The organism is Pantoea eucrina, from assembly GCF_002095385.1.
GTDB lineage: Bacteria > Pseudomonadota > Gammaproteobacteria > Enterobacterales > Enterobacteriaceae > Pantoea > Pantoea eucrina.
This window is the reverse complement of the sequence record NZ_MIPP01000017.1, coordinates 1-57671: the sequence shown is the minus strand read 5'-3', so window position 1 is coordinate 57671 and position 57671 is coordinate 1. Positions and strand designations below refer to the sequence as shown.

Sequence of the window (57671 nt, the reverse complement as noted above, 5' to 3'; positions counted from 1 at the left end):
TCGGTGATCTGCCACTCGCTGGCGCTCTCAGTGACATAGCCTGCGGCGATAGCCTGATCCATTTGCACGCGGATCGCCTGCTCATCCAGCCCGGTATAGCGCTGAAACTCCGCGCGCGGTGCCGCTTCCAGCAGCCGGAACCGGTTCATAAAGAACTCAAACGGCTTATCTTCGTTTGCCACCTCATGCTGTTTATCAAGGTAGTTGCCCTTCATAAAGCCGCGCGGGTGTCGGGTTTTTACCGTCCGCACAATGCGACCATCAGGCTGCGTCAGCTTGCCGTGTGCACCGCAGCCGATACCGAGGTAATCTCCGAAGCGCCAGTAGTTGAGGTTGTGCTCACAGCGATAGCCCGGTTTCGCGTAGGCTGAGGTTTCATACTGCTGATAGCCGGCAGCCGTCAGCAGCTGATGTCCCTGCTCGTAGATATCCCACAGCGCATCATCATCCGGCAGCTGCGGCGGTCGTGAGCCAAACAGCGTGTTCGGCTCAATGGTCAGCTGATACCAGGAGAGATGCGGCGGGTTAAGCGCAATTGCCTGACGGAGATCGTCCAGCGCCTCTTCCAGCGACTGGTCAGGCAGGCCATGCATCAGATCCAGATTAAAACTGCGCAGCCCGAGCGCGGCGGCCAGTTCAGCGGCGCGTTTCGCCTCCTGCGGTCCATGAATACGCCCCAGCCGCTCCAGCTTCTGCGGACTAAAACTCTGCACGCCGATGGAAATGCGATTGATCCCCGCGGCCTGATAGCCGCTGAAGCGATCGGCTTCCACCGTGCCGGGATTCGCTTCCATGGTGATCTCCGCATCAGCCGCCAGCGGCAGGCGCGCCCGTACGCCATCCATCAGCGTCTGCATCGCGTGGCTGCTCAGCAGGCTTGGCGTGCCGCCGCCAATAAAGATTGTGCGTACCTCGCGTCCGGCGGTCAGAGGCAGGTCCTGCTCAAGATCCTGCAGCAGGTGCTGCACATACTCCAGATGCGGGACTTCCCCTTTCAACGCGTGTGAGTTGAAGTCGCAGTAGGGGCACTTTTGTACGCACCACGGAATATGGATGTAGAGGCTCAGCGGTGGTAACTCAGCCATTGCGCATCGCGTCCAGCAGCAGCGTTAACGCTTTACCCCGGTGGGAGAGAGCACGCTTATCCTCTTTGCTCAGTTCAGCGGCGGTTTTACCCGCTTCCGGTACAAAGAAGATGGGATCGTAGCCAAAGCCGCCTTCACCGGCCGCCGTACGGGTAATTTCGCCCGCCCAGCTGCCGTGAAACACCAGCGGTACCGGGTCAGCGGCGTGCCGCACATAGACCAGCACACAGTGAAACTGCGCCTGACGCGCGCCATCCGGCACATTTTCCAGCGCCAGCAGCAGCTTCTCCAGATTTTGCTGGTCGCTGGCTTCTGCGCCAGCATAGCGTGCGGAGTAGATGCCGGGCGCGCCGCCCAGCGCATCTACCGCCAGACCGGAATCATCCGCGATAGCCGGCAGGCCGGTTATCTGCGCCGCGTGGCGCGCTTTAAGCAGCGCATTTTCAATGAAGGTCAGACCGGTCTCTTCGCTGACTCCACGCCAAGCTCCGTTTGCGCCACGATATCCAGCCCGAAATCAGCGAGCAGATCGGCCAGTTCGCGAACTTTGCCCGGATTACCGGTTGCGAGAACAACTTTTTGCATAACAGTTCCAGATTAACAAATTACAGCAGATACCAGAGACCCGGGAACAGGTCCATGCCAAGGAAATTCAGCGCATAGAGCACCAGAATGACAATCATGGCGGAGAAGTCGATACCGCCCATAGCGGGCAGCATACGGCGAATAGGTGCCATCAGCGGTTCGGTAAGCTGTATCAGCACGTGATCCAGCGGCCCGCGTCCCTGGCTGATCCAGCTCATCAGCGAGCGGATAATAATGACCCAGAACACCAGATTACCGGCTGACTTCAGCAGCGACAGCAGTCCAACCAGCAGATTGGTGGGATCAACCGAGAAAGCGCCGACCTGAATCAGCAGCAGAATCGGATACTTCAGCGTGGTCAGCACAAACGCCAGCAGCAGCGAGGCGGTATCGATGGGGCCGATAGCGGGCAGCACGCGACGCAGCGGTTTGATCACCGGCTGCGTAATCTTCACCACAAACTGCGCCAGCGGATTGTAGAAGTCGCAGCGTGACCACTGCATCCAGATACGCAGCAGCAGTACCATGACGTAGAGATCGATCAGCGTTTTGACTAAAAACGTCAGTGTTAACATGGAGTTCCTCAGTTATTGTTGTGAAGGTCGCGCATAATCCCGCGCGCCAAACAGGGCGGTGCCAATTCTTACCATAGTGCTGCCGGCCGCGATTGCCGCTTCCATATCGTCGCTCATGCCCAGTGAAAGCGTATCAATGGCGGGATAGTCGCGCTGCAGCGCATGAAACGCACTGGCCATCTGCTGGCAGACGGCCAGCTGGCGTGCATAATCCTGCTCGGGAGCCGGAATCGCCATCAGGCCGCGCAGGCTCAGGCGGGGCAGGGCGGCGATAGCAGCGGCCAGCGCCGGAACAGCCTCCAGCATGATGCCAGATTTACTGTTTTCGTCACTGATATTTACCTGAATTAACACGTTCAGCGGCGGCAGGTGCGCCGGACGCTGGTCGTTAAGCCGCTGCGCAATACGCAGGCGATCAACGGTATGACACCAGGCAAAATGTTCTGCGACCAGACGGCTTTTATTCGATTGCAGCGGACCGATAAAGTGCCACTGCAGATCGCCTTCCGTCATCAGCGCCGCGATCTTTTCCACCCCTTCCTGCACATAGTTTTCGCCAAACGCGCGCTGCCCGGCGGCAACCGCTTCTGCGACAGCGCTCGCAGGTTTGGTTTTGCTTACTGCAAGCAACGTAATCTCTTCTGGCGCCCGGCCGCAACGCACGGCAGCGGCAGCGATACGCTCGCGTACCTGATGTAAGTTGTGCTCAATGGAAGTCATAGTCAGGAGAAATAAATGGATTTAGATGAAATTGTGGCCCTTAGTGTAAAGCATAACGCCGCCGATCTGCACCTGTGCAGCGGACATTTACCGCACTGGCGGCGGCAGGGCGTGCTGGAGCCGGTGCCGCAGCAGCCGCCGCTGTCATCTGCGTGGCTGGAGACGTTTGCTACGCGGTTTCTCAGCGCTGCGCAGCAGTCGGAGCTTGACGTCACCGGACAGGCGGACTTTGCCCTGACGCTCAGCAGCGGCGTACGGCTGCGTGCCAATCTTTTCACCCAGCGGCACGGATTATCACTGGCGCTGCGGGTGATTGCGCAGACAATCCCGCCGCTGGCGCAGCTGCGCCTGCCGCCTGCCGTGCAGCAGCTCCTGCAGCTGCAGGAGGGACTGGTTCTGATTAGCGGCGCAACCGGCAGCGGCAAGTCGACGACGCTGGCTGCACTGGTACAGGCGCTGAACCAGCAGCAGGCGCGGCATATCATCACTCTGGAGGATCCGATCGAGTTTGTGCACCGGAGTCAGCGCTCGCTGATTCAGCAGCGTGAAGTGGGGACGCACTGCCTCTCTTTTCAGCACGGGCTGAAAGCGGCGCTGCGTGAAGATCCCGACGTTATTCTGCTGGGTGAACTGCGCGACAGTGAGACGATCCGTTTAGCCCTGACCGCCGCTGAGACCGGACATCTGGTGCTCGCTACGCTGCATACCCGCAGCGCGGCGCAGGCGGTTGATCGTCTGGTTGATGTCTTTCCGGCCGAAGAGAAAAACCTGGTGCGCACGCAGCTGGCGGGCAGCCTGAAAGCGGTAGTGGCGCAGCGGCTGGTGGCGGCGAAAGCGGGCGGACGTGTTGCGCTGTATGAGGTGCTGATCGCCACGCCTGCGGTAGCCAGCCTGATCCGTGAAGGCAAAGGACATCAGCTGCCGGGCGTGCTGCAGACCGGTGCGCAGCATGGCATGCAGACCTTTGCGCAAAGTGAACAGGCACGCCGCGCGGAGGGCATTATTGACCAGGCAAGCGGATAGCGGAGCTGAAGCAGCACTGATGCTGCAGCTGTGCGCCCGGTCAGCTCCCGGCATCGGCTACACCTGCTGACCGGAGTGCGCTTTATCGCGTTTACGCCGCTTGCAGCGTCAGTGGGTTTCGAACCAGTCCTGCAAAATAATCACGGCCGACTGTGAGTCTACCTGTCCTTTCTGCAGTGCACGAAAGCCGCCGCGCTTAAAGAGATCGGCGCGCGCCTCAACGGTACTCAGGCGCTCATCCTGCAGCTCAACGCGTACGCCAAAGCGGCCGTGCAGGCGATTGGCAAATTTGCGTGCGCGGGCAGTCAGCGGCTGTTCGGTGCCGTCCATATTCAGCGGCAGGCCGACCACCACGTAGTCAGGCTGCCACTCCTTCAGCAGTTTCTCAATCAGGTTCCAGTCTGGCGTGCCTTCCTGAGCTTTCAGCGCTGTCAGCGGACGTGCGGTGCCGGTGAGCTGCTGACCCACGGCAACACCGATGCTTTTGGTGCCAAAATCAAAGCCGAGCAGCGTTGCATTCTGCATCAGGCGTGTCCCGCATCGCTGGTCATGTTATGAATATCGACACCCATGCTGCGGGCGGCTTCGCGCCAGCGTCCGGCAATCGGCGTCTGGAACAAAATTTGCGTGTCGGCCGGGGTCGTAAGCCAGGCGTTCTCCAGCAGCTCGTTCTCCAGCTGATCTTTTTCCCAGGCGCAGTAGCCGAGTGCGACCAGCACATTCTCCGGCTGCTGAGCAGTGCCGATCGCTTCCAGCACATCGCGCGAGGTAGTAATCACGGTGTTGTCTGAGATGCGAATACTGGAGGCATAAGTATGCTGCGCAGAGTGCAGAATAAAACCGCGATCTTCCGCCAGCGGGCCGCCGGCAAACACCGGTTTATCGAGCTTAATCGCCGGATCGCGCTCTGACGGAGTGATTTTTAGCTTCTTCAGAATACCCTCTACCGTCAGGTTCTCCATCGGTTTATTAATAATCAAACCCATCGCACCCTCTTCATTATGCTCGCAGATATAGACAACAGAGCGTTTGAACAGAGGATCCTGCAGAGAGGGCATCGCTATCAAAAAATGATGCTGTAAATTCATTGTCACTCATTTACCGAAGAGAACCGGCGCCAGTGCGGCAGCGCCGGTATCAAAGGGGTTAGGGAGTTTGCACTCCGGCTGCGTCCTCAGCCCAGACGTTTTTCGATCGCGTCCATCAGCATTCCGGTAACTGAAATCGGGAACGCCGCTTCAATTTCCCGTACGCAGGTTGGGCTGGTGACATTCACTTCAGTAAGTTTATCACCGATGATATCCAGGCCAACAAAAATCAGCCCCTTCGCTTTCAGCGTGGGACCGACACGTCGTGCAATTTCCCAGTCGCTGTCAGAAAGCGGGCGCGCTTCGCCGCGACCACCGGCTGCAAGGTTGCCGCGCGTTTCGCCGCCCTGTGGAATACGCGCCAGGCAGTAAGGTACCGGCTCGCCATCGACGACCAGGACGCGCTTATCGCCCTCTTTAATCGCCGGCAGATAATTTTGCGCCATGCAGAAGAACTGGCCGTGATTGGTCAGGGTTTCTGTGATCACGCCAAAGTTTGCGTCATCCTGCTTAACGCGGAAAATGGATGCGCCACCCATACCGTCAAGCGGCTTCAGAATGACATCACCATGCTCCTGCCAGAAAGCGCGCAGCTGCTCTTTATTACGGGTGACCAGCGTATCCGGCGTCAGATCCGCAAACCATGCAGTATAGAGCTTTTCGTTACAATCGCGCAGGCTCTGCGGTTTGTTTACAATCAGCGTACCCTGCTCTTCAGCCCGCTCCAGCAGATAGGTCGCGTAGATAAACTCGGTGTCAAAAGGTGGATCTTTACGCATCAGCACAACGTTGAGATCGGCCAGCGGGATAGTCTGCTCGCTGCCAAACTCATACCACTGCGAAGCATTCTGCTCCACGCTCAGCAGACGCGTACGGGCGTAGGTCACGCCGCCGCGCAGAGAGAGGTCGCCCATCTCCATGTAATGAATTTCGTAGCCACGACGCTGTGCTTCCAGCAACATGGCGAAGCTGGTGTCTTTTTTAATATTGATAGACGAAATCGGGTCCATCACAATGCCAAGCTTAATCATTATTCTCTCCTCAGAGGGGATATCAGCGACGTCCTTCCATGCGAAAGCGTCGTGCTGTGTAGTAGTCTGCGTCTCTTTTACGGCCCGAATTATCCCTTAACCGAGATCGCCAAACCTCACCTGAAGTGCCGTTATGGCGGTGAGGGCAGTGGTTTCCGTGCGCAGCACGCGCGGCCCCAGTAATATATCCGTAAAGCCCTGCTGCGCCGTCATGGCGATCTCCTCAGCAGATAATCCCCCTTCAGGGCCAATCAGCAGCCGCACCCGCTCAACCGGTTGCGGCAGGGTGTTGATGCTGTGGCTGGCGCGTGGATGAAGATTCAGCCTGATGCCCTCATCAGCTTCGGCACACCAGGCTTCCAGCGTCATCGCGTCACGAATCAGCGGTACGCGGTTGCGGCCACACTGCTCGCAGGCGGCGATAGCAATCTTCTGCCACTGCTGGATCTTCTTTGCCAGCCTTTCTGCATCCAGCTTCACGCCGCAGCGCTCAGAAAACAAGGGCGTAATCACGTTTACGCCCAGCTCTATCGATTTCTGGATGGTGAATTCCATTTTTTCACCACGCGACATCACCTGACCCAGATGTAAATGCAAGGGGGATTCCCGGTCATCAGGCTGACCGCTAAGAACCCTTACTTTTACACGCTTTTTATCCGCCTGGGTGATTTCGGCGTTAAAAGTCAGATTAGTGCCATCAAACAGTTCAAGCATCTGCCCGGCGCCCATGCGCAGCACGCGGCCAACGTGGTTAGCCGCGTCATCTTCAAGAAAGATTTCACTGTCAACAGAGAGCGGTTCGGGGTGATAAATGCGGGGTATACGCATGCGGTTCCTGCCAGCGTTATTGCCGCATCCCGTGATGCGGCGCAAAAATAATAAGCTAGTTTAGGGTAGCGCTTTTAGCGCTGGCAAGCGCGCTGTACATACGGGTTGTGATTTCCCTGCACCTGAGCAATACGGCTGTCGCGCTCGCACTCCCAGACGCTGACCGGATAGAGCTTATCCCAGGCGCTGAACAGCTGAGTCTGCTGGCGGGAGAGGCGCAGCTGATAGCGATCGCGCATGTAAAAGTAGGTGCGTGCAATGGCGCCGCGCGCGCGGGCCGGCGGTTCAGCCAGCTTCTGTTTGAAGTCGACTTTCATCGCGCACTGTCCGTAAGGCTGCTCGCCGCCGTTCCACTGGCTGTACTGGAAATTATTGCGATCGCCGTTAACCTCGCCGATGGCGGGCTGAAGATTATGCAGATCGCTCTCTATACGGCGATAGACCGGATCTTTGGCGCAGTTTTTTCGCCCTCCCTCCTGCCAGCACTGGCGCTGATGGCCAAATTCCCACGCCGGAACCACATGTTCCCATTCAATACGCCCGGCGCGGTTGGCATTTTTTCGTACGCTATAGCCGCAGCTTTTAAGATCGGGCACGCCTTTTTTTCCCTGCCAGCTGATTGTGCAGCCGCAGTAGAAATCGGGCGCATCCGCGTTGATTTGCGATGCGACCACTTTTGCCTGGCGAAAATTATTCTGATGAAACGAAGAGAAGCTGAGGCTGTACGCGCTAAGCGGTGCCAGCAGCAGAGGAAGAAGTAACAGCGTTTTGCGAGACATATTCCAGAAATTTACCCGATACCCAAAAAAGGGCGGCAGGGTAGCAGAATGACCGGAGCGGGGAAATGGGATTAGCGCGCTATATGCTGCTGAATTCGCCGGGCTGCAGCAGTGAACCACAGCGAACGCAGCGATATTCACTCTCTCCGCGCAGCACGCGATTATGCCGGCGCACGGTCAGCTGATGCTGCTGACAGCTGCAGCGATAGGTGAAGGTGTTGGTGCGCACCGAGTTCAGGGCAAACTGATGCGTACGGCGTGCCGGCACGCCCAGCACCGTCTCCATCATCCACTTCCACTCTTTGCCGTGCGGCGCGACGCGCCCGAAGCGCTTCCACACCAGCAGGTGCGCCAGCTCATGCGGCACCACTTCGTCGGTGAACGCCTGCAGATTCTCCTGCAGCAGCACCGGATTCAGCCGGATCTCCCACTTCTCCAGCCAGGCGGTACCTGCGGCAGTGCCGCGCTGCTGGTAGAGCAGTGCGGGTTCATCAAAGGTGCATTCAAGGCGCTGTGCGGCGAGCTGCAAAAAGTGCCGCAGCGATCGCATGACCGCCTGCTGACAGGCGACAGGTACGCGGGAAGTTTTCATGGCGCGCAGCATACCATACGCTGCGCTGGCGCGGCAGCGGGCAGTCGCGCCCATAAAAAAGGGCCGCCCGCAGGCAGCCCTTGTCACTCAGTAAAACATTACTGCTGACCGATGTCGCGCAGTTTTTTACCTGCCATCAGGTTACGCTCAATGTGCTCCAGCGAGACGTTTTTGGTCTCCGGGATCAGCACCAGCGTCAGCACAATGAAGAACAGGTTCAGGCCGGCATAGACCCAGAAGGTCGGCGCGTTGCCCAGCGTGTTCAGCATGGTCAGGAAGGTAGCGCCCACGATCATGTTGGCGATCCAGTTCGTGGTGGTCGAGACGGTAATCCCGAAATCGCGCCCTTTCAGCGGCTGAATTTCAGAGCAAAGCACCCAAATCAGCGGGCCGGCTGACATGGCAAAGCCGATGATAAACATCAGCAGCATCGCCACGGCGAAGTACTGTGCGCCCTGAGAGTGGATGCCCAGGTGCAGCATAGTGCCGAGAACGCCCATACCGGCCGCCATAACCATAAAGCCCAGCACCAGCGTCGGTTTACGGCCCCAGCGATCGACCAGACCGATAGCGATAAAGGTCGCCAGAACGTTGACCAGACCAACAATCACCGTACCCCACATCTGCTGCGTGGTGTTGGCGAAGCCGGCAATTTCAAAAATTTTCGGCGCGTAATACATAATGACGTTCATGCCGGTGAACTGCTGCATCACCTGCAGCAGCACGCCGAGGAACACCGCACGACGGAAGTTGCTGTTGCCCTGGAACAGCTGCCAGCCAGACTGTTTTACTTTCAGGCTCTCACGGATCTCATCCAGCTCACGTTTTGCCTGTTCGCTGGTGTCGCGCAGGCGATCCAGCACGCGCTGCGCATCGCGGAAGTTACCTTTCGCAGCCAGCCAGCGCGGGCTGTTTGGCAGGAAGAAGACGCCAACCAGCAGCAGAATCGCAGGGATAGTGATCACGCCCAGCATCCAGCGCCACTCTCCGGATGCGCTGAACGCGGTATCAGAGAGATAGGCACCCAGAATACCGATGGTGATCATCAGCTGATAGAGCGAAATCATACTGCCGCGGATTTTCTCTGGTGCAATTTCAGAGAGATAGAGCGGGGCAGTATAAGAAGCCACGCCAACTGCCAGGCCCAGTACTACGCGGGCAGCAATCAGCATCTCCGGGTTTGGCGCCATAGCTGACCACAGCGAACCGATAACAAACAGCACAGAGCCGGCCATCAGGCTCTTTTTACGACCCAGGTGTGATGACATCCAGCCGCTGCCGATTGCACCGACCGCCGCGCCAAACATCATCGAGCTGACAATCCACTCCTGCTGGTGAGCAGTAACGTTGAAATCTTTAGCGATAAAGGGCAGGGCACCTGCGATGACACCGATATCCAGCCCGAACAGCAGGCCGGCTAACGCCGCCAGAAAGCAGACAAACAGGGTCATCGCCTTGTTTGAGGTTCTGCTTTTGTGAGTATTACCAGGCATAAAGCCTCCGAAGTTATTTGTCTTGTTTTTTATTAATGCTAAGAGACCTGTACACGATAAAAAGTGAGCGCGATCACACGAATGTAACCGATTACACACGCCGAAACCCTGTAATCCAGCATTTTTTGCCCGGAACAGTCTCTTCGCCAGTAAGGTATAGCACCCTTCAAGTTTCTGACATCGCTTTAAATATTGCCTATCAGACGACGCTGAAAATAACGCATTTTCAGAGTGATGACTACGCTGAAAAATCTCTAAATTACAGATTAAAAAAGAGTTTTAGAATGTAATCGTTAACACTTTGTTATCACAGCGGTGATAAGAGTGTAGCCAGTGAAAAATTTTATGCCCGGGAAAGCCTGAAGCCAGCTATGCCGCAGGATTTCACCCGGCAGGAAGCACGCAGGGCGATTAACGGCACGGCACCCAGGGGGCGCATTAATGCGCCCCCTGGTTCAGATGATGTACGCAGCCAGGGGGGCATAAATGCCGCCCCTGTGGTTACACATGACCCACCCCTGGTCCGGATGAGTTACGAAATCAGAGCGGTGGGGTACGTTCAGGCATAAAAAAGCCCGCACAGAGCGGGCTATTAAACAGAATACTCTGCGCTTACAGGCCAGCGGCTTCGCGCAGCAGGGCGGCTTTATCCGTCTGCTCCCACGGGAAGTGTTCGCGGCCAAAGTGACCGTAGGCGGCGGTCTCTTTATAGATAGGTTTCAGCAGATCCATCATCTGAATCAGACCGTAAGGGCGCAGGTCAAAGAATTCACGAACCAGCAGCGTCAGCTGTTCGGTCGGTACTTTCTCAGTGCCAAAGGTTTCTACCATGATCGACGTTGGCTCTGCCACGCCGATAGCGTAGGAAACCTGAATCTCGCAGCGATCGGCCAGGCCGGCAGCAACAATGTTTTTTGCCACATAGCGCGCGGCGTAGGCTGCAGAGCGGTCAACTTTTGATGGATCTTTACCGGAGAAAGCACCGCCACCGTGACGAGCCATGCCGCCGTAGGTATCAACGATGATTTTACGGCCGGTCAGGCCACAGTCACCCATCGGGCCGCCAATAACAAAGCGACCAGTCGGATTGATATGGTATTTAGTGCTGGCGTTGATCCACTCAGCAGGCAGCACCGGCTTGATGATCTCTTCCATCACCGCTTCACGCAGATCGGCCTGAGAAACCTCTTCTGAATGCTGGGTTGAGAGCACGACAGCGTCGATGCCAACAATCTTGCCACCATCATACTGGAAGGTGATCTGGCTTTTGGCGTCCGGGCGCAGCCAGGACAGCGTGCCATTTTTACGCACTTCAGCCTGACGCTGCACCAGACGGTGCGCATAGGTAACCGGCGCAGGCATAAGCACATCTGTTTCGTTAGTTGCGTAACCAAACATCAGACCCTGATCGCCCGCACCCTGCTCCAGCGGATCGGTACGATCTACGCCCTGATTAATATCAGGTGACTGCTTGCCAATGGCGCTCAGTACGGCGCAGGAGTTGGCATCAAAGCCCATATCAGAATGAACATAGCCGATCTCACGTACGGTATTGCGGGTGATCTCTTCAATATCGACCCAGGCGCTGGTGGTGATTTCACCGCCTACCAGTACCATACCGGTTTTGACGTAAGTTTCGCAGGCCACGCGCGCTTTCGGATCCTGTTCGAGGATGGCATCCAGCACGGCATCGGAAATTTGGTCAGCGATCTTATCAGGATGTCCTTCTGATACGGACTCAGATGTAAAAAGGTGTTTAGCCATTCTGTTCTTTACCTTAGAAATGGGTTGAATTCGACTGCATAGCGCCAGTGAAAAACCTGCTTAGCGCCCCTTCAGGCAAAGCCACGAGCAGCAGGGAGTGTCAGCACGCCAGGCTCACACCGCCTGGAACTTATTCAGTTTAGATGGAAAACCATCTGGACGGCTATTTTAGGTTACCCGATGTGCATTTTACCAGAGCTTTTTCTGATTCGGTTTGTTTCAAAAAGCGGCTTACTGGAAGCTTTTGCTGACAGCGCGCGCAGGGCGGGGACAAAGATTTTGCAATTTTACCCGGCTGGCGGTATAAAACGCCGCTATTGATGCCAGGACGCCGTCAGGCGTTGCACGATCAGATACCGTGTCTGATTTTTTTCCGCTCCGTTTCCGCATGCTGCCCGCAGGCGCTGGAGGTGAGTAAAGTAATGAACCGTTCCCATCTGCTCTCTGGTTCACAGCGCATATTTTGCGCGCTGGCCTCTCTTTCTGCTGTTCACTCTTCCTGTTCTTTCTGTCGATGTTTGCCGCCGCGCAATCATGACGACATGCATAGCCATTAAACTGCGGCTGAAATCAGACACCAGCACACGCGCGTGATTTACACCCGCAGCCGTGCCAAATCCGATTGGATTTCCACTGACTGCAGCACGATGTTTTACACTTACTGGCAGTAACACCCGGGGTAACCTGATGAGGCGGGACACGCAGCATGAATAAGTTTTTAGCCGCAAACGCACCAGCAGTACCTGATAACTCTCTACTATTTCAACAGAAAACTGAGGTTCGCGATGTCTGACGACATGAAGAATATCAAGGGTTCGTCAGCTGGCGAACAGGGTGTCCTCCGCTCAATGCAGGAGGTGGCGATAAGCGATCAGGAAGCGAGCCGTATGCTGCGCACCTATAACATCGCCTGGTGGGGCAATAACTATTACGACGTAAACGAGCTGGGCCATATCAGCGTATGTCCGGATCCCGATCGGCCTGAGGTGCGGGTTGACCTGGCGAAGCTGGTCAAAGAGCGCGAGGCTGACGGTCAGCGTCTGCCGGCGCTGTTCTGTTTTCCGCAGATCCTGCAGCATCGCCTGCGCTCCATCAACGCGGCGTTCAAGCGCGCACGCGAATCCTATGGTTATAAAGGCGACTACTTCCTGGTTTATCCGATCAAGGTTAATCAGCACAAGCGCGTCATTGAATCGCTGGTTAACTCGGGTGAACCGCTGGGCCTTGAAGCGGGCTCAAAAGCAGAGCTGATGGCGGTACTGGCGCACGCGGGCAAAACGCGCACCGTTATCGTCTGTAATGGCTATAAAGATCGTGAATATATCCGGCTGGCGCTGATCGGTGAAAAGCTCGGCCACAAAGTCTACCTGGTGCTGGAAAAAATGACCGAGGTCCGTCTGGTACTGGAAGAGGCGGAGCGTCTGAATGTGGTACCGCGTCTCGGCATCCGCGCGCGCCTGGCCTCGCAGGGCTCGGGTAAGTGGCAGTCGAGCGGTGGTGAGAAATCGAAGTTTGGCCTGGCGGCATCTCAGGTGCTGCAGCTGGTGGATATCATGCGCAAAGCTGGCCGGCTTGACAGCCTGCAGCTGCTGCACTTCCATCTCGGCTCGCAGATGGCGAATATCCGCGATATCGCGACTGGCGTACGCGAATCTGCCCGCTTCTATGTTGAGCTGGCAAAGCTTGGCGTAAATATTAAATGCTTTGACGTCGGCGGCGGCCTGGGGGTGGACTATGAAGGCACCCGCTCCCAGTCTGACTGCTCGGTAAACTATGGCCTGAATGAGTATGCCAATAACGTTATCTGGGCGATTGGCGACGCCTGCGAAGAGCATGGTCTTGAACATCCGACGGTGATCACTGAGTCAGGCCGCGCCGTAACGGCACACCATACCGTGCTGGTCTCTAATATCATTGGCGTAGAGCGTAATGAATTCAGCACGCCGGTCGCACCTGATACGGATGCACCGCGCCCGATTCAGAGCCTGTGGGATACCTGGCAGGAGATGCATGAGCCCAATGTGCGCCGTTCGCTGCGTGAATGGCTGCATGACAGCCAGATGGATCTGTTTGATATCCACACCGGCTACTCATCCGGCACCTACGATCTGGGACAACGCGCGTGGGCGGAACAGCTCTATCTGAGCATTTGTCACTATATCCAGCAGCATCTGGATCCGAGCAATCGTGCACACCGCCCGATTATCGATGAGCTGCAGGAGCGTATGGCAGATAAAATCTACGTTAACTTCTCTCTGTTTCAGTCGATGCCGGATGCCTGGGGTATCGATCAGCTCTTCCCGGTTATGCCGCTGGAAGGTCTGAACAAGATGCCGCAGCGTCGCGCTGTGCTGCTGGATATTACCTGTGACTCCGACGGGACAATCGACCATTACGTTGACGGTGACGGGATCGCAACCACTATGCCGATGCCTGAATATGATGTGGATAATCCGCCAATGCTGGGCTTCTTTATGGTGGGTGCTTATCAGGAGATCCTCGGCAATATGCATAATCTATTTGGTGACACCGAAGCAGTAGATGTGTTTGCTTTCCAGGATGGCAGCGTGGAAGTGCAGTTATCAGATGAAGGGGATACCGTCGCTGACATGCTGGAATATGTACAGCTGAATCCGGACGATCTGATGACGCTATTCCGCGATCAGGTGAAACAACAGCAGGATATAGATGAAGAGCTGCGATCGCAGTTCCTTGCCGAGTTTGAAAGCGGCCTTTATGGTTATACCTATCTTGAAGATGAATAATCAGTAATAACGTATCGGGCTGCGGGGCCCTTTTTTTTTGCTGTAAAATTTTTTCTGGTTTGTGACGTAATTCACTATTTCATACGAGCGCCACTTCCTCGTTTTCTTCTGCCGCTGCTGTCCGATCAGTTTGGCTTAAAAATCAATATCCTCTACCGGTACTGCTCGCTCTGGCTCTGCATTTTCTTATGTATTGATAAATTTTTTTATGTTTCGCTTATCCTTAAATCATAATTTATTTATGTTTTTAATAAATAAGAGATGTTTTTAGCTGTGATGCATCTGGCGCATTTACTGGCTCCAGGTTTCCTGAAAAATAGCCGGTTATCGCTAAAGTGAAACGCTAATAACGCTGCGCCTTAACATTAATTTAACTTAAAATCAGTAATATAACGCTAAGTGAGGCGCGGATGCTCGCGCGGTGCAAGAAAACAGGCTTATTTACAGGTGCCAGTTATAGAATATTACCGGAATGGTTGTCAAAAAATGATTGGTTTTAGCTATCATTTCAGGGCCATTTTTAGCTGAAAACTATTTTTCAAAATGTAAATTGCAGGCTAATCTCCAGTTGTTATAGTAATTTTTGTCGATGTTTCGATTTAAGATAACATGAATAAGTCTGATCTTTAGAGTCTTATCAGCAGCGTCTTCAGGAAGGGTGCCATGACCGAGCGTTTTAATCCGGTTTTCTTGCTGGAACCCGTTCATAGTCTGACCGGAGAGGTGACTTCATGGGAGCTGCTGACACGTTTTAAAGAAAAAAAAGCGACAACTACACAACGCAATCCCGACAGAGAAGAGCATTTTTTCTCTCTGCTTTCTGCCGATGAGAAATGGCAGCTATTCCTTCACCAGGTCGAAAATATTATTCAGCTTAGTCAGCAGGGGCTTAACCAGGTTATCAGCGTAAACGTAGACAGAGATATTGTTGCCGGCATATTTGCAGACGAAGTCATTCAGGAAAAACTGGCGTCTGTTGCATTATTGCGGCTGGAAATCTCTGCATTTTTCACCTCGCGTTTTAATAGTGAGGATCTGCTGACCCTTAAAGGCGTAGCGAAAATTACGCCGGCTCCTCTCTGGCTCGACAATTTTGGTCCGGGTTATTCAAGCCTGACCATGCTTGACAGCGGAATATTTGAGATCGTCAAGATTGATAAAGCGTTTTTCTGGCAATTCAGCGAAGACCGCACCTTTGACATTCTGCTTAATCACCTTAATCAATTATGCCGCGGCGTCATTGTTGAGGGGGTTGAAAATCAGCACTATGTGGATCTGCTTGCGCATAAGCCCGTTTATGGCATGCAGGGTTACCACTGGCAGAGTGTTTATCTTGATGATTTATTTGCGTAATTCAGCACACAGCTTTGCGATTATGGTCTGCGCAGAAAGTCATTTCAGCTGAAAAGGTAAGCGTGCCTGCTGCGCTTATATTCACTTCTGAATCACGCTTCTGTATTCCGCATAACGCCTGATGTCCTTTCTGAATCCGCAATTAAACCTGTTCAGCGCTGTTCTTACTCTTTTACCGGAATAAGAACGGCCGATGAAGGATGTAAGTAATTCACTGAATTACTTGCGATAGCAAGCGGTATCTGATGATACCGGGCGTGCCAGTAACGCTCATAAACTTATATCTGCGCGGGATCCCGATAACATGAACAATATTTCTATCACGCCCAAAGGTGGGACGATTGCTAACGAAGTGAGCGGTACTCAGGTTACGCTGAACGCACCCAGTGTGGTTAAACTTAACCTGAATCAGGCTGACATTAAGGCTTTCACACGCAATGGTAATGATTTAGTCGTAACCACTAAATCAGGTGAAACACTTGTTATTCATGATTTTTACAGCGCCAATGGCGACAGCGATCTGGTCCTGCAGGACGATCGCGGTGCGCTCTGGTGGGTTGAAGATCCCGGCACAGAGGGCTTTCAGTATGTGTCGATCGACAGCACTGAAGGTCTGCTGGCAGAAAACGTAACGGATAACGGCACGATTGCCGCATTCGGTATTGGCGGCGCGGCTCTGGCCGGTATCGGGGCGCTGTTTGCGACCGGCGGCGGTGGCGGCGGTGGCGGTGGCGATACGGATAATTCCGGCGGCGGCACTAATCCTGGTAACGGAGGCAACAATCCTGGCGGGGGAGGTGGCAATAACGGCGGCGGCACTACCCCTGGTAACGGGGGCAACAATCCTGGCGGAGGAGGCGGTAATAACGGCGGCGGTGATACCACGCCACCGGCTGCGGCTACCGGTCTGCAGCTTATCAGCAATGCCGGCAATCAGCAGGGAGTTATTACTAACGGTACGGCAACCGCAGATAATACGCCAACCTTGAGCGGCACCGCCGAAGCGGGTGCAATTATCCGCATTTACGATGGCACGACGCTGATTGGCAGCACAACGGCAGACGCAAATGGCAGCTGGAGTTTCACCACCTCACCGCTGGGCGAAGGTCAGCATAGCCTGAGCGTCACGGCCACGGATGCTGCGGGTAATAGCAGCCCGGTTAGCAGTAGCATTACGTTTACCGTGGATACGCAACCACCAGCCGCCGCCACGGAGCTGACGCTTACAGATAATAGCGGTACCCCGACACCTATTCCCGACGGTTCCGCTACTGATGACAGGACGCCGGTATTAAACGGTCGCGGCGAGGCGGACGCCATCGTGACTGTCTATGACGGGCAGACGCTGCTGGGTACCACCGTCGTCGGTGCAAATGGCAGCTGGAGTTTTACGACACCAGAGCTGGCTATTGGCAGCCACAGCTTTACCGTCACGCTGACCGATGCGGCTGGCAACGTTAGCGCACTGTCTGCTTCTTTCGACATTATTGTGCAGGCTGTTTTGCCGCCTGCCACTACCGCGCTGGAAATCTACGATGATAGCGGCGCAACCCCGGTATTGCTGGCAAACGGTGCCAGCACGTCTGATTCGACACCCGCGCTCACCGGCGTAACTACGCCAGGCAGCCTTGTCACACTGTATAACGGCACAACGCCAATAGGCAGTGTAGTCGCGGATGTGGATGGGCAGTGGCGCTTTACGCCGGGCTCACTGGTTGATGGCAGCTACGCGTTCTCAGCCACCGTCTCGGATGCCAGCGGTAACGTGACGCAAACCCCAACCATCACGCTCATCATTGATACTATACCCCCTGCCAGCGCGGGCAATTTGAACCTTTCAGATGGAACCGGAACGACAGCTGAACCCGTTCCTTCCGGTGGAGTGACCAATACCACTACACCAACCCTGAATGGCACAGCGGAACCCGGCAGCACAGTGACCATTCTCGATGGTGATACGGTACTCGGCACGGTGACCGTGGGCAGCAACGGTGAGTGGAGTTTCACTACGCCAGCGCTGGGTGAGGGCGATCACAGCCTGACCACCGTGGTGACAGATGCCGCCGGTAATGCCGGCCCGGCTTCATCGCCGATTGAATTTGGCATTGATACCACACCGCCTGCTGTTGCAGGTGATGTGCAGCTGATTAACAACAGCGGCAGCACGCCGCAACCGATCGCCAGCGGTGGCGCGACCAATAATACTTCACCGATGCTAAGCGGCAGCGCGGAACCTGGCAGTACAGTGACTATCTATGATGGCGAAACTGCTATCGGCAGCGTCACCGCAGGCAGTGATGGCAGCTGGAGCTTTGCGGTGCCGACGCTGGAAGAAGGCGATCACAGCCTGACCACTACCGTGACCGATACGGCGGGCAATACCGGTCCGGCCTCTGAGCCGATTGAGTTTGCAGTGGACACCATTGCGCCAGCGGCCGCCTCGCAGCTGGTGCTGACCGACAGTGTCGGTGATGAAACCGGCCCGGTAGCGGGCGGGTCAATCACCGATGACCGCTCGCCAGAGCTGAGCGGCCAGGCGGAACCCGGTAGCGTTGTACAGATCTACGATGGCGGAACTCTGCTGGGCAGCGCGGCAGTAAACGCAGAGGGCAGCTGGAACTTTACCACTCCGGCGCTGAGCAACGGGGCACACAGCCTGACCGCCTTCGTCACAGATGCAGCGGGCAACCGTAGCGAAGCGTCTTCAGCCGTTAACTTTACGGTTAATGCTGCTCTGCCACCGGCCACCAGCGAGCTGCAGGTCACCGACGACTCGGGCAATACGCTGGTTACTCTGGCTGATGGCGCGAGCACGCGCGATAACACGCCAGTTCTGAGCGGCGTTGTGGCGCCGGGCAGCATCGTTACGCTCTTCGACGGAACGACCGAGCTGGGCAGCGTCACCGCCGATGCAGACGGACAGTGGGTTTATCAGGTGGGTACTTTGGATGATGGTCCGCACAGTTTCTACGGCATCATCAACAACAATGGCGAGGTGTCGCAAACGCCAGCGATTGCTATCACTATCGATACTGCGGGTCCTGCCGCACCAGATAGTCTGCAGCTGGTCAATGATGAAGGCGAAACCGCTGTGCCGGTTGTTGCAGGGGCCGCGACTAATGATACGACGCCGGTTTTAAGCGGCCGCGCGGAACCGGACAGCATCATTATCGTGCGCGATAATGACACGGTGCTGGGTAGCGCCACGGTGAATGCAGACGGCAGCTGGAGCTTCACCACGCCAGAGCTGACTGAAGGAAACCACAGCCTGACAGCCACGGCCACCGACGCTGCTGGCAACAGCGGCCCGGCCTCGGCGCCGGTTACTTTTACTATTGATACTACTCCCCCAGCCGCCGCGGCAGATCTTATCGTCAGTAGTGAAAGCAATGGCCTGCAGGTGCCGATCGCAGCAAACGGTAACGTCAATGACAACGCGCCGCTGCTCAGCGGAACGGCAGAACCTGGCAGCGTAGTGACCATCAGTGATGGCGATATGGTATTGGGTTCGGCAGCGGTTAATGCCGATGGCAGCTGGCGTTTCACCACGCCTGAGCTGACAGAAGGCGCGCATAGTCTCACTACTACCGTAACTGACGCCGCAGGCAATACCGGGCCGGCCTCGCCTGCAATAAACATCATCGTCGATACCGTACCGCCAGCAGCGATCGCTGATTTGCTGGTCAGCGACGACGTGGGCGCTCAGCAGGGCGCATTAATCTCCGGTGATACCACTGACGATCGCACCCCGACCCTTAGCGGTACAGCAGAGCCTGACGGTCAGGTCAGTGTGTATGACGGAGATGTACTGCTGGGCATTGTGGCCGTAAACAGTAACGGCAGCTGGAGCTTCACTACGCCAGCGCTAAGTGATGGTCTGCACACGCTTACCGTTACAGTCACCGATGTGGCAGGTAATGTGGGTCCGGCGACACCAGACTTTACCCTGACCATTAACGCGGGCGCACCGCAGGCTTCTCTGTCACTGGAAGTGTATGACGAGAGCGGCAACGTGCTGGAGCGATTGAACAACGGCGATATAACCAACGATGGCACGCCGCTGCTGACCGGTCTTGCTGGCGCAAACAGCATCGTGACATTGTATGACGGTGCGACAGTACTGGGCTCAGTAACCGCAGATGCTAATGGTCAGTGGAGCTACCGGGTGCTGAGTCTGCAGGATGGCGTGCATACCTTCCGTGCTACCTTTGACGATGGTAACGGCAATACCATTGAAAGCGCCGCGCTCTCCATCACGCTCGACACCGTGGCGCCGCCAGCAGCCAGCGAGCTGACGCTGAGCAATGACGCGGGCAGTACGGTGGTACCCATTACCGACGGCATCGCCACCAATGACAGCACGCCGATGTTTAGCGGTCAGGCGGAAGCGGGCAGCGTTGTGACTATTCTGGATGGCACCACGGTGCTGGGTAGCGTGGCCGTGGGCGCCAGCGGTGGCTGGAGTTTTATGCTGCCCACCCTGGCTGATGGCAGTCACAGCCTGAGTACGGTGGTCACCGATGCCGCAGGCAACGCCAGCCCGGCCACGCCGGCGCTGAACTTCACCGTTGATACTACTGCACCTGCTGTTATCAGCGACCTGCTGGTCAGCGATGACAGCAGCGGCACGGGTGTTCCGCTGAGCAGCGGTGCCACCACGGCTGACAGTACTCCGGCACTAAGCGGCACCGCAGAAGCCGGTTCGGTCATCAGCATCTACGATGGCAGTACGTTACTGGGAACAGTAACGGCAGGTGACGACGGCAGCTGGAGCTTTACCCCGGCTGCGCTGACCAACGGTGCGCATTCGCTCACCACTACTGTCACCGATGCTGCCGGTAACGTTGGCCCGGCCTCGCCAGCCTTTAACCTGACGGTGGATGCAGGCATCCCGCCGACCAATGAACTGCTGGTGGTGGCTGATAACAACGGCAGTACGCTGGTGGTACTGGCGAATAACGACAGCACGCAGGACACCACGCCGGTGCTCAGCGGCCGTGCTGAAGCGGGTGTGCTGGTCACGCTGTTTAATGGAAACGTTGAAATTGGCAGCGTCATTGCGGGCAGTGATGGCCTCTGGAGCTTTACCCCGAATCCGCTGCTGGATAACACCTATGCCTTCCGCGCCACCTACACCGATAGCGCCGGAACCGTGGTGGAAAGTAATACCCTCACCATCACCATTGATACCGTTGCGCCGGGCGCACCGGGTGGCCTGGTGCTGGAAAACGGAGCGGGCGCAGAAATCCCGCCGGGTGAAACCACCAATACCCGCACGCCGGTATTAAGCGGCAGCGGGGAAGCGGGCAGTGTTGTGACTGTTTCTGATGGCAGCACGCCGCTGGGCAGCGTCACGGTGGATGATACCGGCAACTGGCGCTTCACTCTGCCAGCGCTGAGCGAGGGTAACCACAGCCTGACCACGACGCAAAGTGACGCGGCAGGCAACATCAGCACGCCATCTGCGCCAGTGGTGGTGATTGTTGATACCGCGCCGCCGGCGGCAGCCGGTGGCTTGCAGCTGAGCAACGGCGATGGCGATGCGATTACTTCCGGTGGCGTAACCAACGTCACGCAGCCGGTGCTGAGCGGCACCGCTGAGTCAGGCAGCACCATCACCGTTTCAGATGGCACTAATGAGCTGGGAACGGCGATTGCCGATAGCGACGGCAACTGGAGCTTTACGCCGGACAATGCGCTGGACGAAGGCGATCACAGCCTGACCACCACCGTAACCGATCCTGCCGGTAATACCGGCCCGGCATCCTCGCCGCTGGTGGTGACCATTGATACCACGCCGCCGACCGTTGCCAGCGATGTGGTGTTCAGCAACGATCGGAGCGGCACGCCAGTCGCGATCAATAACGGCGTGACCAATGACACCACGCCGGTAGTTAGCGGACGCGCCGAACCTGGCAGTACGGTCACCATTAGCGACGGCAACAACACGCTGGGTAGCGCGGTGGTCGGTAACGATGGCCGCTGGAGCTTTACCTCACCGGTACTCTCTCCGGGCGAGCACAACCTGGTGGTTACGGTAACGGATGCGGCCGGTAACAGCAGCGAGCCGTCGGCAGCGCTGCCGATCAATATCGATGTCACGCCGCCTGATGCTCCCACCGGCATAACTCTGGTAAACGACAACGGCACCACGCCGGTACCGATTGCTGCAGGCGGTTTTACCAACGATAGCACGCCGGCGATCGGTGGCAGCGCAGCCGCAGGCAGCACGGTCACGGTGTTTGATGGCACCACTGAACTCGGTACGGTCAGCGTGGGCGATGATGGCATCTGGACCTTTACACCGCCGAACGCCCTCAGTGAGGGCAGTCATAGCCTGAGTGCTACCGTGACCAGTCCGGCAGGCAACACCAGCCCTCCTTCCGGGCCGGTTGTGGTCAACATTGATCTCACCGCTCCGGCGGTCGCGGACGACCTGCAGCTGACGAATGATAACGGCACCGCGCCGCTGCCGATCAATGGCGTGACTAATGACGTGACGCCACAGTTCAGCGGCAGCGCGGAACCCGGCAGCTCGGTCGCTATTTACGATAATGATGAATTGCTTGGCACGGCGCGCACCGATGCAGACGGTCGCTGGACCTTCACGCCTGACCCTGCGCTGGAGGCGGGTGCGCATAGCCTGACGACGGTGGTCACCGATGCCGCGGGCAACAGCGGACCTGCGTCGACGGCTATCAATTTCACTATCGACCTGACCACACCGCCAGCCGCGGGCGGGGTAGAACTCATCAGCAATAACGGTACCGCCAACCAGCCGGTGACCAGCGGCGACGCGACCAATGACACCACGCCTGTCCTGAGCGGCAGCGCAGCGGAAGGCAGCACCGTAACGATTCTGGATGGTAATACCGTGCTCGGCACCGTGCTGGTGGACAGCAGCGGTGCATGGACCTTCCCGATTCCGGTGCTGAGTCAGGGCGATCACAGTCTGACCACCACGGTAACCAGCCCGGCAGGTAATGTCAGCGAGCCTTCTGCCGCTATCGATTTCACGGTGGATACCGAAGCGCCTGCCGAGCCTGCCGGACTGCAGTTGTCAAACGATGAGGCCGATCCTGCTATACCAGTGGCTGCCGGCGGCGCGACTAATGACACCACGCCGGTGTTAAGCGGCAGCGCCGAACCGAATAGTCTGGTGATCGTGCGCGATAACGGGGTCGTCATCGGCTCCGCCACTGCTGGCGCTGATGGCAGCTGGAGCGTCACGCCGGAAACGGCGCTGGATGCGGGGCCGCACAGTCTGACCGCCAGTGTCACCGACCCGGCGGGTAACGTCGGCCCGGAATCCGCGCCCTACAACTTTACCATCGATCTTACCGCGCCGGATGCGCCGCTGAACGTAGCGCTAAGTAATAACGAAGGCAGCGCGCTGGTGGCTATACCGTCAGGCGGCTCGACCAACGACGCGACGCCGGAACTGACCGGCACGGCCACCGCGGGCAGCATCATCACCATCTATGACGGTGACAGTACTACGCCGCTGGGAACGGTGACCGTGGGCGCAGATGGCTCGTGGCTGTTTGTCACCGGTGAGCTGAGCGACGGACCGCACAGCCTGTCAGTTACTGAGACAGATGCTGCCGGTAACGTCAGCGAGCGCTCGGAGCCGATTACGTTTACCGTGGACACCGATGCGCCTGACGCGGCAGCGGGTCTGCAACTGGTGAACAATGACGCGGATCCGGCTACGCCAATCGCTTCCGGCAGCAGCACCAGTGACAACACGCCGCTGCTGAGCGGTACGGCCGAGGCCAACAGCACCATCATTGTCTATGACGGCCAGACGCCAATTGGCACCGCAACGGCAGATGAAGAGGGGGCCTGGAGTTACTCACCGATTCTTACCGACGGTCAGCATAATCTGAGCGTCACCGTAACGGATGCGGCGGGCAACGTCAGTGAGCCGAGCAACATTATCGCGTTTAATGTTGATACCGTAGCGCCATCAGCGGTGACGGAACTTTCTATTGCCAATAACAGCGGCAGCGGCGAACCGGTCATCATTCCGAACGGCGGATTGACCAATGACAGCACGCCGCTGTTCAGCGGTGCAGGCGATCCGGGCAGCGTGATCGTTATTGCCAGCCAGAACGGCGAGCTGGGTACAGTCACCGTTGGTGACAGTGGCCGCTGGAGCTTTACGCCACAAAATCCGCTGACGGACGGCAACTATACTCTGACGGTCACGGCGCGCGATGCCGCCGGTAACCTGAGCGCACCTGTGGCCGCACAGCTAACTATCGACGCCACGCCGCCTGCGCAGGCGGCCGATCTCACCTTGTCTAATGATAACGGCACCACAACTGTACCGATTATCTCTGGCTCAACCACCAGCGACAACACGCCGCTGCTGGCCGGCACCGCCGAGCCGGGTAGCCGGGTGAATATCCTGGATAACGGGGTGCCAATTGGCACCGCGATTGCCAGTGATGCCGGTGAGTGGAGCTTCAGCGTGCCGACCTTAACCAACGCCGGGCATAGCCTGACGGTGACCGTCACCGATGCTGCCGGCAATACCGGTCCGGCGACCGCGCCGCTCACCTTTACGGTGGATAGCCAGGCGCCGGCGCAGGCCACGCTGGTGGTGACTAATGATAATGGTGCCGAACCGGTGACTGTGCCGGATGGCACATTCACTAATGACAACACGCCGCTGCTGAGCGGCGAAGCCGAGCCGGCTAGCCTGGTCATCATCTATGATGGCGACGTAGTGTTAGGCTCAACCATCGCCACAGCTGGCGGCACGTGGAGTTTCTCATCACCGGCGCTGACCGACGGTGAGCATACGCTGACCGCAACCGTGACCGATGCGCTGGGCAATGTCAGTGCGCCATCCTCCAGCTTTACGCTGCAGGTGGACGCGACGCCGCCGCAGCCGGTAAGCGGGCTGCTGGTGCAGAACGATAACGATGCGGATAATCCGGCGACCATTGCCAGCGGCGGTGCGACCAATGACAACACGCCGCTGCTGAGCGGCAGGGGAGAGCCGGGTACCACGGTTAGTGTCTATGACAATAATGCGCTGGTGGGTTCGGCCACGGTGGGCAACGATGGCAGCTGGAGCCTGAACACTAATCCGCTCCCTAATGGCAGCTACAACCTGTCAGTCATCGTCAGCGATGCGGCAGGCAACAGCAGTGAACCGGTGAATGTCAGTCTGACGATCAATACGATCGCGCCCGATCCGGTGCTGACGTTTGATATTTACGACAATAACGGCAGTGCGCCTGAGCTGGTCAGCAATAACGGCTTTACCAACGACAGCACGCCGGTACTGCGCGGTACCGCAGCAGCCGGTGCCCTCGTTACTCTGCTGCAGGGCGACACGGTCATTGGTTCAGCGCAGGCGGATGCCAGTGGCGTGTGGCGCTTTGAAACCGGCGCGCTGGATGACGGTACCTATGCTTTCTCGGTGCAGGTGGTGGATGCCGCGGGCAACGTCAGTGTGCCGACCGGGCCGGTTACCATCAATATTGATACCGTTGCACCTGCGCCGGTTGCTGGTTTTACAGTAACGGATAATGTGGGCGGCACGACCGGTGAGCTGAACAGCGGTGACCCGACGGATGACAACACGCCAACGCTGAGTGGTACGGCAGAAGCGGGTAGCACTGTGTCAATTTATGACGGCACCGTGCTGCTGGGTACGGCAACGGCGGGCGCGGGCGGCAGCTGGACCTTCACCACCGAAGCGCTGAGTAACCGGGTACATACCTTTACCGTAACCGTCACGGATGCAGCGGGTAACGTCAGTGCGCCTTCCGCGCCATTCGACGTCAACGTGCAGGCGGATCTGCCACCGGCAACCTCATCACTACAGATCACCGACAACAGCGGCACCACGCCGGTGACGCTGACGGACAATGCGGTAACAAAAGACAATACGCCAACCCTGAGCGGTGCAGCAAACCCAGGTGAGATCATTCGCATCTATAACGCAGTGGATGAAACAGAGATTGCCAGCGTCACGACGAATGCCAGCGGGCAGTGGAGCTATACCCCGACGCTGACGGACGGAACCTACTCGTGGTATGTCACCGCAGAAGACCCCGGTAACGATGCCGGCCCGCGTTCTGACATCATCGGTATTACGGTAGATACCGTTGCGCCGGTAGCGGTTGCCGATCTGGTGGTCAGCAACGACAGTAGCGGCACGGCGCAACCCATCGCCGCCGGCTCTGTCATCAACGACAGTACGCCGGTTCTGACCGGCAGCACAGAGCCTGGCGGCATTGTTACCATTTATGATGGCAATATCGCCATCGGTTCAGCGGTTGCCAGCGGTGGCGGTGACTGGACTTTCTCTGCGCCGATTCTGAGCCAGGGCCAGCACGCGCTGAGCGTGTCGGTTACCGATGCGGCAGGCAATATTGGCCCACGCACGCTGGCATTTAGCTTTACTGTTGATACTGTTGCACCGAATGCTTCAACGCTCGTGATTACTAACGACCAAACCGCGCAACCGGTGCCAGGCGGCGGGGTTTCTTCTGATAGCACGCCGACGCTGAGCGGAACGGCTGAAGCGGGCAGTACGATCGCTATCACTAACAATGGTGCACCGCTCACTACGCTGACGGTGCCGCCGGGCGGGACATGGAGCTATACGCCAGCGACAGCGCTAAGTGAAGGTGCACATACCATCAACGTGACCGTGACCGATGCGGCGGGCAACGTCAGCGCGGCCACCAGCGCCACGGTTAATATTGATACCGTAGCACCGGATGCGGTCACCATTACGGCCAGCAACAATAACGGCAGCGTGCCGGTTGCAATCGCGGCAGGCGGACTCACCAGTGACAACACGCCACGCCTGAGCGGCACGGCGGAAGCAGGATCGCTGGTGATCGTTAGCGAAAATGGTGCGCCGGTTGGCTCGGTCATTGCGGCGGCAGACGGTAACTGGGGCTTTACCACCAATACCTTGCCTGACGGTCAGCACACCTTCAGTGTGGTTGCCCGGGATGCCGCAGGAAACGCCAGCACACCCGCAACGTTTACGCTGACCGTAGATGCGACGCCACCGGCTATCGCTACCAATGTGGTGGTACAGAACGATGTCACGGGCGTAAATATCCCAGCCGGGGGAGCCACCAATGACGCCACGCCAACGCTGCGCGGGAGCGCGGAGGCCAACACTACGGTCAGCGTTTACGATGGCAATACCCTGCTTGGGACGGCAACAGTCGATGGCAACGGTGGCTGGATCTTCGCCTCACCGACGCTGGCGAACGGCGCGCATAGCCTGAGTGTGGCGGTAACGGATGCGGCCGGTAACATTGGATCGCGTACTGCGCCGGTTACGGTGATTGTGGACACGGTCGCACCAGTCGCTTCAACGCTGGTCGTAACCAACGACGGCAACGGCGCGGCGATCCCGAACGGCGGTGTGACTAACGACACCACGCCAACCCTGAGCGGCAGAGCAGAAGCCAACAGCACCATTACGTTGCGCAACGGTGACACCCTGCTGGGTACGGCAATTGCCGATGCGACGGGCAACTGGACCTTTACCCCAGGCACGGCGCTGGGTGAAGGCATGGTAACGCTCAACGTTGCGGTGACAGATGCGGCGGGTAACGTCAGCGGTACCACCAGCAGCAGCGTGATGATCGATGTGACGCCACCGCCTGCGGTCACTGCGCTGACGGCGGCCAACAACAATGGCAGTACGCCGGTGAATATTGCGGCAAGCGGTGTGACCAATGACAATACGCCGCGCCTGAGCGGTACGGCAGAGGCCAACAGCGTGGTCACGATTCGCGATGGCGATACGATACTGGGCTCGGTCACGGCGGGCAGCAATGGCAGCTGGAGTTTTGTCACCAGCGTGCGTCCGGACGGGTTGCATACCTTTAACGTCGCGGCAACGGATGCGGCTGGCAACACCGGACCAAACGCTGCCATCACCCTGACCATCGACACCATCGCACCGCTGGCGGCGACCGGACTACGGCTGACCAATGATGTGACGGGAGCGCCGGTCGCTAACAGCGGTATCACCAATGACAACACGCCGACGCTGAACGGCACGGCAGAGGCGAACGGCAGGGTAACGGTGTACGACGGCAACACGGTGCTGGGTACGGCGATTGCAAACGCCCAGGGCGCGTGGAGCTTTATCTCACCCACCCTGAGCAACAGTGCGCATGCGCTGAGCGTCACCGTTACGGACAGCGCTGGTAACGTCGGGCCGCGTTCAGATGCGATTAACGTGACGGTGGATACCGTAGCGCCAGTCAATTCCACCCTGACCATCATTAATGATGTTACCGGGGCGACAGTGGCGAACGGAGGTTCTACTAACGACACTACGCCAACGCTGCGCGGTACGGTAGCCGCAGCAGAAGCCGGGGCGCGCGTGAGTATTCAGGATAATGGTCAGCTACTGGGCACGGCGATTGTACAGACGGACGGCAGCTGGAGCTTCACGCCGCTGACGCCGCTGAATAATGGCTCGCATCCGCTTACGGTGACCGTTACGGATTTAGCAGGTAATGTCAGCGGCAGCACGGCGGCGACAGTGGTGATTGACACCATCGCTCCAGCGGCCGTGACCAATCTGACGGCGTTCAACAACAACGGCATTACCGCTGTCACTATTCCCAACAACGGCTTTACCAGCGACAGTACGCCGCTGCTCTCCGGGAACGGTGAGTCAGGCGCCCGCATTACCGTGTACGAAGGGACGCAAGTGCTGGGCAGCACCACGGTCGGTACGAACGGTACCTGGAGCTTCATCACTGGTACGCTTAGCAATGGAAGTCATACGCTGAGCGTGACGCAGACTGATGCGGCAGGCAACGTCAGCCCGCAGGTATCCACCACGCTGGTGGTGGATAACGTGGCACCCGTGGCAAGTACGCTCACTATCACTGACGATGCTGGCACCACACCGGTTACGCTGGCAAACGGTGCGTTCACCCGTGACACCACGCCAGTGCTGAGCGGTACGGCAGAAGCGGGAGCTATTGTCACCATCTTTGATGGCGCGACGGCGATTGGCTCAGTCAGCGTCGGCAGCGGAGGGACCTGGACCTTTACTCCTGCCGCGCTGACGAACGGGGCGCACACCTTAAGTACCACTGTGACCGATGCGGCGGGTAACGTCAGCACCGGTAACACCACCGCAACGGTGAACGTCGATACCGTACCGCCAGCAGCAGTGGGTGGGCTGCAGGTTAACGCAGCCGGCACCACCTTAACCGGCACCGGTGAGGCTAATGCTACTGTCACGGTACGCGATGCCAGCGGTAACGCTATCGGTAGCGGTGTGGTGCAGGCCAGCGGCAGCTTCAGCATTACGCTGACCTCGCCGCAAATCACCGGCGCTGCTCTGTCAGTGGTGCAGACAGATCGCGCGGGCAACGTCTCTGCTGGCGCTTCCGTACTCGGGGCGATTCGCGTAGTCGCAACCAACGACAGCAACGAGGTGGATTACACCACCACGCAGGCGACTATCAGCAATGGCACTACCAGCGTCTCCCATATTGCGCTGGCGAACATCGGACTGGGAAGTGTGCTGAATGCCAGCGTGCTCTCCAGCGGCAACGCCTTTGTCTTCAGCGTAGGGCCGGATGATACCCGCACCGTTACGCTCAATGGTTCGGTGGGCGGTATCAGCCTGATCTCAACCTACTCCCTCTACCTGTATGAACAGCAGGCGAATGGCAGCTGGCAGTTGATCAATACGCGGGGTAACTATCTCTCCACCGGGTTGATTTCTCTGGGCACCCAGACCGGGGCCAACGTGACCTACAGCAACCTGGGCACCGGTAACTATGCGGTAGTGATTGGTTCCAACGTGAGTGTGGGCATCCTGCCCACCACCACCATCAGCACGGTGTCAGACTTCACCACGCTGGCGGTGACCACGGCGGCCACCGTCACCGGTAATCTGCTGGCGAACGACACCAGTTCGATAGCCGGTACGGTACCGGCCGGTGTGGCGGTTACAACGGCGGGCGGCGCAACGGTTGCCGGCACGGGTAATACGGTGATCAACAGCAGCTACGGTACGCTGACCCTGGATGCGCGAGGCAACTATACCTATGCGCTGAAAGCGGGACTGAATATCGACACGCTGCCGGCGACGGATACCTTTACCTATTCAGTGCGGGACGCCAGCGGCACGGTAACCTCCGCCACGCTGACGGTAACGCTGCATAACGGCCCGGCGGCCACGCTGTTTGCCGCCACCAGTCTGCTGGCGGAAAGCAGCAGCGCTGAGCATGACGCGAGCGGCAGCATCTGGGCTGACAGCGCCGGCACGCACAGCGGAACCTTAACCATCACTAATGCTCTGGGGGCGGAAACCACGGTGGGAGCGGCCGGTATGACGCAGGTAGCCGGTGAGTTCGGCGTGCTGCAGGTCAGCGCCAGCGGAAGCTACACCTACTCACTCAATGCGGATGTTAACGTCCAGAACATTACGCATAAGGAGGTATTCAGTTACACCCTGGCGGGCCGGGACGGCACCCTGACCAGCCACAGCTTCACCATTGAGCTGCACCCGACCATTAACGGAACCGGCGGTAACGATACGCTGACCAGCAGCGCCTACGATGACACCATCACCGCTGGCGCCGGCGCAGATACGCTGGTTTACCATCTGCTGGATCGCGCTGACGCCACCGGCGGCAACGGCCACGACACCTGGACCGACTTTAACGTCGCCCAGGGAGACAAGATTGATATCAGTGAACTGCTGATCGGCTGGAATGATTCCACAAGTAATATTAATGATTTCGTGAAAGTGGACCATACTTCTGATGGCAGCACCGTGCTTTCAATCGATCGTGACGGTAGCGGGACGGGCTACAGCACTACGCAGCTGATCACGCTGGAAGGCGTTAACGTGTCACTGGAGGAGCTGCTGCAGCAACCGCACCAAAACCACACGGCATAGTGGTGTGTGACGCAGGGAAGCATCACGGGCACAGGAGGTGCCCTTTCTCTATTCTGACTGGTGGATAATCGATGGATCTGATGCAATCCGGCGCACCTTTTCGCCGTTCCTCTCTGCCCGCCGTAGTAAGCGCGGGCTTTCTGTTGTTTTACAGTGCGCATCTTAGTGCCGCCAGTGAGACGCTGATACGCGCTGGATCTATTACGCAAAGCGAGCTGGTTCAGCAGCAGGAGCTGCCGTCGCTCGCCGGTGAAGTCGCCGAACCGGCGCTAAGCCGCGTGCCGGACACCCTGACAATTGAGCAGGCGGTGCAGCGTGCGGTGCAGTGGCATCCTGATATCGCGCAGGCGATCGGCACCATGCTGGAGCAGGCGAATCAGGTCGATGTGGCAAAAGCAAAATATTATCCGCAAATCAGTGCGGGCATGAACAATGGCTATAGCAACAGTTACAGCGGCAGCGGCTTCACCCCCTCATTTGTGCTGTCGGTGTCGCAGATGCTTTATGACTTTGGCAAAGTCAGCAGTTCGGTGCGCTCTGCCGAGGCGGGCGTGGCGCAGGAGCAGGCAAACGTGCTGGTGAGTATCGATAGCGTGGCGCACGATACCGCAGCGGCACTGGTTCAGGTGCAGGGCTATCAGCAGCTGGTAAAGATTGCCCGCGATCAGCTCAGCGCCCTGAGCCGGATTGGCGTACTGGCGCGGCAGCGTAATGAGGAGGGCGCCGCCTCGCTCTCCGACGCGACCCAGACCGATGCGCGTATTGAAGGCGCGCGCACCACCCTGACGCAGTATCAGGCGAGCCTTAACCGCTGGCGCGCAACCTTAGCCACCTATCTGGGCTGGCCGCTGGTAAAGCAGGTCAGCGACCAGTTTCCCGCAACGCTGACCCGCGGCTGCGCCAGTGGCAAAGCGGATGACAAAACCAACCCGGCGGTACTGGCCGCGTGGGCGCAGGCTAATCAGGCGCAGGCCAAACTTGATAATGCCAGTGCGCAGAACCTGCCGACTATCTCGCTGGAACCGCAGGTTACCCACTATCTCAACGATCGCTACGCCGGCAGTCAGTCGCTGGACCGCACGCAGTACTCTGCCTTTGTCAAAGTCGAGATGCCGCTTTATCAGGGCGGCGGGATCACCGCCGCGCGCGACGCTGCCGCCAGCGCGCTGCAGGCGGCAAACGCAGCGGTAAATTCCGCACGGCTGAAGGCGCGCCAGCAGCTGAGCGAGTCGCAGAATGAGGCGCTCAGCCTGTCGCAGAGTCTGGCGATCATGGGGCGCCAGCAGGCGCTGGGCGAGAAAACCCGCCAGCTCTATCAGGATCAGTATCTGCAGCTTGGCACGCGCCCGCTGCTGGACGTACTCAATGCCGAACAGGAGGTGTGGCAGACCCGCTTTACGCTACAGCAGACCGTAAGCCAGCTGCGATCGCTGCAGCTCGACTGTCTCTACAGCACCGGACAGATCCGTTCAGCCTTTACGCTCAATAACCAGCGCATCCAGACCGTGGAGATCCAGCCATGACCCAATTACACATTCCGGACGCGCCTGAGGGCCAGTCCGCCAGCGGCGGCGGCGAGCTGCCGCTTAACGGCTGGGCCACGGCTATTATTCAGATCGCGACCCACTACCGGCTGCCCTGTTCGCCGGGCATGATCATGGCGGCAGCAGAGTGGCAGGGCAAACAGACGCGCGATAAAGCGCTGCGCCATCTGGCACGTCAGGCGGGGCTGTCGCTGCAGCTGTTTGCCGAGGAGAGCCAGGAGATCACGCGCTGGCGCCTGCCGCTGGCGGTAGAGCTGGATGATGGCCAGGTCGGCGTGGTGACGGCGTTTGATGGTGATGACCGCGTTCGGGTGCACTTTTCCGGCGATGAACAGCCGACGCCGGTGATGCTCACCGATCTGCTGCCCGCCCTCCGCGTGGTGGCCGCGCTGCGACCGGTGGCGGCGGCGAAAGATAGCCGGGTCGATCGCTATCTCGCCACCGTTCGCCCCGACTGGCTGCGGCGGCTGGTGCTGCACGATCTGCGTCCCTACGGCTATGTGATGCTGGCGTCCTTCTTGATCAATCTGCTGGCGCTGGTAGGAATTGTGTTTTCGATGCAGGTCTATGACCAGGTGATCCCGGCGCAATCTTATCCCACGCTCTATGTCCTCTATGCTGGCGTGATCATTTCGGTGGTATTTACCTATATTCTGCGCGTGGGCCGCGATCACGTCACCGATCTGCTGGGCAAGCGCGCTGATATGCGCGTCTCCGATCGGGTGTTTGGTCATGCGCTGCGGCTGCGCAACAGCGTGGTGCCGCGCTCTACCGGCACTTTTATCTCCCAGCTGCGTGAACTGGAGGCGATCCGGGAAATGGTGACCTCAACCACCGTGACGGCGATTGTCGATATGCCATTTTTCCTGCTGTTTCTGCTGGTTATGGCGATTATCGCGCCACAGCTGGCGTGGATCGCCCCGGTGGCGGTGCTGCTGATGGTGTTGCCGGGCCTGCTCAGCCAGAAAAAACTGGCGAAGCTGGCGCAGCAGGCGCTGAAAGAGTCCACGCTGCGTAACGCAGTGCTGGTGGAGAGCGTACAGGGGCTGGAGGATATCAAGCTGATGCAGGCGGAAGATCGCTTTCTGCAGCAGTGGAACAGCTATATCCGTATCACCGCGCAGTCGGGCGTGGCGATGCGTAAGGTGATGCACTCGCTCATTAGCTGGGGCGTAACGGTGCAGGGGCTGGTTTACGCCAGCGTCATTGTGGTGGGCGCGCCGATGGTGATCAACGGCGATATCACCACCGGGGCGATTGTCGCGGCGTCGCTGCTCTCCTCGCGCATGATTGCGCCGATGGCAACGCTGTGCGGCGTACTGGCGCGCTGGCAGCAGGTCAGGGCGGCGAAAACCAGCCTCGACGGCCTGATGAATCTGCCGGTAGAGAACAGCAGCGATGAGACGCGTATTCACTGTCCGGTGCTGTTTGGCCACTATCAGTTCACCGACGCCATGTTTCGCTACTACAGCGACTCGCTGACCATGGCGCTGCGCATCAAATCCCTGACCATTCAGCCTGGGGAGCGTATTGCGGTGCTGGGCCGCAACGGCTCCGGTAAATCCACGCTGCTGCAGGCGATGGCGGGCGGCATGGATCTGGTGAGCGGTGAGCTGCGGCTTGATAACCTCAGCCTGCCGCACATTGACGTGGCCGACGTGCGGCGCAACGTCGGGCTGCTGACGCAAAACGCGCGTCTGTTTCACGGTACGCTGCGTGAAAACCTGACGCTCGGCGCGGCGCACGCTACCGACGACGCCATCTTCTCTGCGCTGACGGTGAGCGGCGGAGCGGAATTTATTCGCCGCCTGCCGCTGGGGCTGGATCACCCGATCATGGAGGGGGGCACCGGCCTCTCCGGCGGGCAGCGGCAGTCGCTGCTGCTGGCGCGCATGCTGCTGCGCGATCCTAATATCGTGCTGCTGGATGAACCCACCGCCGCGCTCGACGACCATACGGAGAAAGAGTTTATTGAGCGCCTCGGCGCATGGCTGAACGGCCGCACGCTGATCGTGGCGACGCATCGCGCCGCGATTCTGTCGCTGGTGGATCGGATCCTGGTGCTGAAAGAGGGGCAGCTGGTTATGGACAGTCCGAAAGAGAAAGCGCTGCCGCCAGCGCGCAGCGGCGGAAATCTGCCGGAGGTGAACGCATGAAGCAGCTGCCGGCAAAACTGCGGCTGGTCACGGCTGCTGAAACAGACGCGTCAGACGATCTGCTGGGCGAACTGAAATCGGAAACGCACTACAGCGGGGCGGTGCGGCTGATTGTTATCAGCGCCGCGCTGATGCTGGTCGCGCTGATCTGGGCGTGGTTTGGCGTGCTGGATGAAGTCTCAACCGGGACCGGCAAGGTGATCCCCAGCTCGCGCGAGCAGGTGCTGCAGTCGCTGGAGGGCGGTATTCTGACGGAGCTGTACGTGCATGAGGGCGATCAGGTGCAGGCGGGTGAGGTGGTGGCGCGTCTCGATCCGACCCGTTCCCAGTCAAGCGTGGGTGAGAGCGCGGCACGCTATCGCGCCGCGCTGGCGGCGGCGTCACGCCTGCGGGCAGAGGTTAACGACACCCGGCTGACCTTTCCGGATGAGCTCAGCGGCTGGCCCGATCTGATCGCGGCAGAAACCCGTCTCTATAATACTAAACGGGCACAGCTCAACGACGCGACGAAGCAGTTTAACGCGTCGCTGGCGCTGGCTAACCGCGAGCTGGCGATTACGCAGCGGCTGGCAAAGAGCGGGGCTGCCAGCAATGTGGAGGTGCTGCGCCTGCAGCGTGAAAAATCCGATCTGGAGCTGAAGCTGACCGATATGCGTTCGCAATATTATGTACAGGCGCGTGAAGAGCTGGCCAAAGCGAGCGCGGAAGCGGACAGCCTCGCTGAAGTGATTAAAGGACGCGAAGATACGGTGACGCGACTGACGATCCGCGCCCCGATGCGCGGCATCGTTAAAAATATTAAAGTCTCCACGGTCGGTGGCGTGGTGCCGCCTAACGGCGAGCTGATGAACATTGTCCCGCTCAACGACCGGCTGCTGGTGGAGGCGCGCCTGTCGCCGCGCGATATCGCCTTTATTCATCCGGGGCAGCGCGCGGTGGTGAAGATCTCCGCCTACGATTACGCCATCTATGGCGGCCTCAACGGCGCAGTGGAGAGCATCTCACCTGACACTATCCAGGATGAGGTGAAACCAGAGATCTACTACTATCGGGTGTTTATCCGCACCGATAACGACTATGTGCAGAACAAAGCGGGCCGGCGCTTTTCTATCACGCCCGGCATGGTCTCCACGGTGGATATCAAAACCGGAGAGAAAACCGTGATGGATTATCTGGTCAAGCCGTTTAATAAAGCTGAAGAGGCGATGCGCGAGCGCTAAGCGGATGAGGATTGCAGGGGAGTATATTCCCGGCGATAATCACGCCATCAATCCCTTCCTCGTCGGGCTTAACGACGCGGAAGGGATTTTTTTATACCTGACCCGTAATCAGGCCGGTGCTGCCTGACGTAAAGAGGATGAATTATGTACAACACCCTGGGCAATCAGTATGACAACTCCCTGGTTTCCAACGCCTTTGGCTTCATGCGTTTTCCGCTCAACTTCCAGCCGTATGACAGCGATGCTGAGTGGGTGATCACCGGTGTGCCGTTTGACGCCGCTACGTCGGGCCGTCCGGGCAGCCGTCTGGGGCCGGGCGCGATTCGTCAGATCTCCACTAATCTGGCGTGGGAAGGGTGCCGCTGGCCGTGGGAGTTTGATCTGCGTCAGCGCCTGAATGTCGTGGACTGCGGTGACCTGGTTTACGCATTTGGTGACTCACAGGATCTCTCAGACAAACTGCAGGCGCATGCGGAAAAACTGCTGGCCAGCGGCAAGCGCATGCTGACCTTTGGCGGTGACCACTACATTACGCTGCCGCTACTGCGCGCTCACGCGAAGCATTTCGGCAAAATGGCGCTGGTGCATTTTGATGCGCATACCGACACCTACTCTAACGGCCCGACGTTTGACCACGGCACCATGTTTTTCACTGCGCCAAAAGAGGGGCTGATCGATCCGCAGCACTCGGTACAGATCGGTATTCGTACTGAATATGATAAGAGTCTGGGCTTTAACGTGCTGGACGCGGCGCAGGTTAACGATCGCAGCGTGGATGATATTCTGGCGGAGGTGAAGCGCACCGTGGGCGACCTGCCGGTCTACCTGACGTTTGATATCGACTGCCTCGATCCGGCGCACGCGCCAGGCACCGGCACGCCGGTGATTGGCGGCCTGAGCAGCGACAAAGCGACCAAACTGGTGCGCGGCCTGCAGGGAATGAATATTGTCGGCATGGATCTGGTTGAGGTGGCGCCGGGTTACGATCACGCCGATCTGACCGCGCTGGCAGCGGCTACGCTGGCGCTGGATATGCTGCACGTGCAGGCAGCGAACAAAGGCTGATAGCAGCAGCCCTTCTCCCGCCGGGAGAAGGGCTGCATCAGGCGCTTATTTACCGTCTGCGGCGATACGATCGCGGATATGCTGCGCGCGCGCTTCTGAATCAGGATGGGAGTCAAACATTGAACTCTGATGCCCCTGATCCATCTTCGCCAGCTTCTCAAAGCTGGTGGCTAAACCGAGCGGGTTAATGCCGCGCTTTTTCAGCAGATCATATGAGTAGTCATCTGCCTGCGACTCCTGAGTCTGCGAGAACTGCGCGTTAACCAGCTTCTCGCCGATATCGCCCAGCTGCGACTGCGACAGCGAACCAATAATACCGCCGACCGAGGCGGCAGCCCCGCGTGCGGCTTCGGTGGCAAAGGCAACCTGCATCGCTTTACGCGTGTGGCCCAGCGCGACGTGACCCATCTCATGGCCCAGCACGCCTTCCACTTCATTATCGGTCATCATATCCATCAGGCCGCTGTAAACGCGGATGCAGCCGTTAGCCATCGCCCAGGCGTTGACATCTTTGGTGACGTACACCTTGTAGTTCGCCGGCGTGCCGTTGATATTGTCGCCCAGCGCGGCAGCGATCTTATTCAAACGCTGCTGATAGCTGCTGTTTGCCGCCGCGACCTGATTCTCTTTATCCATTTGTGCACAGGACTGATCGCTCAGCTGTTTTACCTGCGCATCGCTGAGCGAATAGGCCTGATAGGCCTGCGCGCCCGACTGCAGCAGCGCGTTGTTATCAAACCCCTGACAGCCGCTCAGTAGCGCTGCCATTCCGATTGCCGTAACCGTAGCCCGGATTTTCATATCATCATCCTTTAAGTAACTCGTCGTAAAAACAGACACCTGAAAGCAGGCCAGATGTATAAACCCGATGTTTATAGCGCGCCCGTTTCACGGTTGCTAGCAGACGCGGCTTAAAATGCAATCGCAGCCATGATAATTAGCACGCGGATGCATGTACTTTTGTGGCGATTTTCATGTACATTGATGGGCGACTTCTTTCACGCTTCGCCTTATAACTGATTAATTACAATACGTTAAGCGCGGCGGAGCTTAATCCGATCTGGAGTAGAACATGCCCTCTCGTAAAGAGCTTGCCAACGCCATTCGTGCGTTAAGTATGGACGCAGTACAGAAAGCTAAATCGGGACACCCGGGTGCCCCGATGGGCATGGCGGATATCGCTGAAGTGCTGTGGCGCGACTTCCTGAACCACAACCCGGTTAACCCGCAGTGGGCTGACCGCGACCGCTTCGTGCTCTCGAACGGACATGGCTCTATGCTGATCTACAGCCTGCTGCACCTTGCCGGCTACGATCTGCCAATGAGCGAGCTGCAGAACTTCCGCCAGCTGCACTCTAAAACCCCAGGTCACCCGGAATATGGCTACACGCCAGGCGTGGAAACCACAACCGGCCCGCTGGGTCAGGGCATCGCCAACGCCGTGGGCTTTGCGATCGCCGAGCGCACGCTGGCTGCACAGTTCAACCGTCCGGGTCATGATATCGTAGACCACCATACTTATGTTTTCATGGGCGACGGCTGCATGATGGAAGGGATTTCGCACGAAGTCTGCTCTATCGCCGGTACGCTGAAGCTGGGCAAACTGGTCGCGTTCTATGACGACAACGGTATCTCCATTGATGGTCACGTTGATGGCTGGTTCTCCGACGACACCGCAGCACGTTTCGAAGCCTATGGCTGGCATGTTGTGCGCGGCGTGGATGGTCACGACGCGGATGCGATCAAACAGGCTGTGGAAGAGGCGAAGCGCGTCTCTGACAAGCCGTCACTGCTGATGTGTAAAACCGTTATCGGTTTCGGTTCACCTAACAAAGCGGGCACGCACGATTCACACGGCGCGCCGCTGGGCGACGATGAAATTGCGCTGACGCGCAAGCAGCTGGGCTGGAGCCATGCGCCGTTTGAGATCCCGGCCGATATCTATGCGCAGTGGGATGCCAGAGAGGCGGGCCAGGCGAAAGAGTCAGCGTGGAATGAGAGGTTTGCAGCCTATGCGGCAGCTTTCCCGGCGCTGGCTGAAGAGTTTACACGTCGCGTTAACAATGAGCTGCCGGCTAACTGGCAGGCGGAGTCGCAGCAGTTTATTGAGCAGCTGCAGGCGAACCCGGCTAAAATCGCCAGCCGTAAAGCCTCGCAGAATGCGATTGAAGCTTTTGGCAAGCTGCTGCCGGAGTTCCTCGGTGGTTCTGCCGATCTGGCACCCAGCAATCTGACTATGTGGTCCGGTTCTAAACCGATCAATGAAGACGCAGCGGGTAACTATATCCATTACGGCGTGCGTGAGTTTGGTATGACCGCGATTGCCAACGGCCTTGCGCTGCACGGCGGTTTCCTGCCTTATACCGCGACCTTCCTGATGTTTGTTGAGTATGCCCGCAACGCAGCGCGTATGGCGGCGCTGATGAAGATCCGTCAGATCATGGTTTATACCCACGACTCTATCGGTCTGGGTGAAGATGGCCCGACGCACCAGCCGGTTGAGCAGATGGCCAGCCTGCGTACGACGCCAAACATGAGCCTGTGGCGTCCCTGTGACCAGGTTGAGTCTGCTGTCGCGTGGAAATATGCCATTGAGCGCGTCGATGGCCCGTCAGCGCTGATCTTCTCCCGCCAGAACCTGGCGCAGCAGGATCGTACCGCTGAGCAGCTGGCAAATGTAGTACGCGGTGGCTATGTGCTGAAAGATTGCAACGGCACGCCGGAACTGATCCTGATCGCTACCGGCTCTGAAGTTGAGCTGGCGGTAGCTGCCGCTGACAAACTCAGCAGCGAAGGCCGCAATGTGCGCGTGGTCTCCATGCCATCAACGGATGTGTTTGATAAGCAGGATGCCGCCTACCGTGAAGCGGTGCTGCCGAAAGCGGTTGGCGCACGCGTTGCCATTGAAGCGGGTATTGCCGATTACTGGTTTAAATATACCGGCCTGCACGGTGCGATCGTGGGTATGACCTCATTTGGTGAATCTGCACCGGCAGAGCTGCTGTTTAAAGAGTTCGGCTTTACCGTTGAGAATGTGGTTAATACCGCAAAATCTATTCTGTAATCCGGAGTCGCCTTAAAGGGCGGGTTACCAGATCAGATATTGTGAACCACAGGGTGCGCATTGATGCGCGCCCTGTTTTATTTTCTTCGCCTTCTCCACCTGAAACGTTTCAATTATTCCTGCAGTAATCGATTAATCGCTGCATTTTTGTGACGCAGATCCAATAATCATCACCATCCTTGATCGCAATCATTCCGGTTATTCCTCGCATGCTTTATTCTGGCTGAACCGTTTCAGTTAGCAGGATATCTCTCAGCAATGCTCCAGGCGCTGCGTAAGAATTCCCTGTACAAAATGGCATGAAACGCTCAAGGTATCTGGCACATTTCAGAGGTGCAGTTGCAGGAAAAGCGATGACCATTCGTATTGCTATCAATGGCTTTGGTCGTATCGGGCGCAATGTGTTGCGTGCGCTCTATGAAACGGGACGCCGGGCGGAAATTACGGTTGTGGCGATTAACGAGCTGGCAGACGCCGCCGGTATGGCGCATCTGCTGAAGTACGATACCAGCCACGGTCGCTTCGCCTTCGACGTGCGGCAGGAGCGCGATCTGCTGTGGGTAGGGGAAGACACCATCCGCATCCTGCATCAGGCTGAGATCGGCACACTGCCGTGGCAGCAGCTGGACGTTGATGTGGTGCTGGATTGCACCGGCGTTTACGGCAGCCGCGCCGACGGAGAGGCGCATCTGCAGGCGGGCGCCAGAAAAGTCCTGTTTTCGCATCCGGGCGGCAACGATCTGGATGCAACCGTGGTGTTCGGCGTAAACGAACAGGCTCTTAAACAAACTGACCGCATTGTGTCTAACGCATCCTGTACCACCAACTGCATTATTCCGGTGATCAAGCTGCTGGATGATGCCTTCGGGATCGAGTCCGGCACCGTGACCACGATCCACTCAGCGATGCACGATCAGCAGGTGATCGACGCCTATCACAGCGATCTGCGCCGCACCCGTGCAGCGAGCCAGTCGATCATTCCGGTCGATACGCGGCTGGCTGCCGGCATCACCCGCATTTTTCCGAAATTCAACGATCGCTTCGAAGCGATAGCGGTGCGCGTACCCACTATCAACGTGACGGCGATTGATCTGAGCGTCTCGGTACGGGCGGCGGTAAAGGCGTGTGAGGTCAATGCGCTGCTGCAAAACGCATCAGCAGGGGCATTTCGTGGTATAGTTGACTATACGGAATTACCGTTAGTCTCAGTAGATTTTAACCACGATCCGCACAGTGCCATCGTTGATGGTACGCAGACGCGGGTCAGCGGTCATCACCTGATCAAGACGCTGGTCTGGTGTGACAACGAATGGGGCTTTGCTAACCGGATGATCGATACTACGTTAGCAATGGCCGCAAGCGGTTTCAGGTAAGACGCGGATGGCGTCTGGCAAAACTTACGAGAATCAACGAGAGGATTCACCATGTCTGTAATTAAGATGACCGATCTGGACCTTGCTGGTAAGCGTGTTCTGATCCGTGCCGATCTGAACGTGCCAGTGAAAGAAGGAAAAGTGACATCTGACGCACGTATCCGTGCTTCCCTGCCTACCATCGAAGCGGCACTGAAACAGGGCGCGAAAGTGATGGTTACCTCTCACCTTGGTCGTCCGACCGAAGGTGAATATAACGAAGAGTTCTCGCTGCTGCCGGTTGTTAACTATCTGAAAGAAAAACTGAACGGTACCCAGGTTACGCTGGCGAAAGAGTATCTTGACGGCGTGGAAGTCGGCGCGGGCGAGCTGGTCGTGCTGGAAAACGTGCGCTTTAACAAAGGCGAAAAGAAAGATGACGAGACGCTGGCGAAGAAGTATGCCGCGCTGTGTGACGTCTTTGTGATGGATGCGTTTGGTACCGCGCACCGCGCGCAGGCTTCAACTCACGGCGTGGGCAAGTTTGCGCCAGTCGCCTGCGCAGGCCCGCTGCTCTCTGCTGAGCTGGAAGCGCTGGGTAAAGTCATGAGCAACCCGGAGCGTCCGCTGGTTGCCGTAGTTGGTGGTTCAAAAGTATCGACTAAATTTGATGTGCTGCAGTCGCTGGTAAAAATTGCGGATACCGTGATTGTGGGCGGCGGCATCGCCAACACCTTTGTGGCTATCGACAACAAGGTCGGTAAATCACTCTACGAGCCGGATTTCGTTGAAGCGGCCAAAGGCCTGCGTGACCAGTACGGTATTCCGGTGCCGACCGATTCCCGCGTAGGCACGGAATTCTCTGAAACTGCACCTTCTACCGTGAAAAAGGTTTCAGAAGTGCAGGATAACGAAGAGATTATGGACTTCGGCGATGAAACCGCACAGAACATGGCGAAGATCCTGAAAGAGGCCAAAACCATCCTGTGGAACGGCCCGGTAGGCGTCTTTGAGTTCCCTAACTTCCGTAAAGGCACCGAAATTGTGGCCAATGCGATTGCCGACAGCGACGCGTTCTCTGTAGCAGGCGGCGGCGACACGCTGGCGGCTATCGATCTGTTCGGTATCGAAGAGAAGATCTCTTACATATCAACCGGTGGCGGTGCATTCCTGGAGTTCGTGGAAGGCAAAAAGCTGCCTGCGGTGGCGATGCTGGAAGAGCGCGCTAAGCAGTAATTCTGGGGGCAGCGCTCCGGCGCTGCCTTAAAACTGGCCCCGACCGGGGCAAATAAATCCCATTCCTTCGGGAATGAACGGTAACGAAACGGGACACAACCATGTCTAAAATTTTTGATTTCGTAAAACCCGGCGTTGTCACTGGTGATGACGTTCAGAAAGTCTTCAAGGTAGCGAAGGAGCACAAATTCGCTCTGCCTGCAGTTAACTGCGTCGGCACGGACTCCATCAACGCGGTACTGGAAGCTGCTGCCAAAGTTAAAGCGCCGGTCATCGTTCAGTTCTCTAACGGCGGTGCTGCATTTATCGCCGGTAAAGGTTTCAAAACCGACAAACCACAGGGCGCGGCAATTTTCGGCGCTATCGCCGGTGCGCACCATGTGCATCTGATGGCTGAGCAGTATGGTGTGCCGGTTATTCTGCACACTGACCACTGTGCGAAAAAATTGCTGCCGTGGATCGACGGTCTGCTGGATGCCGGTGAAGAGCACTTCAAAAAAACCGGTAAGCCGCTGTTCTCTTCACACATGATCGACCTCTCTGAAGAGTCGCTGGAAGAGAATATCGAAATCTCCAGCAAATATCTGGCGCGTATGGCGAAAATCGACATGACGCTGGAAATTGAACTCGGCTGCACCGGCGGTGAAGAAGATGGCGTGGACAACAGTCATATGGACGCTTCAGCCCTCTACACCCAGCCTGAAGATGTGGATTACGCCTACACCGAGCTGAGCAAAATCAGCCCGCGTTTCACTATCGCGGCCTCTTTCGGCAACGTGCACGGCGTGTACAAGCCAGGCAACGTGAAGCTGACCCCGACCATCCTGCGCGACTCACAGAAATATGTGTGCGAGAAGCATGGTCTGGAACATAACGCGCTGGACTTCGTGTTCCACGGCGGTTCCGGCTCTTCTGCAGCAGAGATTGAAGAATCAATCAGCTACGGTGTGATCAAAATGAACATCGATACCGATACCCAGTGGGCAACCTGGGACGGTATTCTGCAGTACTACAAATCTAACGAAGCGTACCTGCAGTCGCAGCTAGGCAACCCGAACGGCCCGGACAGCCCGAACAAGAAATACTACGATCCACGCGTCTGGCTGCGTGCGGCACAATCCTCAATGGTTGTGCGCTTAGAGCAGGCGTTCAAAGAGCTGAACGCAGTCGACGTACTGTAAGTCCGCTGCAGTAAAAAGGCCCCATCGGGGCCTTTTTTATGTGCTTTTCACGATGCGGCACCGTACTCTCTTCCCGACAAAACCACACGCCAGCCCGCCATACTTTGCCGCATACGTACCAGCAACCTGCAGGTCTGTGCTGCGCTAATCTGCATCAATTCCGGTACGTTTTTCCCTCAATACAATGTTAAATCAGCTTAATTTTGGCGCTTCATGCTGTTTTTGTTTAACCTTGAAGCCTGGAGTGCCGGAGTCAATCTGGCCGTTTTTGTAATTTCCTGCGGGAAACTCAACAACAGGGCTGACAAATGGAAGATTTAAATGTCGTAAATGGCATTAACAGTGCAGGTGGATGGCTGGTGCGTAACCAGGCGCTGATTCTGAGCTATGCGGTCAATATCGTGGCAGCAATTGCGATTATTATCGTGGGTATGATTATCGCGCGTATTGTTTCAAACGGCGTTAATCGTCTGCTGGTGGCACGCCACATCGATGCGACCGTGGCAGATTTTCTCTCAGCCTTAGTCCGCTATGGCGTTATCGCATTTACTATCATCGCAGCGCTGGGGCGGGTGGGTGTACAGACCGCGTCAGTTATCGCCGTGCTGGGTGCAGCGGGTCTGGCCGTAGGCCTGGCACTGCAGGGCTCGCTCTCTAACCTTGCCGCAGGGGTACTGCTGGTGACTTTCCGTCCATTCCGCACCGGCGAATTTGTTGACCTCGGTGGTGTGATGGGTACCGTTCAGAATGTGCAGATCTTCTCAACCACGCTGAAAAGCGCGGACGGTAAAATGGTGGTGGTGCCGAACGGTAAAATTATCGCCAGCAATATCGTTAACTTCTCCCGTGAGCCGATCCGCCGCAACGAATTTATTATCGGCGTGGCCTACGACGCGGATGTCGATCAGGTAATCGATCTGCTGCGCGAAGTTGTGGAAGCGGATGAGCGCGTGCTGAAAGATATGGGTATTCAGATCGGCCTGAACGAGCTGGCGGCTTCGTCACTGAACTTTGTCGTGCGCTGCTGGAGCAAAAGCGGCGACCTGCAGAACGTTTACTGGGATCTGATGAAAAACTTTAAGCGTACCCTGGATGCGCACGGCATCGGCATCCCTTATCCGCAGATGGATGTGCATCTGCACCAGGTTAAGGGTGAGGCGCAGGAGCAGCCGGTTAACCTGACTAAATAACGTTAGCGTAAGGCACCTGCGGGTGCCTTTCTTATTAACAGCGCTAATGACCGATTAAATCTTTCAATTTCCGCTAATATCCTCCGGCCGATATACTGCGCCCATCCTCTTCTCTTTTCAGGTTATTCAACGTGTTATCAATTTATCTGCAGGGGCTGGCGTTGGGCGCTGCACTGATTCTGCCACTGGGCCCGCAAAACGCCTTTGTTATGAATCAGGGCATCAAGCGCCACTATCATCTGATGACCGCCACGCTCTGTACCCTGAGCGATATTGCGCTGATCTGCGGCGGCATATTTGGCGGCAGCGCGCTGCTGCATCAGTCACCGCTGCTGCTGACGCTGATCACCTGGGCAGGCGTGGCGTTTCTGCTCTGGTATGGCTGGGGAGCGTTACGCAGCGCATGGCGCGGCGGTATTGCGCTGGAGCAGGACAGCGCGCTGAAACAGGGACGCTGGCGCATCATTGCCACCATGCTGGCGGTAACCTGGCTCAATCCGCATGTCTATCTGGATACGTTTGTGGTGCTGGGCAGCCTCGGCAGTCAGCTGCCCTCCGCCGATGCCCGCCGCTGGTTCGCGCTGGGCACCGTCAGCGCCTCCGTAATCTGGTTTTATGGTCTGGCGCTGCTGGCGGCCTGGCTTTCGCCCCGGCTGCGCACCGCGCGCGCGCAGCGCATCATCAACCTGCTGGTCGGCAGCGTCATGTGGCTTATCGCTTTCCAGCTGGCGCATCAGGCGCTGACGGATTAAAAAGTAAAACGCGCAGGGGGCATTATTGACGCGACGAGGCTGCTAAGATTGAGTTTTTAGCGCCAGGAGGTGACCGATGTCTTCTCAACCTAACCAGAGCCTGATTGACGGTATCCGCTGCCTGCAGTATCTGGTCTCCAGCGACAGAGCCATTGGCGGGCGTGAGCTGGCGCGTCAGATGGGTATGAACAGCACGCGCGTTAACCGCCTGCTGATGACGATGGCGTCGATCGGCCTCACCGTTCAGGATGAGCAGCGTCGCTATCTGCCAGGACCGGGGGTTCACGCCCTGGCGGCGCAGGCGATTCGGGGTTCCTCGCTGTTTGCGCAGGCGCTGCCGCAGCTGGAGCTCTATGCACCGCACGATATCGTGGTGGCGCTGGGCGTGCTGTGGGAAGATCAGGTCATCTATATCTGGCACTCAGAACCCGGTGAACGCACCCGCACCAGTCAGGCGCTGGCCGGATTTCGCATGCTGCCGGCGTGGCAGTCGGTGATTGGCATGGCGCTGCTGGCCGCAGAGCCCGATGTGCAGCTGCAGCCGCGTTTTGCCGCGGCGCAGTGGACGCAGATGGCGCCTCTGCTGGCGCGCAAGCGCCAGAGCGATCATCTCATCTGGCAGCGTGATGATGGTGAGATTGGTATGGCGCTGCCGATCAATCATAATCGCGCAGCGCTGGCGTTCGCTAAAATCTGGCAGAGGGATGACGAGCATCTGGCGCAGCGGGTGGCGCAGCTGAAAAAGCTGGCGCAGAAGATCACCGGCGAGCAGTAATCTCATCGGGGCGGCCAACGATAAACAGATAGCTGCCGATCCCCACCAGCGCCAGGGCGGCGATAAATATCAGCGCCGGAGCAAAATCACTGCCGTCGATCAGCGCGCCAATGGCAATCGGCACCACAATCGCGGAGAGCGCACCGGTAAAGTTAAACATCCCGCCTGCCAGCCCGACCAGATGACGCGGCGCCAGCGTGGTGACAAAAACCCAGGTTATAGTTGCCAGCCCGTTGCCGAAAAAAGCCAGCGACATAAATAGCACGATCAGCGTGGTGTTATCCGTGTAGTTGGCGCCGAGAATAAACAGCGTCATCGTCAGCCCGAGCAGAACCGGCAGCTTGCGCGCTACGCTCGCTGAAACGCCGCGCCGCATCAGATAATCGGAGATAAACCCCGCCAGCAGGACGCCAAAAAACGCCGCCAGATAAGGCAGCGAGGCGACATAACCGCTTTTGATGAAATCCATATGCCGGTACCGGACCAGATAGGTCGGAAACCATGTCAGAAAGAACCAGAACGTAGCGGAAATAGAAAACTGGCCCAGACAGATGCCCAGCAGTCTGCGGTTGCACAGCATCTGCTGCACGTCGCTCAGGCGTAGCGATGTGCGCCCGGCGGATGCGCTGTCGGGCAGCGCGCCATTCTCCAGCAGCCAGGCGCGCTCTGCGGCTGATACCCGTTTATGCTCGCCAGGCTCGCGATAGAGCGCAAACCAGACGCCCGCCCACAGAATGCCGGTCAGGCCGGTGATAGCGAACAGCCCGCGCCAGCCAAATGCGGCTTCAATATGAAACAGCAGCGGCGTGACGCAGGCGAGACCAGCAAACTGCGCCGAAGAGTAAATGCCAATGGCGCTGGCGCGCTCATGCAGGGGAAACCAGCCGGAAATAATACGGTTATTCGCCGGCATCACCGGCGCTTCAAGCGCGCCGACGCCAAGCCGCAGTCCGACCAGCGCCGCCACGCTGCTGGCGCAGACGTGCAGCAGGGTGATAAGCGACCAGCCGATCATCGCCACGCCATACACCATACGCGCACCAAGTCGATCAATCAGCCAGCCGCCCGGGATCTGCAGCGCGGCGTAGATCCAGCCGAACGCAGAAAAAATCAGCCCCATCTGCAGCGGCGTGAGCTGTAACTCAGCGCTCAGCGCTGGCGCTGCCACGGCCAGATTAGCGCGATCCATATAGTTGATAATGATGTTCACAAACACCAGCGCCAGCATCAGAAAACGCGTGCGCCCGACGCGCACGTCAGCAGCAGGCGCGCCAGGGCTTGAGGGATCGTGCGCCATGGGCAGGGTTCCTGGAAACAGAGAGTATCCATCAAGCGAAACGCACAATGCTGTTTTTAGCAACCCTGTAGTGATAAGTTTGCAGCCAGCAGCAGGTTAAAACGCAGCGCGAACGAACTTTTCTGTCTGCGTAAACTCAGAGCATAACGCATAGTAAAGCGGTAGCGGTTTCGCCATAGTGGCAGCCGGTAACCCGATTTCCAAGGAGGAGTTTGTGAAACTGAAAGCACTGGCGCTGGTCGCCGCAATGAGCACTGGCGCACTGTCGGGCATGGTACAGGCCGGAGAAGTGCCTGAAGGACCGCACGTGGTCACTTCCGGTCAGGCAAGCGTTGATGCGCGTCCGGATATGGCGACGCTCTCAATTATGGTCAGCGTCGCCTCCAAAGAAGCCGCCGATGCTAAAAAACAGGCTGACGCGCGCGTTGCGCAATATTTTGATTTTCTGCAAAAGAGCGGTATCGAAAAGAAAGATATCGATGCGGCTAATCTGAGCACCCAGCCAGAATATGACTACACCAAAGAGGGTAAGTCGGTACTGAAAGCTACCGCGCGGTACGCCAGGTGGAAGTGACGCTGCGTCAGCTGGATAAGCTGAACGATCTGCTGGATGGCGCGCTGAAGTCGGGTCTGAACGAAATCCGCACCGTTGAGCTGGGTGTGGCAGACGCAGAAAGCTATAAAGAGCAGGCGCGTAAAGCTGCAATTGCTAACGCGACGCAGCAGGCCAGCGCGCTGGCAGAAGGCTTTAACGCGAAGCTGGGACCGGTCTACAGCGTTCGCTATCACGTAGCCAACTATCAGCCGATGCCGATGGCGCGCATGTATAAAGCTGCCGCCGCGCCGGCGGATACCACCGCGCAGCAGACGTATGAACAGCAGAGTATTCACTTTGACGATCAGGTCGATGTGGTATTTGAAATCAAACCGAACGCCGCGACGCCCTGATAGCTGACAGCCGCAGCGGCATCTGCCGCTGCGCTATGCTCAGGCTGCGACCTCATCCTGACGCAGTACCCGATGCCCGTGAGCAATCAGCGCGTCGGTGACGCTGCGCATCAGGCGGCTCTCGGGCGCAAAGCGGTGCCAGTAGAGCATCCGGCGCTGATAGAGTCCCGGCGTCAGATCCACCAGCTCTCCCTGCGCCAGTTCGCGCTCAATCTGCAGATGCGGGATCATACAGCAGACCGATCCCTGCCGCGCCAGCTGCACAAACGCCTCTGACGAGTTAACGATATGGCAGGGTACGCTGCCCGGTGACAGATCGAAATTCTGCTGCAAAAACGCCTGATGCATATCATCCAGATGGTCAAACGCCACTGCCGGCGCCTTCAGCAAGGCAGATCGCGTTACGCCGTTGGGGAAATAGCGGGCGGCAAAATCGGGTGAGGCGCAGAACAGATAGTCGAGCGCTCCCAGCTGATCGACCAGGCAGCTCGGCAGCGGCTGCGGCTGGATACTCACGGCGCCCACCACTTCACCGCGGCGCAGACGTTCCTGCGTACGTGTTTCATCTTCTACCTGCAGATTCAGCCGCACCGGGGAGTCCGCCAGCACATCTTTCAGCGCCGGCAGCAGCCAGGTAGCAAGGCTGTCGGCGTTGACCGCCAGCGAGAGCAGCAGCGGCGTGGTTCCGCTCTGATCGTCACCCAGCCACTCCTCCTCCAGCAGCTCTACCTGATGCAGCAGCGCCAGCAGCTTCTGCCCCTGCTCAGTCGGGCGGGGTGGAACGGTGCGCACCAGCAGCGGCTGACCAAACAGGTTTTCCAGCTGTTTGATACGCTGCGATACGGCTGACTGGGTAATACAAAGCTTCTGTGCGGCGCGTTCAAAGCCGCGCTCGCGAATCACTGCATCCAGCGCCTGAAGCGTACGGTAATCCGGGCGTTTCATTATTGTTCTCTCTCGTTCAGGGTGGAAAGTACTATGCCACAAAATGGCCGCGCTGTGCGGCGGGTGCATTTTTGCGGACTGGCTTCCAAAGGTAAAAATCGGTGGTGCGTGAGTCGCGCACTTTTACAGCGCGTTGTTTTATACTACGCGCACTTTGATGTCGCACAGGTTTTAAACATACCATGACCCAGGATGAACTGAAAAAAGCGGTAGGGTGGGCGGCGCTGCAGTATGTGCAGCCAGGCACTATTGTTGGCGTAGGCACCGGCTCAACGGCCGCGCATTTTATCGATGCGCTGGCTACCATGAAGCACCAGATTGAGGGGGCGGTCTCCAGCTCTGAAGCCTCCACCCTGAAGCTGAAATCGCTGGGCATACCGGTTTTCGATCTTAACGACGTGGATGATATCGCGGTCTATGTCGATGGTGCCGATGAGATCAACCCGCATATGCAGATGATCAAGGGCGGCGGCGCGGCGCTGACGCGCGAGAAGATTGTGGCGGCGGTCGCACGGAGGTTTATCTGTATCGCGGATGCATCCAAAGAAGTTGATATCCTTGGCCGTTTCCCGCTTCCGGTTGAGGTGATCCCGATGGCGCGTGCCTATGTCGCGCGCGAGCTGGTTAAGCTTGGTGGCCAGCCGGAGTATCGGCAGCAGGTGGTGACCGATAATGGCAATATCATCCTCGACGTGCACAATCTGCAGATCCTCGATCCTGTCGCGATGGAAAAAAACATCAACGCGCTGGCGGGCGTGGTTACGGTCGGCCTGTTTGCCACACGCGGCGCTGATGTCGCGCTGATTGGCACGCCGGATGGCGTCAAAACCATTCTCAAATGATCTCTCCGGCGCGCCTGACGCGCCGTTTTTCCCCCGGCTAATTCTGCTTTTCTTTATCAGCCTGAATTTGGTGACTTATGTCACAAACAGAGCATGGAGAGCCGATTCCTGCTCTCTGCTCCCGGCATCCTGCGATTTTGTATGGGTTTGTGCTGCCTGAAAGCCAGGGCGTGCTGCCGTGGTCGCAATCGTTTGTATTGCCGCATTGCCAGAATTTGTTATTTTGGCAGAAGGTAATCTTATGGCACTCCACGTTGAATTCTGAATAGGGTCGGGAAATGGCAAAGGTATCACTGGATAAAGATAAAATTAAATTTCTGCTGGTGGAGGGCGTGCATCAGAGCGCGCTGGAGAATCTGCGCGCGGCAGGCTATACCAACATTGAGTTTCACAAAGGGGCGCTGGATGCGGAGTCGCTGAAAGCCTCTGTCCGTGATGCGCACTTTATCGGTATCCGCTCCCGCACCCAGCTCACGGAAGAGATTTTCGCCGCCGCGGAAAAACTGGTCGCGGTCGGCTGCTTCTGTATCGGCACCAATCAGGTCGATCTCAACGCCGCCGCCCGGCGCGGTATTCCGGTCTTTAACGCCCCTTTCTCCAACACCCGCTCCGTGGCTGAACTGGTGATTGGCGAGATGCTGTTGATGCTGCGCGGCATTCCGGAAGCGAACGCCAAAGCGCATCGCGGTATCTGGAACAAAGTGGCAACCGGCTCCTATGAAGCGCGCGGCAAAAAGCTGGGTATCATTGGTTATGGTCATATCGGTATGCAGCTCGGCGTGCTGGCTGAAGGCCTGGGGATGCACGTTTTCTTTTACGATATTGAAAACAAGCTGCCGCTGGGGAACGCCACGCAGGTACGTCACCTGTCGGATCTGCTCAATATGAGTGATGTGGTCAGCCTGCATGTGCCGGAGACCGCCTCAACCCAGAACATGATTGGCGCAGAAGAGCTGGCGCTGATGAAGCCGGGCGCGCTGCTGATCAACGCCGCACGCGGCACCGTTATCGATATTCCGGCGCTGTGCCATGCGCTCTCCAGCAAACATCTGGCGGGTGCGGCTATCGACGTCTTCCCGACTGAACCGGCAACCAACAGCGATCCGTTTAATTCACCGCTGTGCGAGTTTGATAACGTTATTCTGACGCCGCACATTGGCGGTTCAACGCAGGAAGCGCAGGAGAATATCGGCCTGGAAGTCTCGGGTAAGCTGGCAAAATACTCCGACAACGGCTCGACGCTCTCTGCGGTTAATTTTCCGGAGGTATCACTGCCGATGCACGGTGCCAGCGCCAGCCGTCTGCTGCACATTCACGAAAACCGTCCGGGCATTCTTACCGCCATCAACCAGATTTTCGCTGAGCAGAATATCAATATCGCGGCGCAGTTCCTGCAGACCTCGCCACAGCTTGGTTACGTGGTGATTGATATCGATGCGGAAAAAGATGTGGCGGATAAAGCGCTGCAGCTCATGCGCGCTATTCCGGGCACTATGCGCGCGCGCCTGCTTTACTGATTAGTGACGGGCATATGCCCGTCAGAACGAAGTATCCCACTGCCACAGCTTTGCCGGCGTCAGCACGGCGGGTAGCGGGATGTCCCATGCGGCTGCCGGCAGCGCCTCAACGCGCTGGCAGTCGTGGGCAATGCCAATCGGCAGACAGCCGTGGCGCTGCCAGTTCTGCAGCGTGCGATCGTAAAAGCCGCCGCCCATCCCCAGCCGTTGTCCACTTTCATCAAACGCCACCAGCGGAACCAGCATGACATCCAGTCGATCCAGCGTCGTCATCTGCGTAATATCCAGTGGCGGCTCCGGAATGCGCAGCTTATTCATGACCAGCTGCGTCTCAGGGGTATAACGCAAAAACAGCAGGTTGCCTGGCGCAAACGGATGCAGTACCGGCAGATAAACCGCTTTTTTTTGCTGCCAGAGACGGGCAATCAGCGGGCGGGTATTGATTTCACCGTCGGTAGAGAGAAACAGCGCAATGCTTTGTGCCGCTGAGACAGGTGCCAGGTTAATCGCGTGCTCAGCCAGCTGTTCGGCCGCTTCACTCTGCTGTTCAGGCGTCAGATGCCGGCGCAGATGGCGGATATGCTGACGCAGCAGCTGGCGTTCGGAATAATCGATAGCGGACACAGGATCCCCCTAAAGAGTGGGTTAGCTTGCGCTGACTATAACATGCAAAAGAAGGGGAGGGGGACTGGCTTCAGGTAGCAGCCGCAGTCTCGGCTGACGCTACTACCTGAAATGATGCCGGATAAAACAGAAAAGAGATCTCCGAGATGCCGCCGCAGGCTGTAACCCTTGAACCCTTGGTTCAAGGTGAGTATGCCGTCGCAACCATCAGGCTTCTCGGACGAACCGAGCATGCTCACAGGCTACAGAGCGTCACACTCTGTTGGTATGAAATATCGGCTCAGGGGACTGGCCCGCTTGCAAACATCTCAGAGAAACAGGACTTCATCGTTGCTCTGGCATGAGAACCATGAAGTATTATTCGAATTTAGGGCCCTGGCGGTCGGTAATGCGACCCTGCTCAACTAAAGCCTGTTCAATCGTCTGCTGCAGCATGCGGATACGTTGTTCCATGTTTGCTGCGTAGTCTCGCGTTTTACCTTTCTCTTGCGCCAGCTCGTGGCAGATATTTAACGCGGCGATGAACACCAGTTGCTCTGTATTTGTGACTCTAGTGCGAACTTTTAAATCTTGCAACCGTTGATTGAGGTCCTCTGCGGCAAGATTTAGTGCATCCTGCTGTTCAGGCGGACAATTTACTCTCAAAGAACGACCAAAAATTTGTATATCTACCGGTTGTGCAGACATGCCACCATCCTGACTGATTACTTCGTTCGCTCCACCCGGCTCGCCACTGGCCCGGAAGGTGCGCAACTATATAGACGCGGGTAAGAAGATACAACCCCTTTTCTGGAAACCCTGAGGCACCTGGTGGTAGCATATCACGAACTTATTCTGCCAACGACGACCAAAGCTTATGTCTTTACAGAACGCAACACCCACTTACAACGCGCTGGCCGCAGCCCTCTCTCAGCAGGGTGTGGGCATGACGCCTGCCGAAATGCATGGACTGCTGTGTGGCATCCTGTGTGGCGGTAATCAGGACGCCAGCTGGAAGACGCTGGTGCACGATCTGGCTAATGAAGGCATGGCCTTCTCGCAGAGCCTGGCGCAGCCGCTGCAGGCGCTGCATGACAGCCTGACTACGACCCTGGAAGAGGATGGCTTTCTGTTTCAGCTGATGCTGCCGGATGAAGATGATATTACCGTGTTTGACCGGGCTGATGCGCTGGCGGGCTGGGTTAATCACTTCCTGCTTGGCCTGGGCGTTACGCAGCCTAAACTGGATAAAGTCACCGGTGAAACCGGCGAGGCGATTGACGATCTGCGTACCATTGCTCAGCTTGGCTATGAAGAAGATGAAGATCAGGAAGAGCTGGAGCAGTCGCTGGAAGAGGTGATTGAGTATGTGCGCGTCGCGGCGCTGCTGTGTCACGACACCTTCACACGCCCGCATACGCCAACCGCACCGGAAGTGCAGAAACCTACGCTACACTAAGCGCGTCATTGCGGGCAGCGCTGCTGCCCGTTATCAACAGGGAGTGCAACTATGATCACACTGGAACAGTTCCGGCAGCGTCGTCAGGCGCTGATTACGCAGATGGCCCCCGGCAGCGCGGCGCTGATTTTTGCAGCACCTGAAGTCACGCGCAGCAACGACACCGAATATAGCTACCGCCAAAACAGCGACTTCTGGTATTTCACCGGGTTTAACGAGCCGCAGGCGCTGCTGGTGCTGATCAAAAGCGATGAACATCACAATCACAGCGTGCTGTTTAACCGCATACGCGATCTGACTGCCGAGGTGTGGTCTGGCCGTCGCCTCGGGCAGGAGCTGCGCCGGCGAAGCTGGGTGTTGATCGCGCACTGCCGTGGGATGATATTGGCGAACAGCTGCACTTGCTGCTGAACGGGCTTGACGTGGTGTATCACGCGCAGGGCGAATATGGTTACGCTGACCAGCTGCTGTTTAGCGCACTGGAAAAATTACGTCGCGGTTTCCGGCAGAATCTTAGCGCACCAGCCAGCGTGACCGACTGGCGTCCCTGGGTGCATGAGATGCGGCTGTTTAAAAGCGCAGAAGAGATTGAGATGCTGCGTCAGGCGGGAAAAATCAGCGCGCTGGCGCATACCCGCGCCATGCAGCAGTGCCGCCCCGGCATGTATGAGTATCAGCTTGAAGGGGAGATCCACCATGAATTCTCCCGCCACGGCGCGCGCTTTCCTTCCTACAACACCATTGTCGGAAGTGGCGAAAACGGCTGCATTTTGCACTACACCGAAAATGAAAGCGCAATGCGCGACGGCGATCTGGTGCTAATCGACGCCGGCTGTGAGTTTCACGGTTATGCGGGTGATATTACCCGTACCTTTCCGGTAAACGGCAGGTTTACACCGCCGCAGCGGGAAATCTACGACATTGTGCTGGCTTCGCTGCATAAAGCGCTGTCGATGTTCCGGCCCGGCGTCAGCATTCATGAAGTGAATGATGAAGTTGCGCACATCATGATCACTGGCCTCGTTGATCTCGGTATTCTTGACGGCAATATCGACGAACTATTTGAAGCGCAGGCGCATCGCCCTTTCTTCATGCACGGCCTCGGCCACTGGCTGGGCCTGGATGTGCATGACGTCGGCGATTACGGTACGCCGAGCCGCGACCGCGTGCTGGAGCCGGGCATGGTGCTTACGGTAGAGCCGGGCCTCTATATTGCACCTGATGCCAGCGTGCCGCCGCAGTACCGCGGCATAGGCGTGCGCATTGAGGATGATATTGTGATTACGGCGACAGGCCATGAGAATCTTACTGATAGCGTGGTGAAAGATCCGGATGCGATTGAAGCCCTGATGGCAGCGGCGCGCGGCGTATGACCATTCTGATTGCAGGCGGAGGCATGACCGGCGCCACGCTGGCGCTGGCGATATCGCATCTGACGCAGGGCAGGTTACCGGTCACGCTCATTGAGCGCAGCGAGCCGGGCAGCCGTGCGCACCCCGGTTTTGATGGCCGGGCGATTGCGCTGGCCGCCGGCACCTGCCAGCAGCTGGCAGCAATCGACCTCTGGCGTTCGCTGGAGGACTGCGCCACGCCGATCACCCGCATTCACGTCTCCGATCGCGGTCACAGCGGCTTTGTGCAGCTCAGCGCAGAGGCGTATCAACTGGCTGCGCTGGGGCAGGTGGTGGAGCTATTCGATGTCGGACAGCGCCTGTTTGAGCGTCTCCGGCAGGCGCCCGGTGTAACATTGCGCTGCCCCGATTACGTCACGCAGGTCACGCGTGATAAAGCGCATGCGCAGGTGACGCTTAACAGCGGCGAAACGCTGGAGGGTACGCTGCTGGTGGCTGCAGATGGGTCGCGCTCATCGCTGGCGGCATCATGCGGTATTCAGTGGCAGCGCGAGGATTATCAGCAGCTGGCGGTGATTGCCAACGTGTCCACTCAGCTGCCGCATCAGGGGCAGGCGTTTGAGCGTTTTACGCCGCACGGGCCGCTGGCGCTGCTGCCGATGTCCGGCAATCGTATGTCGCTGGTGTGGTGCCATCCGGCAGCCGCAGAATCCCGGGTGCGGGCGTGGGATGAAGAGACATTCCGGCGCGAACTGCAGCGCGCATTTGGCTGGCGGCTGGGTCGCTTTACCCATGCCGGTCAGCGTGAAATTTACCCGCTGGCGCTGCAAACCGCCGATCGTCAGGTGACGCACCGGCTGGCGCTGGTCGGCAATGCTGCCCAGACGCTGCATCCGATCGCCGGACAGGGCTTTAACCTTGGTCTGCGCGATGTCATGTCGCTGGCGGAAACGCTGGCCGGCGCCTGGCGCCAGCAGCAGGATCCTGGCAGTTATGCGGTGCTGCAGCATTTTGCCGCCCGGCGTCAGGCTGACCGCGCGGCGACAATCGGCGTGACTGACGGCCTAGTGCGCCTGTTCGCTAACCGTTATGCACCGCTGGTTGCAGGACGAAATCTCGGGCTGGTGGCTATGGATCACCTCCCCTGGCTGCAACATCCGCTGGCCGCGCGTACGCTCGGCTGGGTAAAGCGTTAATAAAGAGGCAGCAATGCAAACATTTGATGTGGTGATTGCCGGTGGCGGCATGGTCGGTCTGGCAGTGGCCTGCGGTTTGCAGGGAAGTGGTCTGCGCGTTGCAGTACTGGAGAAAGCGGCGGAACCGCAGTTCGATCCGGCAGCTGCCGCGTCGATTCGGGTATCCGCAATTAATGCAGCCAGTGAACGTCTGCTACAGAAACTCGACGTCTGGTCATCTATTCTCGCCCTGCGCGCCAGCGCGTATCACGGTATGGAAGTGTGGGATCAGGACAGCTTTGGATCTGTCAGCTTTGATGATGAGCAGCAGGGGCTGTCGCATCTTGGTTATATTGTTGAAAATGAAGTGATTCACAGTGCGTTGTGGCAGCGTGCCAGCCAGTGTAAAGATGTTACGCTGTTTGCACCGGCCCGCCTGCAGCAGGTCGCGTTTGGTGATAATGAAGCCTTTATCACGCTGGAAGATGGCACCATGATGAGCGCCCGGCTGATGATAGCCGCCGACGGCGCCGGCTCCTGGCTGCGCGAAAAAGCGGATATCCCGCTGACGTTCTGGGATTATGAGCATCATGCGCTGGTCGCGAACGTGCGTACTGATATGCCGCATGATGCTATCGCGCGTCAGGTATTTCACGGCGAAGGTATTCTCGCCTTTCTGCCGATGCAGGATCCGCACCTGTGCTCAATCGTCTGGTCGCTGGCTCCACAGGAAGCAGCGCGCATGCAGTCGATGCCGGCAGCGCTGTTTAATCAGCAACTCTCTGTAGCCTTTGATATGCGGCTGGGATTATGCAGCGTTGAGAGCGAACGTAAAACGTTCCCGCTAACGGCACGCTATGCGCGCAATTTTGCAGCTCATCGTCTGGCGCTGGTCGGCGATGCGGCGCACACCATTCATCCGCTGGCCGGGCAGGGCGTGAATTTAGGCTTTATGGATGCTGCTGAGCTGATTGGTGAGATCCGCCGCCTGCATCAGGCGGGTCGTGATATCGGTGAGCATCTCTCACTGCGTCGCTACGAACGCAGCCGCAAGCACAGCGCAGCGCTGATGCTGGCCGGCATGCAGGGATTCCGCGAGCTGTTCGCCGGCACGCATCCGGCGAAAAAGCTGCTGCGTGACGTCGGGCTAAAGCTGGCCGATACGCTGCCAGGCGTGAAGCCGCGTCTGCTGAAGCAGGCGATGGGGCTGAACGACCTGCCAGAGTGGATCCGCTAGCTAACCAGGACGTTGTCGTTTCGCACCCGCATCAACCCGGGCGCCATAAATGGCGCCCCTACGGTGGCTCAATACCGGACGTCATCGTTTCGCATCGCCCTGGCGTAGGGGGCGCATTAATGCGCCCCGGCAACCCCATCCCCCGGACGTA

General features: G+C 57.8%; 36 protein-coding genes, 1 other RNA gene and 3 pseudogenes (1 of these 40 running past the window's edge). 22 read left to right on the top strand and 18 right to left on the bottom strand.

Going from position 1 to position 57671, the window contains the following annotated elements; genetic code table 11:
• From hemW to HA43_RS09505, 4 genes and pseudogenes are all read right to left on the bottom strand, one after another.
• Positions 1–1085, bottom strand: the 5' portion of a protein-coding gene (gene hemW, locus HA43_RS09520; RefSeq protein ID WP_094111532.1) for a radical SAM family heme chaperone HemW. It extends 46 nt beyond the left edge of the window; only the first 1085 of its 1131 coding nucleotides appear in the window; it begins with the start codon at positions 1083–1085; its stop codon lies off the left edge, out of view.
• Positions 1078–1670, bottom strand: a pseudogene (gene rdgB / locus HA43_RS09515) (RdgB/HAM1 family non-canonical purine NTP pyrophosphatase). Before rdgB ends, hemW begins: the two are co-directional and overlap by 8 nt.
• A 20-nt stretch (positions 1671–1690) precedes the next feature.
• Entirely contained in the window at positions 1691–2245 is a 555-nt protein-coding gene (locus HA43_RS09510; RefSeq protein ID WP_039380096.1) for a YggT family protein, read from the bottom strand.
• Between the two features lie 12 nt (positions 2246–2257).
• The gene (locus HA43_RS09505; RefSeq protein ID WP_039380094.1) at positions 2258–2965 is read right to left on the bottom strand and encodes a YggS family pyridoxal phosphate-dependent enzyme; all 708 of its coding nucleotides are present in this window, start codon (positions 2963–2965) and stop codon (positions 2258–2260) included.
• A gap of 15 nt (positions 2966–2980) precedes the next feature.
• Between HA43_RS09505 and HA43_RS09500 the strand changes: the two genes are divergently transcribed.
• Positions 2981–3988, top strand: a complete 1008-nt coding sequence (locus tag HA43_RS09500; RefSeq protein ID WP_094111531.1) for a type IV pilus twitching motility protein PilT — start codon at positions 2981–2983, stop codon at positions 3986–3988.
• A gap of 108 nt (positions 3989–4096) precedes the next feature.
• Here the strand turns inward: HA43_RS09500 and ruvX are convergent, their stop codons facing one another.
• The 8 genes from ruvX to metK form a co-directional block, all read right to left on the bottom strand.
• Positions 4097–4513: a Holliday junction resolvase RuvX gene (ruvX, locus tag HA43_RS09495; protein WP_039380089.1), complete on the bottom strand. Its 417-nt coding sequence runs from the start codon at positions 4511–4513 to the stop codon at positions 4097–4099.
• The gene (locus tag HA43_RS09490; RefSeq protein WP_039380087.1) at positions 4513–5076 is read right to left on the bottom strand and encodes a YqgE/AlgH family protein; all 564 of its coding nucleotides are present in this window, start codon (positions 5074–5076) and stop codon (positions 4513–4515) included. The genes ruvX and HA43_RS09490 overlap by 1 nt, the downstream gene beginning before the upstream one ends.
• A gap of 86 nt (positions 5077–5162) precedes the next feature.
• A complete protein-coding gene (gene gshB / locus HA43_RS09485) occupies positions 5163–6107 on the bottom strand; it encodes a glutathione synthase (RefSeq protein ID WP_039380084.1) in 945 nt (314 codons plus the stop codon).
• 96 nt (positions 6108–6203) lie between these two features.
• Positions 6204–6935, bottom strand: a complete 732-nt coding sequence (gene rsmE / locus HA43_RS09480) for a 16S rRNA (uracil(1498)-N(3))-methyltransferase (RefSeq protein WP_039380081.1) — start codon at positions 6933–6935, stop codon at positions 6204–6206.
• A 74-nt stretch (positions 6936–7009) separates the two neighbouring features.
• Entirely contained in the window at positions 7010–7714 is a 705-nt protein-coding gene (gene endA, locus HA43_RS09475; protein ID WP_039380079.1) for a deoxyribonuclease I, read from the bottom strand.
• A 79-nt stretch (positions 7715–7793) separates the two neighbouring features.
• A complete protein-coding gene (locus HA43_RS09470) occupies positions 7794–8306 on the bottom strand; it encodes a SprT family zinc-dependent metalloprotease (RefSeq protein ID WP_139803626.1) in 513 nt (170 codons plus the stop codon).
• 98 nt (positions 8307–8404) lie between these two features.
• Entirely contained in the window at positions 8405–9799 is a 1395-nt protein-coding gene (locus tag HA43_RS09465; RefSeq protein WP_065648236.1) for a sugar porter family MFS transporter, read from the bottom strand.
• A 612-nt stretch (positions 9800–10411) separates the two neighbouring features.
• Complete coding sequence (gene metK / locus HA43_RS09460) at positions 10412–11563, bottom strand: methionine adenosyltransferase (RefSeq protein ID WP_071668584.1); 1152 nt, start codon at positions 11561–11563, stop codon at positions 10412–10414.
• Between the two features lie 785 nt (positions 11564–12348).
• Between metK and speA the strand changes: the two genes are divergently transcribed.
• The 7 genes from speA (at position 12349) to speB (ending at position 36595) form a co-directional block, all read left to right on the top strand.
• A complete protein-coding gene (gene speA, locus HA43_RS09455; RefSeq protein WP_039380074.1) occupies positions 12349–14328 on the top strand; it encodes a biosynthetic arginine decarboxylase in 1980 nt (659 codons plus the stop codon).
• Between the two features lie 663 nt (positions 14329–14991).
• Positions 14992–15681 (top strand): EAL domain-containing protein, encoded by a 690-nt coding sequence (locus HA43_RS09450; RefSeq protein WP_094111530.1) that lies wholly within the window; start codon positions 14992–14994, stop codon positions 15679–15681.
• 304 nt (positions 15682–15985) lie between these two features.
• The gene (locus HA43_RS09445; protein WP_094111529.1) at positions 15986–30610 is read left to right on the top strand and encodes an Ig-like domain-containing protein; all 14625 of its coding nucleotides are present in this window, start codon (positions 15986–15988) and stop codon (positions 30608–30610) included.
• 71 nt (positions 30611–30681) lie between these two features.
• Positions 30682–32133, top strand: a complete 1452-nt coding sequence (locus HA43_RS09440) for a TolC family outer membrane protein (RefSeq protein ID WP_094111528.1) — start codon at positions 30682–30684, stop codon at positions 32131–32133.
• Positions 32130–34310, top strand: coding sequence for a type I secretion system permease/ATPase (locus HA43_RS09435; protein ID WP_094111527.1), 2181 nt, complete (start codon positions 32130–32132; stop codon positions 34308–34310). The genes HA43_RS09440 and HA43_RS09435 overlap by 4 nt, the downstream gene beginning before the upstream one ends.
• Positions 34311–34333: 23 nt before the next feature.
• Positions 34334–35530: an HlyD family type I secretion periplasmic adaptor subunit gene (locus tag HA43_RS09430; protein ID WP_370513594.1), complete on the top strand. Its 1197-nt coding sequence runs from the start codon at positions 34334–34336 to the stop codon at positions 35528–35530.
• A gap of 144 nt (positions 35531–35674) precedes the next feature.
• Positions 35675–36595, top strand: a complete 921-nt coding sequence (speB, locus tag HA43_RS09425) for an agmatinase (RefSeq protein WP_094111525.1) — start codon at positions 35675–35677, stop codon at positions 36593–36595.
• 45 nt (positions 36596–36640) lie between these two features.
• Here speB and loiP read toward each other — a convergent pair whose 3' ends face one another.
• Complete coding sequence (loiP, locus tag HA43_RS09420; RefSeq protein WP_094111524.1) at positions 36641–37396, bottom strand: metalloprotease LoiP; 756 nt, start codon at positions 37394–37396, stop codon at positions 36641–36643.
• Between the two features lie 271 nt (positions 37397–37667).
• On the opposite strand from loiP, the gene tkt reads away from it, so the two are divergent.
• The 7 genes from tkt (at position 37668) to HA43_RS09385 (ending at position 46145) form a co-directional block, all read left to right on the top strand.
• On the top strand, positions 37668–39659 hold the full coding sequence (gene tkt / locus HA43_RS09415; protein ID WP_094111523.1) for a transketolase: 1992 nt from the start codon (positions 37668–37670) through the stop codon (positions 39657–39659).
• A 353-nt stretch (positions 39660–40012) separates the two neighbouring features.
• Complete coding sequence (epd, locus tag HA43_RS09410) at positions 40013–41032, top strand: erythrose-4-phosphate dehydrogenase (RefSeq protein WP_039380059.1); 1020 nt, start codon at positions 40013–40015, stop codon at positions 41030–41032.
• A 51-nt stretch (positions 41033–41083) separates the two neighbouring features.
• Entirely contained in the window at positions 41084–42247 is a 1164-nt protein-coding gene (gene pgk, locus HA43_RS09405; protein ID WP_094111522.1) for a phosphoglycerate kinase, read from the top strand.
• 101 nt (positions 42248–42348) lie between these two features.
• Positions 42349–43428, top strand: coding sequence for a class II fructose-bisphosphate aldolase (gene fbaA, locus HA43_RS09400; protein WP_039380055.1), 1080 nt, complete (start codon positions 42349–42351; stop codon positions 43426–43428).
• A gap of 308 nt (positions 43429–43736) precedes the next feature.
• On the top strand, positions 43737–44618 hold the full coding sequence (mscS, locus tag HA43_RS09395) for a small-conductance mechanosensitive channel MscS (protein ID WP_039380053.1): 882 nt from the start codon (positions 43737–43739) through the stop codon (positions 44616–44618).
• A 131-nt stretch (positions 44619–44749) separates the two neighbouring features.
• Positions 44750–45370 carry an arginine exporter ArgO gene (argO, locus tag HA43_RS09390; RefSeq protein ID WP_094111521.1) on the top strand — a complete coding sequence of 207 codons (621 nt, stop codon included), beginning with the start codon at positions 44750–44752 and terminating at the stop codon, positions 45368–45370.
• Positions 45371–45446: 76 nt separating this feature from the next.
• On the top strand, positions 45447–46145 hold the full coding sequence (locus HA43_RS09385) for an IclR family transcriptional regulator domain-containing protein (RefSeq protein WP_071668576.1): 699 nt from the start codon (positions 45447–45449) through the stop codon (positions 46143–46145).
• Here the strand turns inward: HA43_RS09385 and HA43_RS09380 are convergent.
• Positions 46129–47442, bottom strand: coding sequence for an MFS transporter (locus tag HA43_RS09380; RefSeq protein ID WP_094111520.1), 1314 nt, complete (start codon positions 47440–47442; stop codon positions 46129–46131). The genes HA43_RS09385 and HA43_RS09380 overlap by 17 nt on opposite strands.
• Before the next feature lie 214 nt (positions 47443–47656).
• Between HA43_RS09380 and HA43_RS09375 the strand changes: the two are divergent.
• Positions 47657–48390, top strand: a pseudogene (locus HA43_RS09375) (oxidative stress defense protein).
• A 39-nt stretch (positions 48391–48429) separates the two neighbouring features.
• Here the strand turns inward: HA43_RS09375 and HA43_RS09370 are convergent.
• Positions 48430–49335: a LysR family transcriptional regulator ArgP gene (locus HA43_RS09370; protein WP_094111519.1), complete on the bottom strand. Its 906-nt coding sequence runs from the start codon at positions 49333–49335 to the stop codon at positions 48430–48432.
• A gap of 182 nt (positions 49336–49517) precedes the next feature.
• Between HA43_RS09370 and rpiA the strand changes: the two genes are divergently transcribed.
• A complete protein-coding gene (gene rpiA, locus HA43_RS09365; protein WP_094111518.1) occupies positions 49518–50177 on the top strand; it encodes a ribose-5-phosphate isomerase RpiA in 660 nt (219 codons plus the stop codon).
• Between the two features lie 278 nt (positions 50178–50455).
• Positions 50456–51694, top strand: coding sequence for a phosphoglycerate dehydrogenase (serA, locus tag HA43_RS09360; RefSeq protein ID WP_039380039.1), 1239 nt, complete (start codon positions 50456–50458; stop codon positions 51692–51694).
• A gap of 21 nt (positions 51695–51715) precedes the next feature.
• On the opposite strand, the gene HA43_RS09355 is transcribed toward serA, so the two are convergent.
• The 3 genes from HA43_RS09355 to zapA form a co-directional block, all read right to left on the bottom strand.
• On the bottom strand, positions 51716–52318 hold the full coding sequence (locus HA43_RS09355; RefSeq protein ID WP_094111517.1) for a 5-formyltetrahydrofolate cyclo-ligase: 603 nt from the start codon (positions 52316–52318) through the stop codon (positions 51716–51718).
• 134 nt (positions 52319–52452) lie between these two features.
• Positions 52453–52636: non-coding RNA, 6S RNA (gene ssrS / locus HA43_RS09350), on the bottom strand.
• A 39-nt stretch (positions 52637–52675) separates the two neighbouring features.
• On the bottom strand, positions 52676–53005 hold the full coding sequence (gene zapA / locus HA43_RS09345) for a cell division protein ZapA (protein ID WP_034823204.1): 330 nt from the start codon (positions 53003–53005) through the stop codon (positions 52676–52678).
• Positions 53006–53174: 169 nt separating this feature from the next.
• On the opposite strand from zapA, the gene HA43_RS09340 reads away from it, so the two are divergent.
• The 4 genes and pseudogenes from HA43_RS09340 to ubiI all read left to right on the top strand — a co-directional run bounded on the left by HA43_RS09340 (position 53175) and on the right by ubiI (position 57520).
• Positions 53175–53756, top strand: a complete 582-nt coding sequence (locus HA43_RS09340) for a YecA/YgfB family protein (RefSeq protein ID WP_039380033.1) — start codon at positions 53175–53177, stop codon at positions 53754–53756.
• A gap of 51 nt (positions 53757–53807) precedes the next feature.
• Positions 53808–55129, top strand: a pseudogene (pepP, locus tag HA43_RS09335) (Xaa-Pro aminopeptidase).
• Positions 55126–56304 carry a 2-octaprenyl-6-methoxyphenyl hydroxylase gene (gene ubiH / locus HA43_RS09330; protein ID WP_094111516.1) on the top strand — a complete coding sequence of 393 codons (1179 nt, stop codon included), beginning with the start codon at positions 55126–55128 and terminating at the stop codon, positions 56302–56304. The pseudogene pepP and the gene ubiH overlap by 4 nt, the downstream one beginning before the upstream one ends.
• Positions 56305–56317: 13 nt before the next feature.
• Positions 56318–57520 (top strand): FAD-dependent 2-octaprenylphenol hydroxylase, encoded by a 1203-nt coding sequence (ubiI, locus tag HA43_RS09325; RefSeq protein WP_039380028.1) that lies wholly within the window; start codon positions 56318–56320, stop codon positions 57518–57520.
• The last annotated feature ends 151 nt before the right edge of the window (positions 57521–57671 follow it).

Excerpts from the sequence above, each read along its gene's own strand:
- HA43_RS09510 (WP_039380096.1), bottom strand. The coding sequence starts at position 2,245 with ATGTTAACACTGACGTTTTTAGTCAAAACGCTGATCGATCTCTACGTC.
- HA43_RS09505 (WP_039380094.1), bottom strand. The coding sequence starts at position 2,965 with ATGACTTCCATTGAGCACAACTTACATCAGGTACGCGAGCGTATCGCT.
- HA43_RS09500 (WP_094111531.1), top strand. The coding sequence starts at position 2,981 with ATGGATTTAGATGAAATTGTGGCCCTTAGTGTAAAGCATAACGCCGCC.
- ruvX (WP_039380089.1), bottom strand. The coding sequence starts at position 4,513 with ATGCAGAATGCAACGCTGCTCGGCTTTGATTTTGGCACCAAAAGCATC.
- HA43_RS09490 (WP_039380087.1), bottom strand. The coding sequence starts at position 5,076 with ATGAATTTACAGCATCATTTTTTGATAGCGATGCCCTCTCTGCAGGAT.
- gshB (WP_039380084.1), bottom strand. The coding sequence starts at position 6,107 with ATGATTAAGCTTGGCATTGTGATGGACCCGATTTCGTCTATCAATATT.
- rsmE (WP_039380081.1), bottom strand. The coding sequence starts at position 6,935 with ATGCGTATACCCCGCATTTATCACCCCGAACCGCTCTCTGTTGACAGT.
- endA (WP_039380079.1), bottom strand. The coding sequence starts at position 7,714 with ATGTCTCGCAAAACGCTGTTACTTCTTCCTCTGCTGCTGGCACCGCTT.
- HA43_RS09470 (WP_139803626.1), bottom strand. The coding sequence starts at position 8,306 with ATGAAAACTTCCCGCGTACCTGTCGCCTGTCAGCAGGCGGTCATGCGA.
- HA43_RS09465 (WP_065648236.1), bottom strand. The coding sequence starts at position 9,799 with ATGCCTGGTAATACTCACAAAAGCAGAACCTCAAACAAGGCGATGACC.
- metK (WP_071668584.1), bottom strand. The coding sequence starts at position 11,563 with ATGGCTAAACACCTTTTTACATCTGAGTCCGTATCAGAAGGACATCCT.
- speA (WP_039380074.1), top strand. The coding sequence starts at position 12,349 with ATGTCTGACGACATGAAGAATATCAAGGGTTCGTCAGCTGGCGAACAG.
- HA43_RS09450 (WP_094111530.1), top strand. The coding sequence starts at position 14,992 with ATGACCGAGCGTTTTAATCCGGTTTTCTTGCTGGAACCCGTTCATAGT.
- HA43_RS09445 (WP_094111529.1), top strand. The coding sequence starts at position 15,986 with ATGAACAATATTTCTATCACGCCCAAAGGTGGGACGATTGCTAACGAA.
- HA43_RS09440 (WP_094111528.1), top strand. The coding sequence starts at position 30,682 with ATGGATCTGATGCAATCCGGCGCACCTTTTCGCCGTTCCTCTCTGCCC.
- HA43_RS09435 (WP_094111527.1), top strand. The coding sequence starts at position 32,130 with ATGACCCAATTACACATTCCGGACGCGCCTGAGGGCCAGTCCGCCAGC.
- speB (WP_094111525.1), top strand. The coding sequence starts at position 35,675 with ATGTACAACACCCTGGGCAATCAGTATGACAACTCCCTGGTTTCCAAC.
- loiP (WP_094111524.1), bottom strand. The coding sequence starts at position 37,396 with ATGAAAATCCGGGCTACGGTTACGGCAATCGGAATGGCAGCGCTACTG.
- tkt (WP_094111523.1), top strand. The coding sequence starts at position 37,668 with ATGCCCTCTCGTAAAGAGCTTGCCAACGCCATTCGTGCGTTAAGTATG.
- epd (WP_039380059.1), top strand. The coding sequence starts at position 40,013 with ATGACCATTCGTATTGCTATCAATGGCTTTGGTCGTATCGGGCGCAAT.
- pgk (WP_094111522.1), top strand. The coding sequence starts at position 41,084 with ATGTCTGTAATTAAGATGACCGATCTGGACCTTGCTGGTAAGCGTGTT.
- fbaA (WP_039380055.1), top strand. The coding sequence starts at position 42,349 with ATGTCTAAAATTTTTGATTTCGTAAAACCCGGCGTTGTCACTGGTGAT.
- mscS (WP_039380053.1), top strand. The coding sequence starts at position 43,737 with ATGGAAGATTTAAATGTCGTAAATGGCATTAACAGTGCAGGTGGATGG.
- HA43_RS09385 (WP_071668576.1), top strand. The coding sequence starts at position 45,447 with ATGTCTTCTCAACCTAACCAGAGCCTGATTGACGGTATCCGCTGCCTG.
- HA43_RS09380 (WP_094111520.1), bottom strand. The coding sequence starts at position 47,442 with ATGGCGCACGATCCCTCAAGCCCTGGCGCGCCTGCTGCTGACGTGCGC.
- HA43_RS09370 (WP_094111519.1), bottom strand. The coding sequence starts at position 49,335 with ATGAAACGCCCGGATTACCGTACGCTTCAGGCGCTGGATGCAGTGATT.
- rpiA (WP_094111518.1), top strand. The coding sequence starts at position 49,518 with ATGACCCAGGATGAACTGAAAAAAGCGGTAGGGTGGGCGGCGCTGCAG.
- serA (WP_039380039.1), top strand. The coding sequence starts at position 50,456 with ATGGCAAAGGTATCACTGGATAAAGATAAAATTAAATTTCTGCTGGTG.
- zapA (WP_034823204.1), bottom strand. The coding sequence starts at position 53,005 with ATGTCTGCACAACCGGTAGATATACAAATTTTTGGTCGTTCTTTGAGA.
- HA43_RS09340 (WP_039380033.1), top strand. The coding sequence starts at position 53,175 with ATGTCTTTACAGAACGCAACACCCACTTACAACGCGCTGGCCGCAGCC.
- ubiH (WP_094111516.1), top strand. The coding sequence starts at position 55,126 with ATGACCATTCTGATTGCAGGCGGAGGCATGACCGGCGCCACGCTGGCG.
- ubiI (WP_039380028.1), top strand. The coding sequence starts at position 56,318 with ATGCAAACATTTGATGTGGTGATTGCCGGTGGCGGCATGGTCGGTCTG.